Annotated in this window: 67 protein-coding genes and 13 pseudogenes (1 of these 80 only partly in view); 41 read left to right on the top strand and 39 right to left on the bottom strand. The window is 42.9% G+C overall.

Annotated elements, in window-relative coordinates:
* The 18 genes and pseudogenes from JCM19055_RS05765 to JCM19055_RS28670 all read left to right on the top strand — a co-directional run.
* Positions 1–134: the 3' end of an adenine deaminase C-terminal domain-containing protein gene (locus JCM19055_RS05765; protein ID WP_265181862.1), read on the top strand. 1591 nt of this gene lie to the left of the window's left edge; the window shows 134 of its 1725 coding nt (coding positions 1592–1725); its start codon lies beyond the left edge, outside the window; its stop codon occupies positions 132–134.
* A gap of 75 nt (positions 135–209) precedes the next feature.
* Complete coding sequence (locus JCM19055_RS05760; RefSeq protein ID WP_052365986.1) at positions 210–1223, top strand: DUF3048 domain-containing protein; 1014 nt, start codon at positions 210–212, stop codon at positions 1221–1223.
* A 4-nt stretch (positions 1224–1227) separates the two neighbouring features.
* Positions 1228–1527: pseudogene (locus tag JCM19055_RS05755) on the top strand (YerC/YecD family TrpR-related protein).
* A 177-nt stretch (positions 1528–1704) separates the two neighbouring features.
* Positions 1705–2089: pseudogene (locus tag JCM19055_RS05750) on the top strand (GntR family transcriptional regulator).
* A complete protein-coding gene (locus tag JCM19055_RS05745) occupies positions 2082–2765 on the top strand; it encodes an ABC transporter ATP-binding protein (RefSeq protein ID WP_042358948.1) in 684 nt (227 codons plus the stop codon). Before JCM19055_RS05750 ends, JCM19055_RS05745 begins: the two are co-directional and overlap by 8 nt.
* A 36-nt stretch (positions 2766–2801) precedes the next feature.
* Positions 2802–3548 carry a hypothetical protein gene (locus tag JCM19055_RS05740; RefSeq protein ID WP_265181861.1) on the top strand — a complete coding sequence of 249 codons (747 nt, stop codon included), beginning with the start codon at positions 2802–2804 and terminating at the stop codon, positions 3546–3548.
* A 13-nt stretch (positions 3549–3561) separates the two neighbouring features.
* Complete coding sequence (locus JCM19055_RS05735; protein WP_042358944.1) at positions 3562–4635, top strand: hypothetical protein; 1074 nt, start codon at positions 3562–3564, stop codon at positions 4633–4635.
* 167 nt (positions 4636–4802) lie between these two features.
* The gene (locus tag JCM19055_RS05730) at positions 4803–5108 is read left to right on the top strand and encodes an antibiotic biosynthesis monooxygenase (RefSeq protein ID WP_042358943.1); all 306 of its coding nucleotides are present in this window, start codon (positions 4803–4805) and stop codon (positions 5106–5108) included.
* Complete coding sequence (locus JCM19055_RS05725; protein ID WP_042358942.1) at positions 5105–5455, top strand: hypothetical protein; 351 nt, start codon at positions 5105–5107, stop codon at positions 5453–5455. The genes JCM19055_RS05730 and JCM19055_RS05725 overlap by 4 nt, the downstream gene beginning before the upstream one ends.
* 22 nt (positions 5456–5477) lie before the next feature.
* A complete protein-coding gene (locus JCM19055_RS05720) occupies positions 5478–6137 on the top strand; it encodes a B12-binding domain-containing protein (RefSeq protein WP_042358940.1) in 660 nt (219 codons plus the stop codon).
* A complete protein-coding gene (locus JCM19055_RS05715; RefSeq protein WP_042358939.1) occupies positions 6121–6888 on the top strand; it encodes an STAS domain-containing protein in 768 nt (255 codons plus the stop codon). The genes JCM19055_RS05720 and JCM19055_RS05715 overlap by 17 nt, the downstream gene beginning before the upstream one ends.
* A 181-nt stretch (positions 6889–7069) precedes the next feature.
* Positions 7070–8137 (top strand): hypothetical protein, encoded by a 1068-nt coding sequence (locus JCM19055_RS28675; protein ID WP_042358938.1) that lies wholly within the window; start codon positions 7070–7072, stop codon positions 8135–8137.
* Positions 8032–8529, top strand: coding sequence for a methyl-accepting chemotaxis protein (locus tag JCM19055_RS05705; RefSeq protein WP_265181889.1), 498 nt, complete (start codon positions 8032–8034; stop codon positions 8527–8529). Before JCM19055_RS28675 ends, JCM19055_RS05705 begins: the two co-directional genes overlap by 106 nt.
* The gene (locus JCM19055_RS27140; protein WP_193745326.1) at positions 8513–8677 is read left to right on the top strand and encodes a hypothetical protein; all 165 of its coding nucleotides are present in this window, start codon (positions 8513–8515) and stop codon (positions 8675–8677) included. The genes JCM19055_RS05705 and JCM19055_RS27140 overlap by 17 nt, the downstream gene beginning before the upstream one ends.
* On the top strand, positions 8629–9531 hold the full coding sequence (locus JCM19055_RS05700) for a serine hydrolase (RefSeq protein WP_081833475.1): 903 nt from the start codon (positions 8629–8631) through the stop codon (positions 9529–9531). The genes JCM19055_RS27140 and JCM19055_RS05700 overlap by 49 nt, the downstream gene beginning before the upstream one ends.
* Before the next feature lie 22 nt (positions 9532–9553).
* Entirely contained in the window at positions 9554–9805 is a 252-nt protein-coding gene (locus JCM19055_RS05695; protein ID WP_042358934.1) for a hypothetical protein, read from the top strand.
* 152 nt (positions 9806–9957) lie between these two features.
* Entirely contained in the window at positions 9958–10737 is a 780-nt protein-coding gene (locus JCM19055_RS05690; protein ID WP_265181860.1) for a C45 family autoproteolytic acyltransferase/hydolase, read from the top strand.
* A gap of 41 nt (positions 10738–10778) precedes the next feature.
* Positions 10779–10970 (top strand): hypothetical protein, encoded by a 192-nt coding sequence (locus tag JCM19055_RS28670; RefSeq protein ID WP_265181859.1) that lies wholly within the window; start codon positions 10779–10781, stop codon positions 10968–10970.
* 94 nt (positions 10971–11064) lie between these two features.
* Here the strand turns inward: JCM19055_RS28670 and JCM19055_RS05685 are convergent, their stop codons facing one another.
* From JCM19055_RS05685 to JCM19055_RS25210, 15 genes and pseudogenes are all read right to left on the bottom strand, one after another.
* Positions 11065–11343, bottom strand: a complete 279-nt coding sequence (locus tag JCM19055_RS05685) for a hypothetical protein (protein WP_042358933.1) — start codon at positions 11341–11343, stop codon at positions 11065–11067.
* Between the two features lie 23 nt (positions 11344–11366).
* Positions 11367–12077, bottom strand: a pseudogene (locus tag JCM19055_RS05680) (response regulator transcription factor).
* On the bottom strand, positions 12055–13563 hold the full coding sequence (locus JCM19055_RS05675) for a HAMP domain-containing sensor histidine kinase (RefSeq protein WP_042358932.1): 1509 nt from the start codon (positions 13561–13563) through the stop codon (positions 12055–12057). The pseudogene JCM19055_RS05680 and the gene JCM19055_RS05675 overlap by 23 nt, the downstream one beginning before the upstream one ends.
* Positions 13564–13637: 74 nt before the next feature.
* Positions 13638–13835: pseudogene (locus JCM19055_RS05670) on the bottom strand (MMPL family transporter); the annotation flags it as partial.
* Complete coding sequence (locus tag JCM19055_RS05665) at positions 13835–14791, bottom strand: MMPL family transporter (RefSeq protein WP_152549773.1); 957 nt, start codon at positions 14789–14791, stop codon at positions 13835–13837. The pseudogene JCM19055_RS05670 and the gene JCM19055_RS05665, both read right to left, overlap by 1 nt.
* Positions 14731–15549 (bottom strand): MMPL family transporter, encoded by an 819-nt coding sequence (locus tag JCM19055_RS05660; RefSeq protein WP_265181888.1) that lies wholly within the window; start codon positions 15547–15549, stop codon positions 14731–14733. The genes JCM19055_RS05665 and JCM19055_RS05660 overlap by 61 nt, the downstream gene beginning before the upstream one ends.
* A complete protein-coding gene (locus JCM19055_RS28665; protein ID WP_042358928.1) occupies positions 15474–15884 on the bottom strand; it encodes a hypothetical protein in 411 nt (136 codons plus the stop codon). Before JCM19055_RS28665 ends, JCM19055_RS05660 begins: the two co-directional genes overlap by 76 nt.
* A gap of 190 nt (positions 15885–16074) precedes the next feature.
* A complete protein-coding gene (locus JCM19055_RS31385) occupies positions 16075–16296 on the bottom strand; it encodes an ABC transporter permease (protein WP_370543024.1) in 222 nt (73 codons plus the stop codon).
* On the bottom strand, positions 16238–16675 hold the full coding sequence (locus JCM19055_RS31380; protein ID WP_370543018.1) for an ABC transporter permease: 438 nt from the start codon (positions 16673–16675) through the stop codon (positions 16238–16240). Before JCM19055_RS31380 ends, JCM19055_RS31385 begins: the two co-directional genes overlap by 59 nt.
* Positions 16650–16886 (bottom strand): hypothetical protein, encoded by a 237-nt coding sequence (locus tag JCM19055_RS31375; RefSeq protein WP_370543017.1) that lies wholly within the window; start codon positions 16884–16886, stop codon positions 16650–16652. The genes JCM19055_RS31380 and JCM19055_RS31375 overlap by 26 nt, the downstream gene beginning before the upstream one ends.
* Positions 16873–17670 carry an ABC transporter ATP-binding protein gene (locus JCM19055_RS05645; RefSeq protein WP_042358927.1) on the bottom strand — a complete coding sequence of 266 codons (798 nt, stop codon included), beginning with the start codon at positions 17668–17670 and terminating at the stop codon, positions 16873–16875. Before JCM19055_RS05645 ends, JCM19055_RS31375 begins: the two co-directional genes overlap by 14 nt.
* Positions 17671–17684: 14 nt before the next feature.
* Complete coding sequence (locus tag JCM19055_RS05640; protein WP_265181858.1) at positions 17685–18692, bottom strand: ABC transporter substrate-binding protein; 1008 nt, start codon at positions 18690–18692, stop codon at positions 17685–17687.
* Positions 18693–18706: 14 nt separating this feature from the next.
* Positions 18707–19402, bottom strand: coding sequence for an LLM class flavin-dependent oxidoreductase (locus JCM19055_RS31370; RefSeq protein ID WP_370543023.1), 696 nt, complete (start codon positions 19400–19402; stop codon positions 18707–18709).
* A gap of 73 nt (positions 19403–19475) precedes the next feature.
* Positions 19476–20060, bottom strand: a complete 585-nt coding sequence (locus tag JCM19055_RS31365) for an LLM class flavin-dependent oxidoreductase (protein ID WP_370543016.1) — start codon at positions 20058–20060, stop codon at positions 19476–19478.
* Between the two features lie 215 nt (positions 20061–20275).
* Positions 20276–20416, bottom strand: a complete 141-nt coding sequence (locus JCM19055_RS25210) for a YezD family protein (RefSeq protein WP_152549772.1) — start codon at positions 20414–20416, stop codon at positions 20276–20278.
* A 177-nt stretch (positions 20417–20593) separates the two neighbouring features.
* On the opposite strand from JCM19055_RS25210, the gene JCM19055_RS05630 reads away from it, so the two are divergent.
* Genes JCM19055_RS05630 through JCM19055_RS05620 form a run of 3 tightly spaced genes read left to right on the top strand, consistent with a single transcriptional unit; the run spans position 20594 to position 22158 of the window.
* The gene (locus JCM19055_RS05630; protein WP_042358926.1) at positions 20594–20845 is read left to right on the top strand and encodes a hypothetical protein; all 252 of its coding nucleotides are present in this window, start codon (positions 20594–20596) and stop codon (positions 20843–20845) included.
* 37 nt (positions 20846–20882) lie between these two features.
* Positions 20883–21515 (top strand): glycosyltransferase, encoded by a 633-nt coding sequence (locus tag JCM19055_RS05625; protein ID WP_042358925.1) that lies wholly within the window; start codon positions 20883–20885, stop codon positions 21513–21515.
* The gene (locus tag JCM19055_RS05620) at positions 21499–22158 is read left to right on the top strand and encodes an acyltransferase (RefSeq protein WP_042358924.1); all 660 of its coding nucleotides are present in this window, start codon (positions 21499–21501) and stop codon (positions 22156–22158) included. Before JCM19055_RS05625 ends, JCM19055_RS05620 begins: the two co-directional genes overlap by 17 nt.
* A gap of 10 nt (positions 22159–22168) precedes the next feature.
* Here the strand turns inward: JCM19055_RS05620 and JCM19055_RS28660 are convergent, their stop codons facing one another.
* From JCM19055_RS28660 to JCM19055_RS28650, 3 genes are read right to left on the bottom strand one after another with little or no spacing between them, the layout of a single operon-like run.
* A complete protein-coding gene (locus tag JCM19055_RS28660; protein ID WP_052365985.1) occupies positions 22169–22513 on the bottom strand; it encodes a UDP-N-acetylglucosamine 2-epimerase in 345 nt (114 codons plus the stop codon).
* A 4-nt stretch (positions 22514–22517) separates the two neighbouring features.
* Complete coding sequence (locus tag JCM19055_RS28655) at positions 22518–23075, bottom strand: UDP-N-acetyl glucosamine 2-epimerase (protein ID WP_265181857.1); 558 nt, start codon at positions 23073–23075, stop codon at positions 22518–22520.
* Entirely contained in the window at positions 23062–23223 is a 162-nt protein-coding gene (locus JCM19055_RS28650) for a hypothetical protein (RefSeq protein WP_265181856.1), read from the bottom strand. The genes JCM19055_RS28655 and JCM19055_RS28650 overlap by 14 nt, the downstream gene beginning before the upstream one ends.
* Positions 23224–23281: 58 nt before the next feature.
* Between JCM19055_RS28650 and JCM19055_RS05610 the strand changes: the two genes are divergently transcribed.
* The 6 genes from JCM19055_RS05610 (at position 23282) to JCM19055_RS31355 (ending at position 26904) form a co-directional block, all read left to right on the top strand.
* Positions 23282–23470 carry a hypothetical protein gene (locus tag JCM19055_RS05610; RefSeq protein WP_042358923.1) on the top strand — a complete coding sequence of 63 codons (189 nt, stop codon included), beginning with the start codon at positions 23282–23284 and terminating at the stop codon, positions 23468–23470.
* 7 nt (positions 23471–23477) lie between these two features.
* Positions 23478–24143 (top strand): glycosyltransferase, encoded by a 666-nt coding sequence (locus JCM19055_RS05605; RefSeq protein ID WP_042358922.1) that lies wholly within the window; start codon positions 23478–23480, stop codon positions 24141–24143.
* 63 nt (positions 24144–24206) lie between these two features.
* A complete protein-coding gene (locus JCM19055_RS05600) occupies positions 24207–24437 on the top strand; it encodes a hypothetical protein (protein WP_152549771.1) in 231 nt (76 codons plus the stop codon).
* Between the two features lie 86 nt (positions 24438–24523).
* Positions 24524–25738 carry a nucleotide sugar dehydrogenase gene (locus JCM19055_RS05595; RefSeq protein WP_052365983.1) on the top strand — a complete coding sequence of 405 codons (1215 nt, stop codon included), beginning with the start codon at positions 24524–24526 and terminating at the stop codon, positions 25736–25738.
* A gap of 112 nt (positions 25739–25850) precedes the next feature.
* Complete coding sequence (locus tag JCM19055_RS31360; RefSeq protein ID WP_370543015.1) at positions 25851–26423, top strand: DegT/DnrJ/EryC1/StrS family aminotransferase; 573 nt, start codon at positions 25851–25853, stop codon at positions 26421–26423.
* The gene (locus tag JCM19055_RS31355; protein ID WP_370543014.1) at positions 26401–26904 is read left to right on the top strand and encodes a DegT/DnrJ/EryC1/StrS family aminotransferase; all 504 of its coding nucleotides are present in this window, start codon (positions 26401–26403) and stop codon (positions 26902–26904) included. Before JCM19055_RS31360 ends, JCM19055_RS31355 begins: the two co-directional genes overlap by 23 nt.
* Here JCM19055_RS31355 and JCM19055_RS05585 read toward each other — a convergent pair.
* Both JCM19055_RS05585 and JCM19055_RS22935 read right to left on the bottom strand, forming a co-directional pair.
* On the bottom strand, positions 26895–27560 hold the full coding sequence (locus JCM19055_RS05585) for a glycosyltransferase family 2 protein (RefSeq protein ID WP_052365982.1): 666 nt from the start codon (positions 27558–27560) through the stop codon (positions 26895–26897). The genes JCM19055_RS31355 and JCM19055_RS05585 overlap by 10 nt on opposite strands.
* Positions 27544–27972, bottom strand: coding sequence for a hypothetical protein (locus JCM19055_RS22935; protein WP_052365981.1), 429 nt, complete (start codon positions 27970–27972; stop codon positions 27544–27546). The genes JCM19055_RS05585 and JCM19055_RS22935 overlap by 17 nt, the downstream gene beginning before the upstream one ends.
* A 103-nt stretch (positions 27973–28075) precedes the next feature.
* Between JCM19055_RS22935 and JCM19055_RS05580 the strand changes: the two genes are divergently transcribed.
* Positions 28076–28270: a DUF2642 domain-containing protein gene (locus tag JCM19055_RS05580; protein ID WP_042358919.1), complete on the top strand. Its 195-nt coding sequence runs from the start codon at positions 28076–28078 to the stop codon at positions 28268–28270.
* 17 nt (positions 28271–28287) lie between these two features.
* Positions 28288–28491: a hypothetical protein gene (locus tag JCM19055_RS05575; RefSeq protein ID WP_042358917.1), complete on the top strand. Its 204-nt coding sequence runs from the start codon at positions 28288–28290 to the stop codon at positions 28489–28491.
* Between the two features lie 21 nt (positions 28492–28512).
* Here JCM19055_RS05575 and JCM19055_RS26230 read toward each other — a convergent pair whose 3' ends face one another.
* From JCM19055_RS26230 to JCM19055_RS22925, 3 genes are all read right to left on the bottom strand, one after another.
* Entirely contained in the window at positions 28513–28719 is a 207-nt protein-coding gene (locus tag JCM19055_RS26230) for a hypothetical protein (RefSeq protein WP_152549770.1), read from the bottom strand.
* 35 nt (positions 28720–28754) lie between these two features.
* Entirely contained in the window at positions 28755–29024 is a 270-nt protein-coding gene (locus tag JCM19055_RS22930; protein ID WP_052365980.1) for a hypothetical protein, read from the bottom strand.
* Positions 29025–29133: 109 nt separating this feature from the next.
* Complete coding sequence (locus tag JCM19055_RS22925; protein ID WP_052365979.1) at positions 29134–29460, bottom strand: Gfo/Idh/MocA family protein; 327 nt, start codon at positions 29458–29460, stop codon at positions 29134–29136.
* Positions 29461–29613: 153 nt separating this feature from the next.
* Here JCM19055_RS22925 and JCM19055_RS05565 point away from each other — a divergent pair, with 153 nt between their 5' ends.
* Positions 29614–31107 (top strand): carboxypeptidase M32, encoded by a 1494-nt coding sequence (locus tag JCM19055_RS05565; protein ID WP_042358916.1) that lies wholly within the window; start codon positions 29614–29616, stop codon positions 31105–31107.
* A 36-nt stretch (positions 31108–31143) separates the two neighbouring features.
* Here the strand turns inward: JCM19055_RS05565 and JCM19055_RS05560 are convergent, their stop codons facing one another.
* The 10 genes and pseudogenes from JCM19055_RS05560 to JCM19055_RS22910 form a co-directional block, all read right to left on the bottom strand.
* Positions 31144–31689, bottom strand: a complete 546-nt coding sequence (locus JCM19055_RS05560) for a glycerol-3-phosphate responsive antiterminator (protein WP_042358915.1) — start codon at positions 31687–31689, stop codon at positions 31144–31146.
* Positions 31689–33340: pseudogene (locus tag JCM19055_RS05555) on the bottom strand (glycerol-3-phosphate dehydrogenase/oxidase). The gene JCM19055_RS05560 and the pseudogene JCM19055_RS05555 overlap by 1 nt, the downstream one beginning before the upstream one ends.
* A 155-nt stretch (positions 33341–33495) precedes the next feature.
* Positions 33496–34992, bottom strand: a pseudogene (gene glpK / locus JCM19055_RS05550) (glycerol kinase GlpK).
* A gap of 25 nt (positions 34993–35017) precedes the next feature.
* Positions 35018–35722, bottom strand: coding sequence for an MIP/aquaporin family protein (locus JCM19055_RS05545; protein WP_042358914.1), 705 nt, complete (start codon positions 35720–35722; stop codon positions 35018–35020).
* Positions 35723–36074: 352 nt separating this feature from the next.
* Positions 36075–36742: pseudogene (locus JCM19055_RS05540) on the bottom strand (NAD(P)H-dependent oxidoreductase).
* A 166-nt stretch (positions 36743–36908) separates the two neighbouring features.
* The gene (locus JCM19055_RS05535; RefSeq protein WP_052365978.1) at positions 36909–37706 is read right to left on the bottom strand and encodes a dihydrodipicolinate synthase family protein; all 798 of its coding nucleotides are present in this window, start codon (positions 37704–37706) and stop codon (positions 36909–36911) included.
* Positions 37707–37834: 128 nt separating this feature from the next.
* Positions 37835–38386, bottom strand: a complete 552-nt coding sequence (locus tag JCM19055_RS05530; RefSeq protein ID WP_042358913.1) for a flavodoxin family protein — start codon at positions 38384–38386, stop codon at positions 37835–37837.
* Positions 38383–38796 (bottom strand): hypothetical protein, encoded by a 414-nt coding sequence (locus JCM19055_RS22920; RefSeq protein ID WP_052365977.1) that lies wholly within the window; start codon positions 38794–38796, stop codon positions 38383–38385. Before JCM19055_RS22920 ends, JCM19055_RS05530 begins: the two co-directional genes overlap by 4 nt.
* Positions 38787–39347: an MFS transporter gene (locus JCM19055_RS22915; protein ID WP_081833471.1), complete on the bottom strand. Its 561-nt coding sequence runs from the start codon at positions 39345–39347 to the stop codon at positions 38787–38789. The genes JCM19055_RS22920 and JCM19055_RS22915 overlap by 10 nt, the downstream gene beginning before the upstream one ends.
* Positions 39320–39592, bottom strand: a complete 273-nt coding sequence (locus JCM19055_RS22910; RefSeq protein ID WP_052365975.1) for a hypothetical protein — start codon at positions 39590–39592, stop codon at positions 39320–39322. Before JCM19055_RS22910 ends, JCM19055_RS22915 begins: the two co-directional genes overlap by 28 nt.
* Before the next feature lie 125 nt (positions 39593–39717).
* Here JCM19055_RS22910 and JCM19055_RS05520 point away from each other — a divergent pair.
* Positions 39718–40618 (top strand): annotated as a pseudogene (locus JCM19055_RS05520) (LysR family transcriptional regulator).
* A gap of 20 nt (positions 40619–40638) precedes the next feature.
* Here JCM19055_RS05520 and JCM19055_RS05515 read toward each other — a convergent pair.
* From JCM19055_RS05515 to JCM19055_RS05505, 3 genes are all read right to left on the bottom strand, one after another.
* Positions 40639–41082: an RDD family protein gene (locus JCM19055_RS05515; RefSeq protein ID WP_042358912.1), complete on the bottom strand. Its 444-nt coding sequence runs from the start codon at positions 41080–41082 to the stop codon at positions 40639–40641.
* Positions 41083–41442: 360 nt separating this feature from the next.
* Entirely contained in the window at positions 41443–41997 is a 555-nt protein-coding gene (locus JCM19055_RS05510; protein WP_042358911.1) for an NADPH-dependent FMN reductase, read from the bottom strand.
* A 123-nt stretch (positions 41998–42120) separates the two neighbouring features.
* Positions 42121–42477 carry a cupin domain-containing protein gene (locus tag JCM19055_RS05505; protein WP_042358909.1) on the bottom strand — a complete coding sequence of 119 codons (357 nt, stop codon included), beginning with the start codon at positions 42475–42477 and terminating at the stop codon, positions 42121–42123.
* Positions 42478–42776: 299 nt separating this feature from the next.
* On the opposite strand from JCM19055_RS05505, the pseudogene JCM19055_RS05500 reads away from it, so the two are divergent.
* The 10 genes and pseudogenes from JCM19055_RS05500 (at position 42777) to gatB (ending at position 52247) form a co-directional block, all read left to right on the top strand.
* A pseudogene (locus JCM19055_RS05500) lies at positions 42777–43479 on the top strand (heptaprenylglyceryl phosphate synthase).
* A gap of 34 nt (positions 43480–43513) precedes the next feature.
* Complete coding sequence (locus JCM19055_RS31350) at positions 43514–43981, top strand: UvrD-helicase domain-containing protein (RefSeq protein ID WP_370543013.1); 468 nt, start codon at positions 43514–43516, stop codon at positions 43979–43981.
* 38 nt (positions 43982–44019) lie between these two features.
* Positions 44020–45305 (top strand): annotated as a pseudogene (locus JCM19055_RS31345) (3'-5' exonuclease); the annotation flags it as partial.
* Positions 45291–45710 carry a 3'-5' exonuclease gene (locus tag JCM19055_RS31340; RefSeq protein WP_370543022.1) on the top strand — a complete coding sequence of 140 codons (420 nt, stop codon included), beginning with the start codon at positions 45291–45293 and terminating at the stop codon, positions 45708–45710. The pseudogene JCM19055_RS31345 and the gene JCM19055_RS31340, both read left to right, overlap by 15 nt.
* A 14-nt stretch (positions 45711–45724) precedes the next feature.
* A pseudogene (gene ligA, locus JCM19055_RS05490) lies at positions 45725–47718 on the top strand (NAD-dependent DNA ligase LigA).
* A 30-nt stretch (positions 47719–47748) separates the two neighbouring features.
* On the top strand, positions 47749–48957 hold the full coding sequence (locus tag JCM19055_RS05485; protein ID WP_042358908.1) for a CamS family sex pheromone protein: 1209 nt from the start codon (positions 47749–47751) through the stop codon (positions 48955–48957).
* A 92-nt stretch (positions 48958–49049) separates the two neighbouring features.
* A complete protein-coding gene (gene gatC, locus JCM19055_RS05480; RefSeq protein ID WP_042358907.1) occupies positions 49050–49340 on the top strand; it encodes an Asp-tRNA(Asn)/Glu-tRNA(Gln) amidotransferase subunit GatC in 291 nt (96 codons plus the stop codon).
* 15 nt (positions 49341–49355) lie between these two features.
* Positions 49356–50500 (top strand): annotated as a pseudogene (gatA, locus tag JCM19055_RS05475) (Asp-tRNA(Asn)/Glu-tRNA(Gln) amidotransferase subunit GatA).
* A complete protein-coding gene (locus JCM19055_RS31335; RefSeq protein ID WP_370543012.1) occupies positions 50454–50798 on the top strand; it encodes an amidase family protein in 345 nt (114 codons plus the stop codon). The pseudogene gatA and the gene JCM19055_RS31335 overlap by 47 nt, the downstream one beginning before the upstream one ends.
* Positions 50799–50812: 14 nt before the next feature.
* Positions 50813–52247: pseudogene (gene gatB / locus JCM19055_RS05470) on the top strand (Asp-tRNA(Asn)/Glu-tRNA(Gln) amidotransferase subunit GatB).
* Positions 52248–52333: 86 nt separating this feature from the next.
* Here the strand turns inward: gatB and JCM19055_RS05465 are convergent.
* From JCM19055_RS05465 to JCM19055_RS22905, 3 genes are read right to left on the bottom strand one after another with little or no spacing between them, the layout of a single operon-like run.
* The gene (locus JCM19055_RS05465; RefSeq protein WP_081833470.1) at positions 52334–54100 is read right to left on the bottom strand and encodes an ABC transporter ATP-binding protein; all 1767 of its coding nucleotides are present in this window, start codon (positions 54098–54100) and stop codon (positions 52334–52336) included.
* Complete coding sequence (locus JCM19055_RS05460; protein ID WP_081833469.1) at positions 54097–55281, bottom strand: ABC transporter ATP-binding protein; 1185 nt, start codon at positions 55279–55281, stop codon at positions 54097–54099. The genes JCM19055_RS05465 and JCM19055_RS05460 overlap by 4 nt, the downstream gene beginning before the upstream one ends.
* Positions 55229–55675 (bottom strand): ABC transporter transmembrane domain-containing protein, encoded by a 447-nt coding sequence (locus tag JCM19055_RS22905; RefSeq protein ID WP_265181855.1) that lies wholly within the window; start codon positions 55673–55675, stop codon positions 55229–55231. The genes JCM19055_RS05460 and JCM19055_RS22905 overlap by 53 nt, the downstream gene beginning before the upstream one ends.
* Positions 55676–55974: the final 299 nt, after the last annotated feature.

Raw genomic sequence — 55974 nt, 5'->3', positions numbered from 1 at the left:
GGTATCCGTTTGAGGATCCGCTATATAGCATTTTCTTTTTCTCATCGACACATCTTCCGTATGTAAGGATGACTTCCAAAGGAATTTATGATGTTCATAAGAAAAGCGTGCTATTTCCAACGATAATGCGTTAAAATGGTAAAGGAATAGAGACATTAATTCTGATGCAAAGGGGATGGGAGAAGATTGCTGTTAGACAAGTAGCCACGATGGGGTTGCTAATGGTCTCTATGCTCACCGCCTGTACTGTAGGGCTTGGTGAAGATGAGCCTAGAGACGACACCAATGAGCTAGACCCTAAAGATATGCATCAAGACGAACAACAAGATGTAGATGTTCCAAGCGAGGAATCTGAGTCAACAGAAGAAGCGAACTTAGAGCCATCCACTGCACGTCCAGTTGCAGTCGTTGTAAGTAACGATCGGGCAGCACTACCCTTAGTCGGGTTACAAGAGGCTGATGTCGTTTATGAAGTATTGTCAGAGGCGTCTATTACACGGTTTGTTGCCGTGTATCAAAGTGAATATCCTGAGCGAATTGGTCCGATTCGTAGTGCCCGTGAAGCATTTATTGATGTCGCTCTCGGGTATGATCCATTGTTTATCGCACACGGATTTAGTCCAGGTGCTGAGGCAAGGTTGTATAGTGAAGAGATTGACCAATTGAATGGAATGGATTATGATGGGACGTTGTTTGCTCGTGATAGTGAGCGGGCTGCGCCACATAATTCCTTCGTTCGGGTAGATGAACTGTTAGCAACAGCGAGTGATCATGGAATGAATACTGAAATGACAGTCGATGTTCCATTTTCATTTACAGAAGATGACTTCCAAGGGGAAGTTGCCGAGCAGATTGTCGTTTCGTATCAAGATGCTAATTATGCGGAATATCGATTTAATGAGAACGAAGATGTGTACGTGCGTTATAATAATGGCGAACCTCTCGTTGACGGTGATACGCTGGACGCTTATGAAGTAGATAATTTGTTCATTGTTGAAGCACCTCATGCAGTCATTGACGATGCAGGTCGCCGCCACATTGATTTTCTTAATGGTGGAGATGGACTACTCATTCGAAATGGTAAAGCTCAAGAGATCCAATGGAAAAATGAGAACAACCAAATCGTTCCGGTAGACGAATCATTAGCATTAGGAAACACATGGGTCAATATCGTACCTTCATTGCAATCAGTAACAATATATAGTGATTTAGAAAGTGAGTGATTATATGCAGATCGATAAATTACGAGGTAAAGAACTAGATCAATTATTCCAAGCGGTGTTGTCACTCAAAGATCTAGAGGAATGTTATCAGTTTTTTTGATGACCTTTGTACAGTAAATGAAGTGCAGTCGCTTGCACAGCGATTAGAAGTCGCTCGTATGTTGCAATCAGGCAATACGTATCATAAGATCGAAGTTGAAACAGGAGCAAGTACTGCGACAATTAGTCGTGTGAAACGTTGCTTGAACTATGGAACGATAGTTATCAAATGACGTTAAATCGTGTTCATGGTACTGAAGTATAATCAATCAAACGATCAAACTTGAGCTTTTATTCTTATTGAATAAAAGCTCAAGTTTTTATTTTCAAAAAATTATTGACGATTAACTGTATCAAGGGTATAGTACAGATAGATTAAGTGTATGAGTCGATTAATACATACAGGTTAGTGAGCATTGATAGTATAAAAGGAGACACTCTAATGAACATTTCGTTTAATACGAGAGATCCGGTATATTTGCAAGTCATTCGGCATGTGAAGTTGCTGATCGCACGTGGGAGATTGAGGGTGGAGATACGATCCCATCACGTAGGAACTAGCGACATCATTGAAGATTAATCCAAATACAGTTCAACGGGCGTATAAAGAAATGGAGGAAGCACAATTGATTCATACGGAACGGAACAAACCGAGTACAATTACGTCGGATCAAGCGATATTATCGAATGTTCGACGTGAATTGTTACGAGAATCAGTTCATCAATTTTTAGAAGAAATTGCTCCACTTCAACTTTCAATGGAAGAGCTAATGAGTCTCGTTGAAGAAGAATACTCGTCGGTACGAGGGGAGAATGAAGATGATTGAGCTGAAGAACGTATCGAAGCGGTACGGTCGAAAACGTGTCATGAATGACATCTCGTTTACAGTTGATGCGGGTGAAATCACTTGTTTAATTGGGTTGAACGGTGCCGGTAAAACGACGTTATTAAAAGCGATTATGAATCTAACACCATCTCAAGGAAGAATTACAGTAGATGGTAAGAAGGTGACGTCAAAAACATATCAAGATATGGTGTTCGTACCCGACGTACTTCCGATGCCAAGGAATATGTCGATTCAAGAGTGTTTGGATTTTATGAATCATTTTTATAGGAAGTGGGATGAAGGGGCTGCAAATGAACTCCTACAGTTCTTTCAGTTAAAGAAAGATGAACGCCTAAGAGGTTTGTCAAAAGGGTATTTAATGAGGGTGAATTTGTTACTTGGCATTGCTTCTGGTTGTAAATACTTACTTATGGATGAGCCCCTTTCTGGCATCGACATTCTAACGAGAGAACGCATTAGCGAGTTGTTAACGAGTGAATATGTGGACAAAAAGGCGATCTTATTTACGACACATGAAATTGCTGAAATTGAGACAATTATTGATCGTGCGGTATTTATGAAAGACGGCAGGGTCGTAAGCGATTATTACGTTGAATTGCTACGAGAACAAGAACAGAAGTCATTACTCGATAAAATGCGGGAGGTATATGTGTGAATTTTTTTGCAATTGTTATTTATTGAATTTAACCGCATGAAATGGTTTTTGCTCATGTTGGTCATCGTCGTCTTTGGGGTTCAGTTCTTCCTTTCAATGATTACACCGGGGCGGCTCGTTCGAGATATTCAATTGGATCGCATTTCTGCATACGAAACGTACAATTTTTCCATGGTACTTGCATCTGATTATTATTTATTTACCGTATTAATCCCAACGATTGTCATTTTTGTTTACGTTGCGATTATTTGGTACCGAGATTGGTTAGGTAAGGGGACGTATATGCAGCGGTTGCTTACGTTACCGATCAGACGGATGACCATCTTTTATGCGAAACTTACGACGATTGTTATGGTTGCGTTATTATTTATTGCATTGCATTCGTTATTGTTGCCACTTCAACAACTGACGTTTGCAGCAATGTTGCCTGACCAGTTTTATGCAGGGAATGCAAATGTAATTACACTGATCCAAATGTCTTTCTTAGAAGTGTTCTATTGGCATAACCTTATAGATGTTATTTACGTATTTTTAATTGGCATTACACTCATTAGTCTCATGTTTACAGGTGTTTTAATTGAGAGAGCGTATCGTTATGTTGGACTCGTAATGAATGCAAGTATAGTTATTGTCTTGTTTGTACTTTATATTCAGTTAATTGAAGCTTCGATGAGTTTTTATAGTCATGAAATGATGTGGATGATCAGTGGAATAATTGTTATTTTACTCACAGTTTCACTTGTTGTATCGAGCTTGTTATTGACGAAGCGGATGAGTGCTTAAGGGAGTGATAATCGTGAAGAAAACAATCCCAACGCTAATCATTATTGTTCTTATTGTCGTTGGTTTTAGTTCATATGCCATCCAAATGAGTACCGCTCTTTCTGAACGCCCGAACTTAGAGCTTGAGAATGAGGAAGGTGATCGTAATGTCTTAGAAGGTCTTGTCTTCACAGGATATGCAGGACACTTTGATGAAGAGGTCTCTTATGCGATCGATGGAGAGACGAATTATGAAAGTACAAGTTCATTGTTTAAGAATTTAGGAACAGCAGGAAATGTGCATCCGGAACTGGCAGAACGTCATCCAGCATTTGCCCGGAATTTGCACGGTCCGTATCATGAAGATGAGAATTTCATCGTCTCAGCAAGTTATCAAATTGTCAGTAATGATTTAATGGATTACCACATTACGCTCAAGTTTTTAGATAAACAGTCCGAAGAACAATGGGAGCTTGAAATTCCGTTCGAAGATGCATCTTGGGGATGGGTGGAGAGCATTTATTTAGATCAGACAGACGTTCATGTGATCGTTGCCAAAGAAGAATGGGAGGAGCATGATGAGACCGCTTCAAGAAGTGAACATCTCGTTATTGATGTGAAACAATCACAAGTTGTCGATCGTACGTCCTTTGAAGGTTTAATTCAACCATCTGCAACTGAATTAGAGCAACAAGTACTGATTCAATTGGAAGAAGAGTTAGTTGTGTATGATATGGTTAATCAAGAAGTTGTCCAATCGTTTGAATCTCCTGAAGGAGCGAATTCGTATACGTTTTACTCATATATGTTAAGCAATGAGCGTCTCTATTATTATGATCACGAGCGGGAGAGTTTAATGTATGATGACGATGGAGAATATAAACCGCTCGTAGACATGGATTCAATGAATAACAACTATTTATATCATCATTCGTTTGTTGGAGAGTATCTTTATTTGCTTTTCAACCATTATGAGACATTGAATGTTACACATTTGTATGTGATTGATCCTATAACAAACGAAGTGGTTTACTCAGGTGACATTACGACAGAAAAAGAACCACCGATTGAACTATACTTTTATGATATAAAAAAGCAGGAAATGTAATGAACGTCTTCTTAGTGCAAAAGCGCTGAGAAGGCTTTTTTCAAGTGATGGCTCGTGGACAAGAGACTACTGGGTGGCGTTCCCTGTAAGGCGTGCTGATGGAATTGTTGAGTCACATAAGCTTCTATTGTAAACTTATCATACGTCAAATGATAATAGGTGAAAGTATGTATATCGTAACATCAACTGTAACTGTGCCTCGTGAGAAGACTGAAGAGGTTATTGATATTTATAAACATCGCTCTAGAAAAGTCGATCAAGCAGCGGGCTTTCAATCGTTTCACCTGCTTCAAAATGACAAAAAACCAGAAGAACTAACCGTTCATTTAATTTGGGATTCTAAAGAAGATTATATTCGTTGGGTAAGTAGTGATGAATACAAAGAAATTCATGAGCTCGAGAAAAAATACCCTGATCAAGAGCTCGCTTCAATCTCAGCCAAGGTCGGCATGTTCTCAGTGGTAGCAACATGAATGAAGTGACGAAGAAGCGGGTTGCACTTGAGATCACGAAAGAAATATACCGCGACTTCCCTGATTTATGGGCGAAGTTTGGTGAGAACGGCCGTTTTCGTACAGAGGAAGATAACATGCATCATCTTAATCATTTAGAAACGACAATGAAAATGAATGATGAATCGTACTTTCTTGATTATACGGAGTGGTTAAACCGAGTGCTTACGAGTCGAAATGTAGGTACACACCTCATTATTGATAACTTTGAACGATTGATTCGACATTTGCGTCATTACGGATCGGAAGAAGAACAGAAGGCGTATACAGGTTATTTAAGAAGCGCCATTGAGCAACTACAAGATTAATTGCAAAAGAGGTGTTGACCAATTGCATGAGCATGTAGAGAAATTTACTGAATATGTATTAGCTGGCGATGACAATCAAGCTAGTCGTCTCGTTGACTCAGCGATGGCTCAATACACAAAAACCGAAGTGTTCGAGCAACTGATTACACCTGCAATGTATAGAGTTGGCACACTTTGGGAAGAGAACAAAATATCGGTAGCCGATGAGCACTTAGCGACGGCAGTTGTCGATATGATCATTACGTCTCTCGATCAAAAAGAACCTCAAGAAGAAGCACTCCCTGACACGGGTAAAGTTTTACTTGGTGGCGTTGAGGCCGAGGAACACTATTTAGGACTTAAGATGGTCAGTTCAAGGTTCAAAGACTATCGATGGAACGTTCGATATTTAGGACCGAACTTACCACTGAGCCACCTTCATACGATGGCACAAATGTGGAAACCAGATGTAATCGTACTCTCTGTTGCACTTGCGTACCGTCTGCCGTCAGTCATCGAATATGTTGATGCGTTCTCACAGTTTGAGCACGAACCAACAATCTTAATTGGAGGGCGAGTGGCTCCGAAACTTCAATCGACATTTGCAGAGTACAACAACGTATTCGTACTGGTTGGGTTAGATGATCTCGATCAATGGATTGAGACTGGGAAGGTAGGAAGCGTACATGCAGGAACCAAGTAACAGTCACCTTCCTCTTCCATCTTTTAAAATTGATAAGAATTACGATATTTTGGAGCGCTCTACAGAAGCTGTTAAACATTTCAAAGCAGAGCGTTCCTTTTTAACGATTGTTGATGAAGATAGCGTAAATAAAGTCAAGCATTGGTTGCAACCTGAACATGAACAGATGAGGATTGAGGTGAATGTGTTCACCGTCGATGGAGAACTCATTCTCGTTGATCTTTATGTTGGTTGGATTAGCGAATTGCATGCAGAAGTACTCGTCGTTAAAAAGGACGAAGCGTTCTCTAGAGTCATGAATCAACTCGCTCAATTGCGATCAAGGTTACAAGATACGAACATGCAGTTGATGGTCGAGAAAGAACGGTTAGAAGTGACGATGGAAGAGAACCGTCAGTTGTCTGCGCCATTTATCACGTTAAATGATGACGTAGCACTCGTTCCGATGTTTGGAGATCTTGACGATAAGAAGATTCGATCTGTAGAAGACAAATTGCTTAAGCAAATTTATGAAGATAGTGCAGATGATATTATTTTTGACTTTACGGCTGTGGGTAAGATTTCGGATTACGGAATGGTCGGTCTTAAAAATTTGCTCCAATCACTTTCCGTGATGGGAATGAATGTAACGATTGCAGGTGTTGATCGCTCAGTCGCAGCTTCTTTTCAACAATTTGAAGTTCAGAAATGGAATTTAGTGTTTCAACATTCGTTGGAGAGTGCATTAAAAAGCATGAAGGTCACGCAATAAATGCGGTGATTCATGCTTTTTTTAATTGCACTATAGTCGTGGTTTAGCGATAATGCATTTATGGGTATAAAGGATTATTAATGATTAGAAAATAAAGGAGATAAGAACTATTGAAAGCGAAGAAAAATAAGGTCATGCTCTTTTTTTACAGGTTTTTTTCATTGGTCTTCTATTACTTGTCATGGTTTTACATCGAGGAATTGGTTGGCTCGATCGTTACCTCATGTTAACGGGGAGAGTAGGTAATGGAGATTTCACGCTAGTCGTAACCTTTTTGCTAATCCTACCTGTTGTGTTTTTTATTGTCGCTGTATTGAATTATATTCGATCAAAAGAACATGACCTTATTGAATGGTTTGTTATGCTTTCTCTTACATTCGGAAGTATAGCGTTAATCGCTGTTGGCGATGGACTTGTTGAATATCATTTTTCGATTTTTATGGTGCTCGCAGCTCTTGCTTATTATGAGCATATGCGGTTGTTAATTGTGAGTACGGTGATCTTTGCATTGCAACATTTTGTCGGTTATTTTGCATTTCCAGAATTAATATGTGGAACTGGAGATTACCCATTTTCATTGCTGATGATTCACGCTGTATTTTTACTTGTAACTTCAGGTGTATTATTGACTCAAATTCGGGTACGTAGTCAGTTTATTGCAGATGTTCAAGAGACAGATGACCGCCAACAGAAGATGATCAAATCTCTCGTAGAACGCGTAGCAAGAACGTCAGAAGTTGTAACGTCGAATGTTGAGAAATTGGACAACGCTTCAAAGCGTTCAACAGAAACATCACTAAAAAATAAAGAGTCATTCTCACAAATGGAAGCGGGCGCTTCCATTCAAGTGGAGAATGCTGTGCTTAGCCAATCAGCATTAAAGAATGTGGAAGACCTCGTAAGTCAAATAGTACAAACGGCCAAAGAGTCAGAGTCGATTGCAAGAGATGCGAGTCACTCAGCGACTGCTGGCTCTACGTATATGAGCGATTCAATGATGCATATGGCTGGGATTGCGAATCATATGAATGACATGTATGAGCAAATGACGAGTCTGAACGAGAAAATGAAGGAAATTGGAAGGGTAACGGAGTTATTACGACGATTGGCGAACAGACAAACCTGTTATCACTTAATGCATCAATTGAAGCGGCGAGAGCGGGTAAAGAAGGTAAAGGCTTTTCGGTCGTTGCCAAAGAAATGCGTCGCTTGTCTGAACAATCAAATGAAAATGCGCAAATTATTGTGAAGATCATTTCCCAAATTCAAACGGAGACGGGCAAGTTAAATGAACGTATAACGAAAGCACAAAAAGATAGCACGTCTGGACTGAGCCAATCCGAACAAACGAAACAACGATTTGAAAGCATTGCGCTTAAAGCGGAAGAAGTGCATGAACGTTTGCTACAATCGTTGCATCATTCGAACACCATTCATATGGAAACCGAAAAAGCGTTAGAAAACGTCGAGAGTATGACGAGCGTGACAGAGCAGTATCGTCAAACGATTAATGAAAGTGCTGTCGTTTCAGAGAAAGAACGGAACGATCGCCTTGTAATGAATCAATCTATTCATGACTTAAAGCAACTGATCTTAAATCTTCATGATGACTTAGGGGAGTTACGTGCACAAGAGCTTTGAAGAAGGTGGGATTCAATTGTTTGAATCAATTCATCGTGCGATCCATAACAAAATCATCCTGGAGCGGTCGTTGCAGTCGAAAAGGGTAGTGATCGTACCATTGAAGTTTTTGGGAAGAAACACCCTCGTATTAATGACGAGCCGATGAGACAAGATACGCAATTTGACATTGCATCTTTAACGAAAGTTGTCGCAGGTTTGACGATTGTTTTTCATTTGATTGAACGTGGGCGATTGCAATTAGATCAGCCCGTTGCTGAGGTGTTACCGGATTGGACAGAACCCCGTGTTACAATCCGTCATTTGTTGCAACATACGTCAGGTCTAAAAGCGGATCATCCAACAAAGTATGAAGGCTTTAACCCTGAAGCGATCTATAGGGATCTGATGCAATCACCGTTACAATCGACGCCAGGGACAAAGAGGGTCTATTCAGATCTTGGCATGATGCTCTTGTATTACGTCTGTAGTAGTGTGATGGATATATCTTATGAAGACTATTTCATACACCATGTGGCAAGGCCACTTAGCTTAAAGGATACAACCTTTCTACCAAACCGATTGAAACCGATCGCGGCTACAGAATATGATTTGGTTCGTGGAGGTTACAAGCACGGGATTGTGCACGATGAGAAGGCAGAAAGAATGGGCGGTGTGAGTGCCCATGCAGGGTTGTTCTCGACAGCATCAGATTTACTAACGTTTTTATCGATGATCAAAAATGACGGAGCAAAGCGTTTTGAGGCTGCACTTGTACGAGAAGCAAAAGCTGGATTAGGTTTTGAAGCGTCAGGTACGACGTATCGGCATACTGGATTTACCGGGGTACACATGTGGGGTGATGATTCCCATGATCTTCGTGCAGTTCTGTTAACGAACCGTGTCCACTTTGGAAGACAAGTGTCTATTCAGTCGCTTAGGAAACAAGTTGACGATGCAATTAAACAAAAATGGGCATCTGCTACGAGCGATTCACCCAACCGAAACATAGATTATAAGTAATTGATGTTTTAGGAGGGTTCGCATGTTTCCAAGACGACCACCAAAATGGCACCATCCGTTTCCGTTACCTGGTCCAATGAAACCAGGTCAAGAAGTGATTATTCCTGAAGTGTTTACGGTCCAACATCAACACGTAAAAAATCACGTATTCAAGCACGTTCCTGTCTACCCAAAGACATATAGCGAAGAATACGATCAACAAGTCATTCATACGAATTGGCCTCCCCATCCTCAGCCCCATCCGCCTCACCCTCGGAGAAGGCCATTTTTCTAATGAAAAAAAACTGTCAATCCTTAGATTGACAGTTTTCTTTTTCAATGAATAGCAGATGTTTTGAAGAGTGTTCGCCGCCTATAAAGCTGTTAATGTATACTAGTAAAGACAAAAAAATTCTGTACGAATCACGTGAAGTTGGAGGTACTGGCATGATTGAACCATTTAAAGTAGAGGTTAGCCAACATCGGGGATCGTCGTATGAAGTTGGTATGCATTCAGGGCAACGAGTGAAAGGGAAGAAGATTGTTGTCGTTTATGAATCGATTACTCGTGAACAAATCGATATTGATGAAATGAAAGCATTGTATAAGACGTTTGCTCCTCATTTACTTGATGAGCTGGAAGGGTTAGCAGAAGCGCTACAATTCCCGTTAGCGAAGGCTGCCGCTTGTTTTAGCGGATATGATCTTCCGAAAGTTGAAGCAATGGGATGTTCAACGATGATGTCAGATTCGTATTATGTTCGTAACTATGATTTCTCTCCTGAATTGTATGATCATCGATTCGCATTGAGCGATCCGAAAGAAGGGTTCGCAACGGCAGGTTATCCATTGCAACTACTAGGAAGGCACGATGGGGTAAACGAGCATGGCCTTGTCGCTGGCTTTCATTTCGTAAGTAACGCTGATTACCAAACTGGAATCTCTGCGTGGATCGCAATTCGAATGGTACTGGATACGTGTAAATCCACAGAAGATGCCGTTCATTTATTGAAGGCGATTCCACATGCAGCTTGTTACAATTTCTCGATTGCAGATGCTTCTGGTAAGCAAGTAGCCGTTGAAGCAACACCAACGACCGTGAACGCACGGCATTCAACAAACGCATTAGCTTGTGTCAACCACTTTCAAACTGAACCACTTCAAACCGCCAATCGAACGAACATTGAAGGATCAAAAAGCGAAACGAATACATTAAGCAACTTATAGAGAACAAGGTATCGTTTACCGATGCATTTCGATTGTTTTCATTGAAAGATTCGCCTTTATTTTATACGGATTATGAAGAGTTATTTGGAACATTACATACATTTGCCTATGAGTTTACGACTTCGCGTGTTGTTACGTGTCCGGCTGGCAGAATCGATGTGTTGGACTTTATCTTTACTGACTGGGTCAAAGGTGAGAACTTACGTCTGGATCACGTATTAGGGGAGCGATAAGAATTGTGGATCAAATCCTCTCTTGATACAAGCATCTTGCGGTTTATGGACAGCGATTGCACGTTCGGAGACTGTTAAGACATCAAAACGAAGCTTAAAAAAACTCAAACGTAACCATGCCAGTTGTACAATTCAAGAGAATGTTTACAGTGTATCCACGACCGACAATGCCTTCAGCAGATTGGTCTAGCTCATCGAAATTAATCGGCTCACCTGTGAAGTTTTCGAAGGGCGGTTCATAACCACCCTTCGTTTCATCGAACGACCTGAGATCTAAAATTAAACCACTAATAAATAGTAAAATAGCGAATGCACCAATGGTGGCTAGTAGGTAAACACTTGATTTGCGTACGAGTTTAACGTAGTGGTTCATCGTTGTACCTCCGTTCGATTTGTTTAAGATCGTTTTTTGGATATTTGCTTCTTAAAGCGGTACCCGACACCCCAAACCGTTTCGATTTCATCAAAGTCACTATTATTAATCGAGAGCTTATCGCGAATTTTTTTTCACGTGCACGGTAATTGTCGCAGGGTCATTAATTGCATCCATTTTCCAGATTCGTTCGTAAAGATGTTCTTTAGAAAAAACTTGGCCAACGTTTACTGCAAGAAAGCTAAGTAAATCAAACTCTTTGGCACGGAGTGCAACTTCAGTGCCATCCACTTCGACCGTACGTGAACTATGATCGATAAAGAGCCTTCCAATGGTCGTTTGGTCGCTTGACGGTTCGTGCATGGACGTAAGTCGTTCGTATCTTGCGACATGTGCTTTTACTTTGGCGACCAATTGGTTAGGGTTAAACGGTTTAACGATATAGTCATCCGCTCCTAAGCCAAGACCCCGAATCACATCAATATCTTCAGATCGTGCGGTGACCATAAGAATGGGCACTTCTTTCACATTGCGAATCGACTTGCAGATTGAAAAACCATCGACCCCCGGTAACATAACGTCTAACACAATAAGGTCGTAGTCATTAGTTAAGGCAAGTTCCAGTCCGTCTGTTCCAGAGTGCTTCATCTCACTGTGAAGCCGTTAATTTCAAGGTAATCTTTTTGTAGTTCAGAGATGCTTTTGTCATCTTCAATAATTAGAATTCGCTTCATCCTCATTCTCCTCTGTCTCCATCTGTTGAGCGGTGGGTAATGTAAACGTAATGGTCGTTCCTTCGTTTAGGACACTGTGAACATGAACGCTTCCACCATGAGCATCAATGATTTGCTTTACAATCGCTAAGCCAATGCCACTTCCAATACGTTCAGAACTGTGAGAGGCTTCAGTACGATAAAAGCGATCAAATAAAAATGGAATTTCTCGTTTCTCGACTCCAGATCCGTTATCAGTCATTGCAATTGATACATACGAACCGTCTAACATGGCAGACAATTTGATTGTTTTATTCGCTTTATTCATGAACTTCACGCTATTGGATGTGATATTTGCGAACACTTTATAGAGTTGGTCACGATCAGCAACGACCATAATTGTCGGATCAATTGCCAGTTCTGTTGAAAACGCAATGTCATCATACTCTAACTCAAATGTTTCTTTTATATCATGTAGATAATGAGTAAGGTTCACGTTTTCAAATTGAAAAGGAATGCTGTTCATATCTAATTTTGAATAGAGGAACAGTTCATCGATTAATTTATCCATTTCTGATGATTTAGAATGAATGATTTGCATGTACTTCTCCAATTTATTCTGATCTTCTGCAACGCCATCGAGTATGCCTTGCACGTGACCTTGAATCGATGTAATTGGTGTTTTTAAATCATGAGAGATGTTGTTGATGAGCGCTTTTCGATTGGCTTCATAGCTTTCTTGGATTGCTTTAGACTGTTGCAATTGAGTTCTCATATTCTCAAATGCAGTCGCCAGTTCGCCAACTTCATCTTGACGGGTGATGGCCGTTTGCTGATTTAAATCCCCATGGGCAATCGCTTGAGCTGAAGTGTTTAGTTTTTTCAAAGGTTGAATAATATGCTTTGAAAAGACGTAAGTAATGATGGCGTTTGTTAGTAAATAAACAAAGATGAAACCCGCGATAACGAGAGGGACAACTTGCGTTAGAAAGGCGTCTACTGGTGATAGATCCAGTGTTATAAAAAGAGAACCGTGACGATCATCATCAAAATAAAAATCTGAACTTACGTAAGCCCAAGAATGATCACCATTACGCAAGTAACCTTGGTCATTTAGTGGACCATCACGGTTGGGTGATTGATGGGTGGGAAGTTGAGGTAAATTTGGTTGATCTTCGTTGGACGTCGTATGAATCAGTTGATCATCTCTTCGTACAACAATGTTGATTTGGCGATGGTTTAGCATACCTTCAAATTCGGTAATAACCGATTCATTTAATAAAGCATCAGGGTCTGTAGAAGCGATTTGTTGTAGGGAAGACACAGCGGCTAGCTCTTCATAGAAGAAATCCTCTACAGCGCCGTTCTCAATGCTATAGAACTGTTTCATGTCATCAATGTTTGTAAGAAATAATTGAAAAAGAAGATGAAGAAAGAGTATGAATAATCCGATCGGTACAATCGTCATGAGTACGTAAGATAAAAGTAGCTTAATGCGTATGGACATGTCGTGCTCTCCCTTCACTCTGCTTGCTTTTTCATTGTAATTCAATTGAAGCAAAAACATTTATTATTTTGGCATTACTTTTTAGTAAAAGGCAACCACCAATTCCATTTTCCAAGTAGCTTCATTGTTGCAGGTACTAAAAATAGTCGAACGATCGTTGCATCCAGGGCAATCGCAACTGCCATTCCGAGCCCTAACTGCTGCATCGGCAATACACCTGCAAAGGCGAATGAACCGAAAACAACGATCATAATAAGTGCTGCTCCAGAAATCATAGGAGCGGTTTTTTTTCTAAACCAATTGCGACACTTTCTTCGTTAGACATGCCCTTTTGATACTCTTCTTGCACTCGACTTAACAAGAAAACTTCGTAATCGGTGCTTAGGCTAAACAAAAGACCGAGTAACAAAATCGGTATAAAGCTCTGAATAAATCCGAAATCCCCAAACCCGAAGATCGTTGAACCGAAGCCCCATTGGAAAACAATGACGAGTATTCCATACGTTGCTCCCAATGAAAGGATGTTTAAGACAATGGCTTTTAAAGGTAATAACAAGCTTCTAAATGTAACAACTAAAACGAAAAATAATAGCAATAAGGTAAACGTTAAAACCATCGGCAAACGATCATTTAATGATTTGCTCGTATCCATTCCTTCGGCTGTTTCTCCGCCAACGTATATCTCATAGTCTTCAGTCGTTGCGAGTCGATCACGAATGTCTTGAACAATGGAGCGGTTCGTGTCGCTAGAAGAGTGATCGGTTGTGATGACATCAAAAACAGCGGCATGATTATTTTTGCTTACGTGCCGGTTAATCAGCATCCAGTCATCTTCATGCAATTGTTGCTGATGCTCGGTTAACAGTGAATGAATGTCGGGTGCTTCTAAGTTAGGGAAGAATGAAAATAGAGAACTGACTTCTTCAACGTTAGGAATCTGTTCTAATTCTTCGTGTAATGTAGAAAGTTTCTCGAGTAGTTGTGGTTCGGTAATCGCTTGATTCTCTACTGCAACAACGACTTGGATTGGGGAAGCGAACCCTACACCAAAGCCTTCTTCTAGATGGGCTAACCCATGACGAACGTGTGTCTGTTCAGGAAGCATACGCGAATCAGGAGTGGATACTTCTAATTTAAGTGCGGGTATAGCCATCGCAATAAGTACCATCACTGAACAGGCGAGGTAAACAACTGGCGCTTCATCACGCGATGCGCAAGTCGATACCACTGGCCTATACCTGTGGATACGTTTCGAATGGACAAAAAGGGAACTTTCAATGCGTTAATTCGTGTACCGATTAAGGCCAGACAAGCAGGTAACAACGTAAGGCTCGTCACCATGAGAAAGAAGACGACAACGATTACGCCTAAAGCAATTGAACGAACAGCGGCAATATCAACGAAGAGAATTGCAGACATTGCACCGATAATTGTTAAGGCTGAGAAAAGTATGGCGTGACCAGCTGTACCCATCGTTTGTACAATTGCTTCGCCTAGCTGATTAGATGATTGCTCTAACTGCTCTCTGAAACGCTTCACGAAAATAAGAGCAAAATCAATGCCGACACCGATGCCTAACATAAGAGCAGCATCTAGAACAAAGATCGATAGCTCAATTCCTTGTGAGAGCCAATAAAGCACGCCAAGTGATGCAACAATTGAAAAGCTCGATAATACTAACGGCGTTAATGAAGAAACGACGGAACGAAAGACAACCAATAAGACGATCAGAATGATAGGCAAGGCGTATAAATGAGCATTCTCTAACCCTTGTTGGCTTAACTCATTCATCTCGGCCCAAAATGCTGGCGCACCTAGAACTGTGGCTTCAAAACCATCCATTTGAACAGAACTTGATAAGCGCTCTTGAATCGCTGCTAACACGTTTTGCGCGAAGCCTTCATCGATGTTCATTTCAATAAAGCCAATGCTTGTATGACCGTCGCTTGAAACGAATTGATCTTGTAGATGATCTGGGGCATCGATCCATGTATAGACACGATCAATCTCTGCTTCGCGTTGTAATGACATGGAGCTTGCTCAATTGCCTCTGTATACACGTCTGAACCGACTTGCTCTGTTTCGTGATTGATGACGAGTGTTAGTGATGTTTCATCTCTTGACTCGAACTCTTCAGATAGTCGCTCAGACGCGAGGTTAGAATCAGAACCTGGAACACCCCACCCACCTCCAGTGAGGTGCTCACCGATCTGTGAACCGTAATATCCCCCGAATGTAAGAAGAATTAGCCAGAAACTAATCACTCTCCATTTGTGTGTAACCACCCATTTTCCTAATTGCTTAAGCGCGTTTTCCACCATGTGATGTCCTCCTTTAGATCGACGATTTCTTCCTTCAGTTTAATCAGCACTTCTAAGCATTCTCTAACCGAATTCTTAACTTTTTATTAACGAATCTAAAGGGAGGGTGGAGAAGAATAGGATATTTATTCTTTAATCGCACAAAAAAGGAACGTGTTTTAAGAACACGTTCCTTAGAGTGGATAGAAGTTTATTTCCAATGAAGCAGGTGTTTTTCTAATTGAACAAGTGATGCGTTTACGATTAAGCCGATGATGGAGATGGTGAGAATTCCAGCATACATATTTGGAATTTGAAAACTATGTTGACTACTAATAATTAGGTAACCGAGTCCTGCTTTTGCACCGATCATTTCAGCGGCTACGAGCACGAGAATAGATGAAGCTGCTGCTAATCGTAAGCCAACGAATATGGTTGGGATTGACGCTGGTAAGATAACTTTTTTTGAATAATCGGTGTGGCGGCAGGGCGAGTGAGCGACCAGCTTTTATGAAGAGTGGGTCTACATTTCTAACCGCGCTCACGGTACTAATTAAAATCGGAAAGAAGCAAGCATAAATGACAACGGCAATTTTAGACGTTTCCCCGATCCCTAGAAGAAGGATAAAGACAGGGAGCACGGCTAATGCAGCTGTATTCCGAAAAAGTTCTAGCAAAGGATTTAACCAATTGCTTAATGGCTTAAACCAACCGATCAATAACCCTAAAGGGATTGCAATCGCTGTTCCGATTGTAAACCCAATGATCGAACGAGTAAGACTAGCGCTAATGTGAGAAAAAAAGCTGGCCACTTACAATAAGTTCCCATCCACTTAGGATAACGAGTGAAAACGGTGGCAAAAAAAACAGCATCAACAAGACCAATTCTAGAGCAAGCTCCCACAATAAAAAGAATAAAGAGATCGCAGTCACTGCCTTCACACCGTGACCAACAGACTGCTGAAGGGGTTGTAGGCTTTCAAATGAGCGTCTAGGAAGCGGGCGAGTTTCAGTGGTTCCCATGTGTAACCTCCTGTTCTTTTCCGTGTAACAGGTTCCAGATCGTTTGACGGTGCTTTGCAAATTCTGGTAACGAACGAACATCTGTGGTCTCCGGTGATTCAAATTCTGGGGTAGTAATAATATGAGAGAGCCTTCCAGGTCTTTGACTCATTACGCCGACACGTTGCCCTAGAAAAATCGCTTCGTCAATGCTATGTGTAATAAAGACGATTGTTTTCTTTGTTTTTTCCCAAATATGAAGCAGTTCGACTTGTAAATTTTCTCGAGTCTGTGCATCGAGTGCACCGAAAGGTTCATCCATTAGAAGAACTTCAGGGTCATAAGCGAGACTTCGAGCAATCGCGACACGTTGCTTCATTCCACCAGATAATTGATTGGGAAATTTCTTTTGGACTCCTTGCAAACCGACGAGTTCTAAATAATAGGAAGCGCGTTCGTGACGTTCGTTCTTCTTTAGGCCTTTTTCTTCAAGTCCGAAAGCAACATTCTCCAAAGTCGTGCGCCAAGGGAAGAGCGCATATTGTTGGAAAACAAATCCCCGTTTTAAGCTAGGCCCAAAAACGGCTTGGTCGTTTATATAAATTGTTCCCTTACTTGGTGTTTGAAGACCTGCTAATAAGTCTAGTAATGTGGATTTCCCGCATCCGCTAGGACCAACGATGACAAAGAATTCACCACGTTCAATTGATAAGGATACGTTGCTCAACGCTTGGAATTCCTGGTCATGTTTTTGTTTTCCCTGAAAGGAATGAGAAATGTTTTGAATTGTAATAGCTATACTCACTGCGCTTCCTCCAATCAATTGTGATAAGGGTTAAATTGATTATCGTAGAGAAGATCTAACTCAACCTCATCTTCCGTTAAAGACCCATCTTCGACTAGCCAATCTATCCAACGTTCAAAGTCTTCTTCGCGAATTATACCTCCTGGAGATTCGATGCCTGTGCCTTTCCAATACTCTACGAGCTCTGTATTTTCGTTGCGATCTCGGTTCTCGATGATATCTTTCATCCGTTCTCTGACTTCTTCTTGGTCTTGCTCTCTCATCCATTCAATTGCACGTGCTGTTCCAGAAACAAATGTTTCAACAGCCTCGGGATTTTCTTCAAAGTAGTCGTTGCGAAAAACGATGCTCCCAGCGTTAAAAGGTCCGAATAAATCAATGTCTTTAAACAATGGTCGAATACCACCAGTCTCTAAAGCTTTGTCGCGTATAATCCCGCTCAGTGTCGTTGCTTCAAGTTGATGTGAACGGAGCGCTTGTTCACCAGAAGCAGGGGGCATAATGACACGACCAACGTCATCAATTTGCGCTTCGTCTAAGCCACTTTGGCGGGCGAATTCTACGACCGCAAATTCATGATGAGCGCCTAATGTGTTTACACCGACGTTACCGTTCACCAAGTCTTCTGCTGTTTCAATGGGACTATCTTCTAAAACGTAATACCCAGCATACGTTTCTTCATCAGAACCGTAGTAATGGATAACAGAGGTGATTTCAGCTCCAGCATTTTGCAACTGCAAAATAGCCCCGTTAAACGCTCCGCCAAATTCAATGTCTCCGGTCATTGTCGCTTGAATATTCTCTGGACCACTTGTGCCGTCGCCAATCCATTCAAGTTCAATGCCTTCCATGTAACCTAAGTCATCCGCTAGTTCCCATACAGTGACAGTGTTCGCAGTCCCTTGGTAACGAAGTACTGGAACCGTTTCACTATTTGCTGTGTTTGTTGTTGAATTTCCGCACGCTGTAAGCGCAAAGAGAAGTAAGGCGGGCATCCAAAGAATTCGTCGGTGAACATGCACGAAGGTTCCTCCTTTTATGAAGTAATTTGAACAGTTGATGGATGTGTCGGTCGTTGCAGCTTAAGATGTTCACGTAATTGATTGCCTTCATAAGCTGTTCTGAACAAACCCCTTTCTTGCAAAATCGGAATGACAGATTGGTTGAACTCTTCAAGCCCCGACGGTAATAACGGAGCCATAATGTTAAAGCCATCGGCAGCCTCGTGATCAAACCATTCTTGAAGCTGATCAGCAATTTGAACTGGCGTTCCGAAGATTTCGCGGTGACCACGTGCGCCAGCGATGTGCTGGTAAAGTTGTCGAATCGTAAGATTTTCGTCTTTTGCAAGTTTTGTGACGAGTTCAAACCGTGTTTTGGCCCCGTTATTTGACTCTACTGAAGGTAGCGGTGGGAGGGGGCCATCAAGTGGATAATTACTAAGATCAAAGTTCAGAAGACTAGATAATAAGCGAACACCAGCCTTTTCTGGAATGAGTGATTTAAAGTGTTCGGCTTTTTCTTTTGCTTCTTTTTCAGTTGCTCCAATGATTGGCATAACCCCTGGCATGATCTTTAGAGCGTCTCGACTTCTGCCATAGCGTTCAACACGTCGTTTCACGTCACGGTAAAACTTCTGGGCATCACCTAATGTTTTCCAAGCAGTAAAGATGACTTCAGCAGATTTAGCTGCTAACTCCTTACCTGACTCAGACGAACCTGCTTGAACGATGACAGGATGCCCTTGAACTGGTCTTGGAACATTAAGTGTCCTGGGACAGAAAAAAATCTGCCTTCGTGGTTAATCACACGTACTTTTTCAGGATTCGTAAACTGTGCATGAGTTTTATCGTTAACAATGGCATCATCTTCCCAACTGTCCCAAAGTTTTTTTTAATGACTTTTAAACTTTCGGACGCTCGCTCATATCGAACGCTATGATCAAGATGTGCGTCTTTTCCAAAATTAAACGCTTCGTATTCGTTGCCGCTCGTAACAACATTCCATGCTGCCCGCCCCCCACTTAAATGGTCCAGTGTTGCGAAAGCTCTCGCTAAGTAGTACGGTTCATAAAAACTCGTTGAAGCAGTAGCGCATAAACCGATGTGACTTGTTGCGTGACTCATTGCTGAAAGGAGAAGAATGGGGTCAAGTTTAACGTTAACGCTTTGAGAGACATCTTCATCAGGGTGTTTGCGATCAGCATAGCGATCTGCGAAAAACACCATATCAAACAAGCCTTCTTCTACAATTTTTGCCAGTTTTACGAAATAATCTGCGGATAAGATTTCGTTAGTGTCGTTCAAGCTTTCTTCATGTCGCCAAGCTGCAACATGGTGACCTGGGGTCATGAGAAAAGCGCCAAGATGCATTTGTCTTTGATTCGTCATGTTAATCACTCCTTATCATTAAGTAAAAAACTGGAGACTTTCTAATCATAGAAAGCCTCCAGTGGTCTGGTCGACAGTAGTACTTAGTATTTCTGTACAGCAGATGTAATGTTAAGAACCATAGTTAAAGCGAGCAAGTGTTGCACATCGTATTCACCCCTTAAAAAGTTAAAAGCCCACCAAGTTTCTGGTGGGCTTTCGGTTGTCCGATCAGCCTATTTTTTATTCAACCTGTTTCTTTCAGTACGATCAATTTGTGTGACGACTCCGTTGTGCACAGTGATGTGAAGAGATCCGTATTGCAGCTTTTCTAATTGGGCAATAATCTCTTCAGTAATTGATCGATCGATTTTCAATGATGAATCACCCTCCTCTATTGAAGAATCATTCAGATATTTCTTAATACACTAAACATATAATTCTTATTTGTCAAGTGGGAATTAAATGATTTGTTGCAATGAATGTGATGATGAAATGTATGCGTCCAATCGGTTGAAGACAAACAGTCATATCGTATAAGGGGAGGGAGTCGAGTGAAGCTATTGTTTATTGTGCAGGACACATCTTCATATATTGATCGCAACTATCATTATTTAGAAGAGGCTTTGCGACTTCACTGTGACCAATTTGCGACTCACAGAACTTCTGGTCATATTACACACATCTTAAACGGTTTAACGTTTCGGCCAGATTTCATTCTTGTTGTTAACGATCTTGGTGGATCTTTTTTTCCCGAGAGTACGTGGGCTTCGGCAATGTCAGATCCCGACTGGTTTAATTGTTAACGATGTTCATCGCCACACAAAACTACGTGAAAGCCACTTGCAAAGCGAGCAATATACAGCGATATTCTCAGTCGTCCACGATGCATTCCAAAAACGATACCCAAGCTATGCAGACACATTTCATTGGTTGCCACACTTTGTGAATACGAACTTGTTTTATCCTGGAGAAATGAAGCGATATGATCTCTTGTTAACAGGTGCAGTAAACGAGACGTATCCATTTCGCCAAGCGGTAAAACGTCAGCTTGAGCATGATCGACGTTTTCACTATCTACCTCACCCAGGCTATCAATCTACTACTGATGATGTGGCAGGTGCAGGTTATGCAAAGCGGTTACGTGAAGCGAAGATTAGCTTTGCTTGTCCTTCAATTTATGGGTATCCTGTCAAAAAATATTACGAGATTCTTGCGAGCCAGACGTTACTTCTGGCACCAGCGTGTGAGGAGTTGCTTCGACTCGGGTTTGTACCTGGAAAGCATTTTGTGGAGGCGGATCATGAAACCGTTGCAGAACAAGCGTATTCGTGGTTAGAAGATGACCAGAAACGATCAGAAATAGCTCTAGTTGGGTCTCAATTTGTACATGAACAACATTCTTTACAAAAGAGAGTGCACCAATTGCTAACGATTATGAAAAAGGAAGTGAATAAGTATGGCAAAGATCGGTAAAAACGTCGTCATTCATGACGGTGCAACTGTCGGAGAAAATGTCACAATTGGCGACAATACGGTTGTGTATAGCGATGTAATTCTTGAAGACAACGTCACCATTGGTCCGAACAATGTTATTGGAATTGTTGCCGGAGGAAATGACCGTATGCGTAAAGACAAGCAAAGCATTACCCCACTTGTCATTAAATCTGGAACGAAGACAGGCAGTCTCGTTGCTCTCTATGCTGGAACGACCATCGGCCAGAGTTGTTTTTTTGGAGATTTAAGTAGTGTACGGGAAAATGTCACGATTGGGGATCGTACAGTGATTGGCAGGTCAGCAATTGTTGAACTTAATACAACCATAGGCTCTCGCTGCACCGTACAAACTGGTGCATACGTAACGGGAGATTCAATTGTTGAGGATGACGTGTTTATTGGTCCTTGTGTCTCGATGTCGAATGATAAGTACATGGGAGCAAGACCATTTGAAATGAAAGGTCCCCATATTAAGCGAGGAGCAAAAATCGGCAATAACGCAACACTGTTACCTGGCGTTGTGATCGGGGTTGAAACGATCGTTGGTGCAGGTGCAGTTGTAACGAAAAACACGAAGGATCAAGTAACCGTGGCAGGTGTACCAGCGAAAGAGTTGTCGTAAGAAAGGGACGCTATGAGCGAGAGAATTCTCGCTTTAGCGTCTCAACAATAAGGGTTGCTGCATCCCCTTCACCGAAAAGTGAGGGATGTTTTGTTGGTTTCTTTCGTTCTTTCACAAGCTGTGGGAGTAATGGAAGGTCTTTTTCTTTTACGAGTGTATTCCAACGCGTCGCAACCGTTTCGTGCCACTCGGTTTCTTCACGTAATGTAAAGCACGGAACAGAAAGTACATAAGCTTCTTTTTGAATTCCGCCAGAATCGGTCAGGATTGCTTGGCTATGGCTAAGTAGAGTGAGCATATCAAAGTAAGGCAAGGGCGGTAAAAACCGAAGTCTGTCGTACGGACTACCATTCAATTGTTCAATTGCCTTTTTTTGTTCTTGGGTGTAGTGGTAGGTAGACAGGATCGTCGAGCATTTGCAAGTGATTTAAGTACGTATGAAGTCGCTTGGCATCATCGATTAGTTCTGCGCGATGTAACGTCGCTACATAGTAAGGTTTTTCTCGTAACTGGTGTTCTTCGAGAATTGTTGATTCTTTTAAAGCGACTGTCTTGTAATGAAGGCATGCATCAACCATTAAGTCACCACTCACGATAATTGAACCGTTTATGTTTTCTTTTGTTAATTGGATTGCTGACTGCTCGGTCGGACAAAAGCACCAGGTTGCGAGGTGGTCGCTCACAACGCGGTTGTATTCTTCAGGCATACGCCGATTAAAGCTACGTAAGCCCGCCTCGACATGAGCAAGTGGAAGTTGTAATTTAGACGCGGCCAGACTGCCAGCGAGCGTGCTGACTGTATCACCGTATACGATTACGATATCAGGTTTAAGTTGGGCAAAAGTCTCTTCTAACCCAACGATCATGGATCCTAAGTCATCATCACGATGATGCAATTGAACATCAGGCTTCTTCAATTGTAGTTGTGAAAAAAAAGACATCTGACATGGCTACATCGTAATGTTGACCTGTATGAATGAGTGTTTCATGTTGTCGAAGTTGTTTTGATACCATAGCAGCTTTCATAAATTGAGGTCTCGCACCAACGACCGTTGCAATTTTCATATGTCCCCTCCACAGTTACATTCGCATACTACTATTCATATGGAGGAGGTGGAATTCTATGAAAAAGAGAAGCGTGTGTATGCTCATTAGTGAACATCCGTACGAAGATGCGCGTATTTTTGAACGGGAAGCAAAAAGCCTTGTAGGTGCGGGGTATAACGTGACAATGCTCGTACCGCAGTTTAAAGGAACGTTACTCGGAGTCGATGGGACCCCTTTAAAGAAAAAAAGTCGAACCGTTTTGTGAGGCAGGGGTGACGATTATTCCTTATGAAGCAACAAGTATTCAGTCACAGTTCACTCTTGATCAAACGAAAGAACATAGTCGTACACTTGCCATTCGTGGTGCAGAAATTGACGCAGACGTCTATCATGCACATGAGCCGTCTTCACTCGTTGCAGCTGTTCAAATAAAACGTACTAAGCCACATGTAAAGGTGATCTTCGATAGTCATGAATTGGTCATTGATGCTCGTGCAAAAACGTCTAATCGTCGGCAACGACAATATGAAAACGTGTTTCGTGAGTTGTTAAAAGACGTTGACGCGCTCATCACTGTGTCGCCATCCATTGCAAAAGACTGTTACGACCATGGATACAAAGGTCCATCTGAGCTGATCTACAATGCGCCTCGACTAAGTTCACCTCCAAAACTAAAACAATCAATCCGTACGATCGGTTATGTTGGAACGGTAACGAAAGAAAAAGGGAATTGGCACAAATTACTTGAGCTCGCCTCAGAGGGCAATTATCACGTTAAAGTAATCGGTGGTGCCTCGAAGTTTACAGAACCATTAGGCATTCCTAAAAACTTCAACATCGAATTCACATACGTGGGTGGGTTCCGTATCGTCACATCGCTGCCGAATTGCAAGATGTCGATGTTGGTTGGATTGATATGGACCTTTCAACCGCATTAAATCGGGACTATGCACTTCCGAATAAGTTTTTTTAGCTACTTGGACGCAGGCGTTCCTGTCCTCGTGAATCGTTGTAAAGATATGCGCAACTTTATTGAGCGTTATTCGTGTGGGGCGAGTGTGCCAAAGTCAGTGGCGAATGCTCAAGATTATTTGAAGCAACTTGCTTTAATGGAAGGCAACCTTTTGACATTTAGTCGCAATGCCCGGAACGTCATGGAGACGACTGCTTCATGGGAGAAAATGGAGATTCGTTTAATTGAATTGTACGGTGCGTTATTTGAGCAATCGTAACTGCCAGATTGTCCAATCGTTTTCCTTCGTACTCACATATTGTAATTCTAGAAATATATGTTAATTCTAGGATTGAAGGTGAAGATATGAACAAACAAACCGTTGCGGTTGTCGGTCTTGGAAAGATTGGACTTACATTAGCCGCAGTATACGCAACCAATAATTATAACGTCATTGGATGTGACGTGAATAAAGACGTCGTTCAAGCAGTGAACGCAGGCAAAAGCCACATTGATAATGAACCAGGTCTTCCAGAACTTGTAAAGAAGGCGCATGATACCCAAACGTTACGTGCAACAACGAACACGTCTGAAGCCGTTTCAAAGTCTTCCATTGTTGTGGTCATTGTCCCTGTACTCATTGATTCTAGTAACGATGTGAGCTACACCTACATTGACAGTGCAACAGAAGCAATTGGCAAAGGTCTGCAAAAAGGAACTACGGTCATTTATGAGACGACGTTGCCAACAGGAGATACACGTGAGCGTTTCGGTCGCAAGCTGGAAGAATTGTCACAAATGAAGATGGGAAGTGATTTCTATCTTGCGTATAGTCCAGAACGTGTGTATTCGAATACGATTATTCGTGACTTAAAGCTATACCCGAAGATCGTTGGAGGCGTTAATGAAGATAGTCTAATTTACGCAAGTGCATTTTATCGCGCTGCTCTCCAATGTGAAGTACTTCCTGTGGAAAGCACAGAAACTGCTGAATTTGCTAAAGTAGCTGAATGTGTGTACCGCGATGTGAACATTGCGCTCGCGAACGAATTGGCCGTCTATGCAGATGCATGTGGTGTAAATCTAAAAGAAGCAGCAAATGCGAGCAATACCCAACCATTCTCACACATTCACGCTGCTGGTATTGGGGTAGGAGGTCATTGTATACCGATCTATCCGTACTTTTTCATCTCCCGTGGCTTGCAGAATGGCATCATTCAAGAATCACGTAAAACGAATGACAACATGGCGAGTTATGCTCTTTCAAGAATTGAAAAACAACAAGGTTCCTTAAAGGATTCAAAAGTACTCATTTTAGGATTATCTTACCGAGAGAACGTTAAAGAAACGGAGAAATCTACAACGTGGCTTTTAATCGACCAATTAGAATCGAAAGGTGCAAACGTATCCGTACACGATCCACACTACGATGCACAAGAATTCCTAAGTTATGGTGTGAAGAATAGCGATCTAACACCCGAGGCAGTGAAAGATGTTGATGTGATCATCTTGCAAGCAAATCATCAAGAATACAAAAAAAGTAGATTTCAACATGTTCCAAAAGGATGCACTATTCTTTGACGGTAGAAATGCGTTCCATCGCGATGATATTATCTCTGCTGGGCTTCGCTACGATGCAATCGGAGGTGCGAAGTCGTGATTCCTATGGTGGATCTAAAAAAAAGAATACGAATTGTTAAAAGAAGCCATTCAAAAGGAAATAAATGAAGTGCTAGAAAGCGGCATTTATATTCTAGGACCGAAGTGCGCAGAGTTGGAACACCAATTTGTGCAATACAACCAGACAAAGCATGCCGTTGGTGTTGCCAACGGCACAGATGCGTTATACCTCGCTGTAAAAGCGTTAGGGATTGGTCCAGGGGACGAAGTCATTACGACACCATTTACGTTTTTCGCAAGTGGTGAAGCAATCGCAGAAGCAGGGGCAACACCGGTATTTGTCGATATTGATCCGAAAACGTACAACATTGATCACCATAAAATTGAAGAGAAAATCACTTCGAAAACGAAGGCATTGCTCGTCGTTCATCTGTTCGGAAAGCTGTGTGACATGGAACACATTATGCAGCTAGCGAAGAAGCATAATCTTTATGTTATTGAAGACGCCTGCCAAGCAGTTGGAACGAAAGATGCTAACGGGCAGTTCGCAGGGACAATTGGTGATGTGGGTTGCTTTTCATTTTTTTCCTTCCAAAAATTTAGGTGCTTTTGGCGATGGTGGGATGGTCGTTACGAAAGACTTTAAGATATACGACAAACTGTGCGAACTACGCAACCATGGTAGTGTGAAGAAATATGAGCATGCGAGCATCGGCATTAACAGTCGTCTGGATGAGATTCAGGCTGCCATTTTGCTCGTAAAGCTTAATTATTTGGATTTGTTTTTGCATAAACGCCAAGTGATCGCAAAACGTTATTGTGAGGCACTATCCAAGGTTTCGCAAATGCCAGAGATGAAGGGACACACTTTTCATCAGTTTTGTTTTGAAGTTGAAGAACGGGATGCGCTCATGTCTTATTTACAAAAGCGTGGTATCTCTTCAGCTGTGTATTATCCAATCCCTCTCCACTTGCAAGAAGCCTTTACGCATTTAGGATACAAAGAAGGGGATTTTAGCGCATCAGAGAACGCCGCAAAGCACATTGTCGGATTACCGATTTCACCAGAACTATCAATGACGGACCAAGAAATAATTATTCAAGCAGTCAAAGACTTTCACAAGTAACGAAGAAAATCATTCCATTTGGAATGGTTTTTTTTCGTGATGGATTCATCGTGTTTTCGGACGTTGTATACGGTGAAGTCGGCGTAATGAAACGGATAGTGGTTTAACCATTCTCGTAACAGAAGGACGTCTTCAAACAACCGGCCGTCATGAAATGAAGAAGTAGGGTATCCACCTAGTGCTTGTAAGGACGATGTATGGTACAGACGTGGTCCGAGTGGAAAAGGGTAGCGTAAAAGGTCTTGCTGACTACGCACCGCTTTACCTTTTGCAATCTTTTTGAAGGTAACAGTCTTTTGTTCTTGTTTCCAATGACGAAAGTTACCATATAGTAATCCTTCTTTGATAGAAGTTGTGTTTACTAGCATTTTGATCGTTGCAATCGCATCAGGATCAAGCCAGTCGTCTGCATCTAATTCAAGCACCCACTCACTCGTGATGAAGGGAATCACTTGATTTAAAGCTTTGCTTTTCCCTACATTCTCAGGCATTTGATGTGTCGTGAGTGTTGGCAGATTCGTTTGTTGAACAAGAGCGACGGTGTTGTCTGTGGAAGCATCATCAACAAGGAAGGTCTGTGCAACACTTGCAGATTGTTCTGCGATTGAATGCAGGCAATTGCTTATAAATCGCTCTGCATTATAGGAAGCAATCATAATTGAAATCGATGGATCGTCGTTTTGGATGAGTGACGGTTCGATGTATTTTTTTACAAAGCAGCGCTTTTTCACGAGATGCTTTTGTCATTGAGAGCCTCGAGATGGAATGTAATTGCATGTATTCGATGTTTTCTGGATGTAATCGTGATACCCACATGAAATAACGCGCTTCTGGAAAAGGAGCTTCTGTAACGAGTGGCAAAGGAGTGCTTTGCAGTGTATCCATGCGAATGAAAAGATAGATATATGAGCCTTTGTAAGAGGCAAGGAGAGCATGTCGGTCGCTAAGCGTTTCAATGAGCATTTGTAACTCGTAAGAGACATGTTTTTGAAACAATACTAACCCGTACGTTGCGCTCGTCTTAATTGGCGGCTCTTCATCATAAGACCAAACTACGATGTGACCCACAACACCACCTCAAAATAGGTTCAACTTGTAGTAAGAGTGCACACGCAAACTTACTTGTTCATGCATCTACTATATAGATATTAGAGGATTGGAGGAGTATACCGTGAACATTGCTTCATTATATAACTTATTCCAAAGTATGATCGACCAAGAGGTCGAAGTAAGCGTTCCATTTGGTGTTGTTAGTGGTGTTGTTCAGGCTGTATATCCAGATTATGTAGTGCTACAAGAAATAGACGGTACGTTTCTATTGATACGCTTAGATCAGATTGAAGTCGTTACTGAATCCGTTTCGTAAAGAAAGGAGACTAAATCATGTTTGAATTTTTATTTGTTCTAGAGTTGCAATCAAGAATCGGGACAAGCGTTCAACTGGCCACCTCAAACCAATATTTTGAGGGAACGATTCTTGATGCATCGTTTAGCGTTGTCGCGTTAGAGACCGATGATGGATATGGAGTGACCCGACATTATATAAGCGTTTCCGATATTAATTTTCTACGAATCAGCGAAGTGTAAAAAAGAAGTAAGGCGAGTCTATCATGTGATAGCCGCCTTACTTCTTTTTATTGCATCGCTAATCATGCTAGAGAGTTGTAACGCTTTGATCCCTTCATCTGCACTCACAGACGGTGTGCGCTTTGTTTTAATGCAGTCGAGAAAGTCTTGCAATTCAAGTGTTAATGGCTGTAAATACGAAGGAATATATATGGTTTCTGCCGAAGTTCTAGGGTAGCCATACGTCAATTGATCTAGTCGTTTCGTAATCGTAATTTGATTGCTTAATAAGTCAGCTGAAATGTACGCATCTTCTGCAAGAATGATAATGGAGCGTACTTTTTTCGTTGAACGAAACTTGCGGTTAATTCGACAATCATACCTTCTTTTGAACGGGCTATGACGGAGGCATGCGAAGGGTTTTCATCCGTAATTCCAAACGTATGAAGCTCTTCAAAATGTTTGCCACTTAATGCGTGCACAAGATAAAGGTCATGAATCATCAGGTCGTGCACGACGTCAATATTTCGCATTTGTTCATGAAACGGTGCCATCCGATGCGTCTCAATCGCTAAGATTTTCTCCTGTTTGACAATGGTTCGTAGTGTTTTAATGAGCGGATTAAACAGCTCAATGTGTCCAACTTGTAAAATAATGTTGGCTTTATTTGCAGCATTTTTTTAACGCAATCGCTTCAAGTTCAGTGGCAGCGATTGGTTTTTCCATGAGCACATGAACGCCTTTTCGAATGCAAGCCATTCCAACTTCATAATGAAACGGGGTTGGTACGGTAATGCTGACGGCGTCAACATCGTCTAAGAGTGCGTCTAGCGAATTGTATGCGACTGCACCGTAGCGGTTAGCGGCATCTGCGCATTTCAATTGATCGACGTCATAAACACCAACCAGTGTACAATGGTTTCGAAGTGTTGCATATGTGCGTAAATGGTTTTCACCCATATTTCCAGTTCCGATTACACCTACGTTCATCGTTGTCCCCTCACTTTCGGTTTCAATGATTCGTAACAGTTTATGCTAGATTGCTCGAAACGAATGGACAAACCGCCAATGATTGAAAAAAATAAGACAATACTACAGATAAATTGTAGAATTAAACTAGATTTCTAAAAATGGAGGAATACGATGTCAGTTGAACAGCAGTTTTTAGACTATGTAAAATCAATCAACCATTATATTCAAACCTTACAGTTGCTTTATTGGGATGCAAGAACGAAGCTCCCTAGAAAAGGACAAGAAGAACGCTCTAATGTAATTGGAACTGTATCACAACAAATTCACCACCTTACAACGTCGGATGAGTTAAAGCATTTGCTTGAAGGTGTCCAAAAGGACGAAACGGTCAGTGATGTCACGAAGCGTTCAGCAATTCTCGTTCAGAAGAAGTACGATGAATTTACGAAGATCCCAGCAGAAGAATACAAAGAATACATTATGCTTTCTTCCCGTTCTGAACTTGCCTGGGAACAAGCGAAAGAGTCGAATGACTTTGAAAGCTTTAAACCTTATTTAGAGAAGATTGTTGCGTATAAGAAGAAGACGATTGAATACTTAGGTTATGAAGGTCATCCGTACAATTGCTTACTCGATGATTTTGAACCAGGAATGACAGTTGAGAAATTAGACGTTATTTTCGAACAATTAAAAGAGGTGCTTATTCCTCTTATTCAAGACGTCGTACAAGCCGATCGACAACCAGATGCAAATGTGTTGTTCCATCATTTTCCTAAAGCAGAACAAGAGAAGTTAAGTCATGCGTTTTTGGAGACAATTGGCTATGATTTTGAAGCAGGAAGACTTGATGAAACGGTTCATCCGTTTGCGACAGGCATTAACCGCAACGATGTACGTGTGACGACGAAGTACAATGAAACGGATTTCCGTGTTGCTCTGCTTGGAACGATTCATGAAGGAGGCCATGCGTTGTATGAGCAGAACATTGGTGAACATCTAATCGGAACTCCTGCAAGTGCAGCAAGCTCATTTGGTATTCATGAATCACAATCCTTGTTTATGGAGAAGTTTGTTGGTCAAAATGAAGGGTTTTGGAAGACAAATTATCCAGTTTTAAAGAAGTATGCTGGAGGTTCGTTTGATGATGTTTCATTCGATGATTTTTACTTTGCTTTAAACGAAGCAAAGCCATCATTTATTCGAATTGAAGCGGACGAGTTAACGTATTGTTTGCACGTGATCTTGCGTTATGAGTTAGAGAAAGCGTTATTTAGTAATGAAATTCAAGTCGAAGAACTGCCAACCAAATGGAATGAGAAGATGGAAGAATACTTTGGCATTGTTCCTGATACGGATTCTGAAGGTGTGCTACAAGATGTTCATTGGCCGAGTGGGATGTTCGGATATTTCCCGTCGTACGCGTTAGGCTACATTTATGCAGCCCAACTAAAACAAGCGTTAGTCAAAGACATTCCTGATTTTGAAGAACGGATTCAAAATGGAGACATCAAAGCAATCACCGCGTGGATGACGAAGAACGTTCATGAACATGGGGCGATGAAAGAGCCACGAGAAATCATTTATGATGCGACAGGCGAAGACGTAAATGCTGAACCGCTATTAAGCTACTTAAAGGATAAGTACACTAAGCTATATCATTTATAAAAAAAACCGGATCACCGTTTCATTTCGGTGGTCCGGTTACACGTTCCATAAGTCTTTTCTAGAAGTTGTTACAGCTTTTGCGCCCGCGTCAAGTGCGCCTTGTACGTCTTGTTCTGAAGTGATTAGTCCACCAGCAATAACGTCAATTCCAGTTTCTGTCCGCACTTTATGAATGTAGTTTGGCAAAATGCCCGGAAGTACTTCAAGCACATCTGGTTCGACGGTTTTAATTTGTTGGTAGCTCGTATTCAGCGCCATCGTATCGAGTAGAAATACTCGTTGGATCGCTAAAAGGTTGCTCTTTTTAGCCGTTTTCAACATGTTCGCTCGCGTGGAGATGACCCCGGCAGGGCGAATCGACTGGCAAATGAATTCTGCTGCATAACGATCACTTTTCAAACCTTGAACGAGGTCCGCATGTAACAACATTTTCTTGTTCGCTTCATTCGCGAATTTCCGCATTGTAGTTAGCATCGATAAGTGGATGTCGAGGACGACGAAGAAATCGTCGTCACGCTCCATCACTTGTTCAAAATCTTTCATCGTGTTCACAGCAGGAAGAACAGACTGGTTACCAAACATTACAGTACGCTCCTTAGCGTGGCGAGATCTTCTTGTGCATCCAATTCTGCTTCGTATTCACTTTTCTCATCGTCAGACCAACCGATCAATTCACCCATTGCTTGCACGATTTGTGATTTATAACGGTACACACTTTCGATATCGAACAACAAGTACGACGTACGGCGCAAGAAGAAATCGACCGGTGTTGCAGCCATCTCATGCTCGATGCTATAGCGCAACATCGCATAAAGTGGTGCAGGTAATCCGTATTGCTGCTCATCGTTCAAGTATTGATGAACGACTGAAGCGTTGGAACCGTATCGCTCAGCGATCTCTTCACTCATCTTCTTATCAAGTCCACGGTTAATGCCATCTTGAATTGATTTCTCTTTAAACGCTTGATAGCCTTCTGAACCGCCAACATTACCACCAGATAAGACGAGGTGCTTCGTCTGGCATTCAGAGAAGCTTTGCCCGGTTTCCTTCGAGATTTCCGCAGCGGCAATGGAAACGATCGTATCGGCCATCTTCCGGTACCCTGTTAATTTTCCACCAGCAATGGTCATTAAGCCACTTTCAGAGTGAAAGATCTCGTCTTTTCTAGAGATCTCTGAAGGGTCTTTCCCGTCTTCATGAATGAGCGGGCGCAGACCAGACCAGCTTGATTCTACATCGGTTTTCGTTAAGTGATAGCCTGGGAATAGCCCGTTTGCCGCATCCAAGATGTAATGAACATCATCGACGGTTACACCTGGTTCTTTTTGGTCAGCGTCAAAGTTTGTATCGGTCGTACCGATGTATACTTTCTCACCGCGAGGAATTGCAAACATCATTCGGCCGTCACCGAACGGGGTGTCAAAGTAGAGCGCTTGTTGCAACGGTAAACGTTCTTTTGAAACAACGAGGTGAACACCTTTCGTTAAATGAATCGACTTACCTTCACGTGAGCGATCTTGTTCACGCAGTGTATCGACCCAAGGGCCTGTAGCATTGACAATCTTTTTAGCATAAATCTTAATACTTTCCCCAGTGAGTAAATCTACAGCAGTCACACCGACAAGCTTTTTGTTGTCATAAATAAACGACTCAGCACGCACATAATTGGCAAGCTTTGCTCCGCGTTCAGCTGCACTTTTCGCAACTTCCATCGTAAGTCTCGCATCATCAGTACGGTACTCAACGTACATTCCTGCACCTTTTAAGTCTTTCTTTGAAAGGATTGACTCTTGTTTGAGTGCTTCTTTCGAGCTCATCATCGTTCTGCGTTCAGCCTTCTTAACGCCGGCGAGACGGTCATAAACCGACAGCCTACGGAAGTGGTAAGTGCATTAAATGTTCCGCCTTTATAAAAGGGAAGCATCATTCGGACTGGCTCTGTTACGTGAGGGGCGTTTTCGTAAACAATCGCTCGTTCTTTGCCGACTTCAGCGACAAGCTTCACTTCAAATTGTTTTAGATAACGTAAACCACCGTGAATAAGTTTCGTTGAACGGCTTGATGTACCTGCCGCAAAGTCTTGCATTTCAATGAGTCCTGTATCAAGGCCTCGTGACTGTGCATCAAGAGCAATTCCGCTCCCGGTAATCCCGCCACCAATGACGAGTAGGTCTAACGTTTGTGATTGCATGGTTGCAAGTGCTGTTTTGCGTCCATTAAGTGAGAATTCCATAGCTGATTTCCCTCCTAGGGTTATAAAAAAGGGATTACAACGCTCAAGTAAACGTAGTCGTTTACTTGAAGTGCTGCAATCCCCTCATCGTCTCAAAGATTCAGTCATTAACTTGTTACGTTAAGTTTACGACAAATGATTCGTTTCGTAAAGCATTAAGGTTTGAACGTCATTGTCGCATCGACTGCTTTTTTTCCATCCGTTATAAAGGTCATCCCGCTCGTTACCGTCCATATTCGGCTTGAACGAACGATCCATATTCCAATTTTTGGCGATTTCATCTTTGCTATCCCATACCCCAACGGCAAGCCCTGCAAGGTACGCCGCTCCGAGTGCCGTTGTCTCAGTGACAGAAGGGATTTCAACAGGTGCATCGAGTAGATCACTTTGGAACTGCATTAAGAAGTTATTGGCAACAGCGCCGCCGTCTGCACGCAATTGCTTAAGCTCAATTCCTGAATCACTTTCCATTGCAGTCATTACGTCTTTCGTCTGGTAAGCAAGAGACTCTAACGTTGCTCGTGCAATGTGTGAACGTTCTGTTCCGCGAGTAAGTCCGAACATCGCCCCACGTGCTTCGCTATCCCAATACGGTGTACCAAGTCCAACGAAAGCAGGTACGAGGTATACACCGTCAGAAGAAGTGATGCGTGTTGCGAGCTCTTCGCTTTGCGGCGAATCCTCAATGATTTGTAACCCGTCACGTAACCATTGAATGGCTGACCCGGCAACGAAGATACTACCTTCTAATGCGTATTCAACTTTGCCATCAATGCCCCAAGCAAGTGTTGTAAGAAGACCGTTTTTCGACTCGACCGCTTTCTCGCCGGTATTCATGAGAATAAAGCAACCTGTACCGTACGTGTTTTTCACCATGCCTTCTTCAAAACAACCTTGACCGAAGAGGGCAGCGTGTTGGTCACCAGCAACGCCAGCGATTGGCACATTCTCACCGAAGAAGTGGTAATCAATCGTTTCCGCATACACTTCAGAAGACGAGCGAACTTCTGGTAGCATTTGCTTTGGTACGTCAAGGTGTTCAAGTAATTCATCGTCCCATTTGAGATCGTGAATGTTGTACATGAGTGTACGAGCAGCATTTGTATAATCGGTTACGTGTGCTTTGCCACCGCTCAACTTCCAAATGAGCCACGTATCAATTGTTCCGAACAATAAGTCTCCGTTTTCGGCTTTTTCACGGGCGCCATCGACGTTGTCTAAAATCCATTTCACTTTAGTTCCTGAGAAGTATGGGTCGAGAAGAAGACCTGTTTTCTTGCGGAACTTCTCATTCAATCCTTCTTCACGAAGCTCACGGCAAATGTCTGCTGTTTGCTTGATTGCCACACAAGCGCGTGGTAAACAGGCTTTCCTGTATTTTTGTCCCAAACGACTGTCGTCTCACGTTGGTTCGTAATTCCAATCCCTGCAATATCAGCTGGTGTAACATCTGATTCTGAAAAGACTTCAGCAATGACCGCAAGAACTGATGTCCAGATTTCATTGGCATTGTGTTCTACCCAACCTGGCTTAGGAAAGTGTTGTTTGAACTCCCGCTGTGCGGTTTGTAACATTTCCCCTTTGTCATTAAATAGAATGGCTCTAGAACTTGTTGTACCTTGGTCAATAGCGAGAATATGCTTTTTCGTCATCTTCGTTTCCTCCCTTAATCAATAATTAGAACATGAGTGTATAAAGGATTGCACCAACAATACCACCAGCAATTGGACCTAGAATTGGAACCCATGCATACGCCCAATCGGATGGACCTTTCTTATCAATTGGTAAAATAGCATGTGCAATTCTTGGACCAAGGTCACGAGCAGGGTTGATTGCATAACCTGTCGGACCACCGAGTGAAAGACCGATCGCGATAATTAATAAACCGACGACAAGCGGATTTAAACCTTCACTAAAGGTATTTGCCCCAATTGCCAGTAAACCAAACACAAGAACTGCAGTACCAATAAATTCAGCAATGAAATTCGACGGTGTATGACGTATCGCTGGTGCTGTCGCAAACACACCAAGCTTCGTCGCTGGGTCTGGTGTTACCTTCCAATGTGGATAGTAATGGAAGAACACAACGACTGCACCGGCAATCGCACCGAGAATTTGCCCGATGATATATCCTGGGACTTGATTCCAAGGAAATTCACCGATTGCCGCAAACCCAAGCGTTACAGCCGGATTTAGGTGGGCATCACTAATTGTTCCAGATACATAGACACCAAGAGCAACGGCGAAACCCCAACCAATGGAAATGGCAATCCAACCTGCCCCTTCCGCTTTAGATCCTTTCAAACTGACCGCAGCCACAACACCGGCACCGAAGATAATTAAAATCATCGTGCCAACAAACTCCGCAACGTATTCTAACATTGCAAAAACCCCCTTAATGAGTTGTTTTTTAGCTTATCGGTATAAAAAAAGAGCAGCTTTTTTTTCACAGGTCGCATAGGACTCCGTCAAAAAAGCTGCTCTCATAAGCTCATCAGCTGATTGGTTAACTTAAGGTAAGTATATAACGATATCTAGTAATTGTAAACGGATTCATAGTATTCAATTAGTAAAATAATCATCATTTCAATAGATTAGTATGCAATCGCTTACAAGAACATGCCTAAAAAAAAGACCGAGCTCAAAAAGAACTTGGTCAAAAGTCATCAAGAAAACTCTTAAAAGTCGCTTGTTTATAAAAAAAAGTGAACGTTTCCGAGAGGATCTTAGGTTATTATTCAATCCATTCAACGATCTCTTGTTGAGATTGTCTAACCTTTGGGTATTTAGGTTCGCTCGCCCGATAACCAAATGCAACCATCACGGATACGTCGTAAGGGTCATCTTGTTTAAGAATTCCTTTTTGTTGCAGGTAAGATGTGACTTTTTCATAATGAAAGCCTTCAATTGGGCAAGAATCAATGCCAATACCGGCTGCTGCACTCATCATGTTGCCAAGGGCAATGTACGTCTGTTTCGAGGCCCAATCAAAGAGAGTGCGATCACCATCTAAGATGTTGATATTCACATCTTGAAATGTGCGATACGCAGGGATAATATGTTGTTCGAACGTTTCTTCTGGCATGTCCTTGACGTTGGTCATCATATGCTTTGCATACGCTGAATCATAACGCGCATCATTCTAGCGAGAATGATCACAAAATGACTAGCTGTTTCAAGTTGCTTCACCGCACCAGAAGAATACGTTGAGAGCTCTTTTCGAATCGCTTCATTTTGAATGACGACAAACTTCCACGGTTCAAGTCCAATTGAACTGGGAGAAAGTCTAGCAATCTCTAATAGGAAAGAAAAGTCTTCCTCAGAAATCTTTTGATCTGGATCAAACGCTTTCGTCGCGTGACGAAAATGTGCTGCATCGAGTAAAAGTTGTTTACGTTCCATCGTTTGTACACCTCTCTTGCTGTTTACTATAGCGAAGAGCGTGGATGGTTTCAAAGAAAGAAGCTGTTAGTTGGACTTTTCTCTTTCGAGTTGCTCAATGAGCTGTTTAGCTTCAGTAAGCGTTTGATCATCAATCGCTTTTCTTGGGAAGCGAACGTGGGCAGATTCAATAATATTCCGCATCTTGAAAATTTCTTTTCGAATGGTCACACCGCCCATGCCGAGTTGGGCTTCGAAACGGATGAGAGGTAAATAATGAAAAAAACAGTCGTTGTGCTTTTTCTTTTTCTCCCGACGTGTACGTTTGATAGATCTCTTTGAGCACATCAGGATAAGCAAAACCGGTCATCGTACCGTTTGCACCGCGTTCTAACTCTTCATAGAAATAAACACCACCGAGTCCACCTAAAATAGTCAGTGAATCGGATTCATTTAGAATTTGAGTAATTTTAATCGGAGAAGGAGCTTCTTCGAGTTTTATATATTCAACGTTGGAAACGTCTCGTTCGAGTTGTGCGAGAAGTTTGGCTGACATCGTTACGTTTGTCGTAACAGGCTCATCTTGAACGACAATCGGAATTGATATCGCATCACCGATCATCTGGTAATGGTGAATGATTGCTTGTTCATTACGGAGGTTTAAAGGAGGCGCAACCATAATGGCACTTGCACCTAATTGTTCTGCCGTTTTCGCGTAATGAATCGCAACGTCGGTACCTGGCGCGGTACAACCAACAATGATTGGCACTCGTCCTTGCACCGTAGTTACGGTCTCTTTGATCACTTGCATGCGTTCAGCTTCTGTCAGTTTGTTCGATTCACCCATAATACCTAGAATCGTCAACCCATCGACGCCATTGTCCAGATAGAAGTTTGTTAGGTTACGAAGGCTAGGTAAGTCCACTTGTCCATCCTCAGTAAATGGTGTAATCGTAATGGTGCAAATCCCGTGCAGTTTCTCCATTGTAGACACTCCTTTTTGTAGATGAATCGAATCAACGATCTTCGTTTACAGTTTAAATCAAATAATTTTAAATCGTCAAACAAACGTAGACGGAGTGCGTTAGCGCTCGTCTACGTTTACTAAAGAACTTACTTATTAGAAAGGTATTGATTTAATGCGTTCGCTTGAGCGATCGCAAACGAATCGTCTTTCATTGTCTCAGGCTTTCCGGCATCTCCGATGATGTAATAAGAAAGTGGCTGAAAGTTTAAGAACGTCAATGCGTGACCGAACTGTTGGAGAAGTGGCAATGCTTTCAAGCGTGGATGGTCACCACCGACGATCAGCACGATCGGTTCAATCTGTGCAAGCTTATCTTTTAGTTCATCGCCATACTCTGGATCACGTACGGCTTGGCTAAAACGATCGAACATCGTTTTCATGAGTCCGCTCATGCCGTACCAATAAAGTGGCGTTGCAAAGACAACGATGTCGTGAGTGAGGAAGACCTCAACGATTTTGTCATAATCGTCATGAACGCGATCAAATCCACCAGCGTCATGGCGCTGATCGATGATTTGGTGAATGGTTAAGTCTTTTAAATAGATATTTGTCGTTTCGATCCCTTTTGTGACTTCACTAGCAAGGTATGACGTGTTGCTAATTTCACGACTGCTACCATGAATGACTGCTAATTTCATGAGTTGTCCTCCTTCGTAACATAACCTTTTCCTGAAATGTACCCGACAATTGTGAGCATGATGGCGAGTAGTAATAAGACAATTAATGGAGATTGCCATTGTCCTGCAATGTCGTAGAGCATGCCAAAGGCAATTGGTCCAAACGCTGCAAGCAAGTACCCGACCGATTGAGCAAGTCCAGATAACGTCGAGGCTTCGTTTCCTGAATGGGTACGAAGTGCAAAGAGCATCATCGCTAACCCAAAGCCACTCCCACAAGCAATTCCCATGATGACGGCTGCAAGTGGCAACCAAAGCTCTAGGTAGAACAATGAGATCGCCAAAAGAAAAGTAATTCCAACGAAAGCACCTAACCATCGTTGGTCCTTTAATTTGCCAGCAAGCACTGGAATGATAAATGTCATTGGCACGATGCTGTCTGCATTAGTGCAAGCATCACGCCGGCTGAGGCAGGTGAGTAACCACTTTCTTGAAGCATCTGTGGCAACCACGTCATTGTTGTGTAGTATTGAAGCGACTGAATCCCCATAAACATCGTCACGCACCAAGTGAGGGGAGAACGAAGCATTCCGTTACTTCTAAATGAAGACGGCTGTCTTGCAACGCTGTGGCTAGACTTGCTTTGCCACATATAGAGTCCCCACATTGCTGCAGCAAGCACTGCCAACAAACCGAATACCCCAAGTGCTCCATTCCAATTAAGTGAGCGTGAAGCGAGCGGTTCCGCAATACCTGAAGCAACCGCAGCGGCAAGATTCATCGTAATGGCATAAATGCCTGTCATAAGACCGATGGAATGTGGGAAGTGTTGCTTAATTATTCCAGGTAATAAAACATTACCAATCGCAATTCCAATACCAATGAATGCTGTTCCACTTATTAAAAACGTGAAGCTCGGAGCGATTCGAAGGAATGTACCGATTGCGATCATACTTAACGCAGCAAGCACGACTCGCTCCATCCAAAGCGAACGGCAAGGCGTGGTGCGAACGGGGATAATAAAGCAAATAACAACAAGGGAATGGTCGTCACACTGCCGAGCATCGCATTGGACAACAATAGCTGATCTTGGATGGTTGGCAATAACGGCCCAATGGCGATCATCGGCGCTCGCAAATTCGCTGCAATTAGTAAAATTCCGATGATAAAAACAATGCGAATGTGAGTGTCACTCGTGTGGTCATTCAAAGATTCATAACTTCTCACAGAAAAACGCCCCTGTCTCGTAATTGCTTGCCTCTCCTCTATACGATAAGCTAAAACAAACGATCTGAAAAACGAATAATAATGATTGAAGCAATCGGATAATCCGATGGAAGGGAATCTTCGAGATGGAAATGAAGCAATTACTTACGTTTAAAGAAGCGGCAGAGAGCTTGAATTTTACGAAGACAGCGAAGAAACTAAACTTTGCCCAATCGAGTGTGACCGCACACATTCGTGCAATTGAAGAGCATGTAGGAATGCCCTTATTCGAACGACTAGGTAAGCGACTGATCCTTACTGAGGAAGGCAAACGATACAAGCACTTCGCCGAGCAAATGCTCGATTTGGACAAAGCGTCACGAACAGCGTTACAAGGAGAAGAAGAAAGCTCAGGCACACTCGTGGTTGGAGCGCAAGAAAGTCAATGCACATACCGACTGACGCCTATTCTAAAAACGTTCAAAGCGAAGTATCCGAACGTCGAACTCATTTTCCGCCCGGCACACTCTGAAGATATGGCGCGTGAACAACTGTTAGATGGCACATTAGACGTTGCGTTTATTATGGACACCGCGAAGCCGTGCAAATCGCTCATTGTTGAGCGATTAGTAGAGAAGGGCATTGCGCTCATCGCGTCCCCAGAACACTCATTGCATCAAAAAAAAGAAAATCAATGCAGAAGATTTAATAGATGAGACCCTACTCCTCACAGAAGCAGGTTGTTCTTACCGAAACATTTTGGAGCATTCTTTTTTTGCATCGAACATTGCACCTGCAAACAAGATTGAATTTGTTAGCATTGAAGCGATTAAGCAATGCGTGATCGCTAACTTAGGTGTCGCCTTACTTCCAACAATGGCGGTGGAAAATGATTTACAAGAAGGTCGAGTCATTCAGCTAGACGCTCATTTTTTTACGACACCTGTCTATACACACATCGCTTGGCACGAAGACAAACACTTATCAAAACCGTTGCAAGCGTTTATCGACGACACAAGAAAAGCGTTCCAAGCACTTGTTCATTAGCATGTGAAAAACCGATCACGTTATGCATCGTGATCGGTCGCTTCATTTGGTAGTTCAGTGGTTACGTAAGTGCGTGCGATCAAGTCATGAATCGCCCTGCGGTCCGTTCTTGAGGCAATCATAATAGCAGATACGATCACACCAATTCCAAAAGTAAAAACATAAATAATCATACCAACCGCTTGACGCATAAACATCGTACCGAAGGTTACATCATTACCGTCCATCCGAACGATCCGAATGCCAAGCATTCGTTTCCCAATCGTATAACCGACCCAAAGTACAGGTAACACAATTTGATAACTAAGTTGTAGGATAATTTCAATCACTTCAAATGTAAGCCCCGGTTCCAAAAGATCTAACCCGAACAAAAGCATCGTGGGAATAAATATGAGTGAAAACAGTATGCCATCCAAAAATAAAGCGAAGAAACGTTTCCAAAAACCAACCGCATGAGCTTCCATAAAATCCCTCCTGTATAGTTATTATTTAACACTAAATTCAGAAAAGTAAACCTTGATTTTAAGAAGTTTAGGTTGGGCGAGATGTTGAGGTGTAGCAAGCGCGGTGCGCGCTGTAGCAAGAGCGAGGCGAGGTGTAGCAAGCGCGAGGCGCGCTGTAGCAAGAGCGGTGCGTGGTGTAGCAAGAGCAAGGCGAGGTGTAGCAAGAGCATTGCGTAGTGTAGCAAGCGCGAGTCACCCAAGCCGAGCCCGGCTCTCCCCATGTACAAAAAGCAAACCGAGCATACCCAAACCCCAACGTCCTCACGCCGGACAATACGCCAATAAAAAAGGGCGGAGAATTCTCCGCCCTTTCAACCAACATTACGCTTGGTCCGTATGCATTTTTTTAATCCAGCTGAGTACGTTGTTCACGACAACGTCAAGGTACTTGACTGTTCCTTCATCTGTGAGCACACCGTTCTCATCGAGCTTCGTGTGGACTGCACCGATGTAGACTTCGTTGCCTGGTAGTACAGGTGATGAAAGTCCTGGGGCGAAGAGGATGTCGCGCAAGTGAGCTTGGGCTTTCACCGAGCCGAGGTTACCCATGGATGCGCCGATGATCCATGATGGTTTGCCGATCATGACTTGTTCAACACGTGATAACCAGTCGAGTGCGTTTTTGTGTGCCGTTGAGATCGTTGCGTTGTGTTCTGGTGTTACCCAAAGCACAGCGTCAGCTGCTTTTACTTTTGAGCGAAGCGTTGTAACGGCTTCATTTGGTTCGTTTTCTGTATCTTGGTTGTAAAGTGGTAATGAACCAATATCGAGAATTTCGAGGTTCATTTCTTCTGTATAGCGTTGTTGCATAAATTTAGTAATTTGCATGTTGTAAGAATCTTTACGTGTGCTTCCTACGATTGCGACGATGTTCATAGTTGTAATCCTCCAATGATGATTGTAATCCAAATTGGAATTATACGCTCATCGTCGACAAAAATCCAATGAAATATCTCGATTGGAAGATACTTTCACTTAAATACAGACCTGAATACATGGTTAACGGCTGTACAGAAGGGGAATTGTGTCGTAGAGATCTACGCCTTCAATAATGAAAGCGACAAGTCCTTCTTCGGTTCCGATCACGTGGTATTCTCCTTCTGGGAAAAATGCAGCTTGTCCGGGGACGAGTGAAGTTTGTTCGCTGTCTTCTACTTGAACCCAGCCGTTTCCTCGAACGATGATAACGAGTTGATCGACAGATGCCTCGCGATATGGAATGGTTTGTTCTTCTTCAAGAAAAATAGAAACCATGCGAATGTGACCGGCATTTCTAATAATTGGTGTTAGCAAAAACGTGGAGTCTTCAATTGTCGTTTCTTTGCCTACTGATGCATCGATGGATATGATTTGCATAGCTTTGACCCCTCTCTGTCAGTGAAAAGTACGTAAGAATGATATATGTAAATAGTTCGACATACTCCTCCAAGATCCTGCAAAATTTTCCAGTTCAAGAAACGGGAACATTAGGAAGAACTTTTTTTTCGTCATTTAGTTAAGAATATCGAGTAGTTCTGCTATAATTGAAGGTCGAGAAATGTCTTTATAACTATACAAATTTACGATAGATCGGTTACTCGCGTTTTAAGAAAATCAATTCTTTTACAACGATCCATTTAGGGCGGAGTAGCGAAGCTCGAAGCGGAGGCTCTCGAATGATTCAACAAGAGATGAAAACATGGAAGCACGTATTTAAGGTAGACCCAGCGCGTTCGTTTACAGAAGAATGGCTTGCAGATATTTGTGAGTCGGGAACTGACGCTATTATTGTAGGGGGAAGTGACGGGATTACCATTGACAATGTGACGGAATGTTTGGCGGCGATTCGTCGATATTCTGTTCCTTGTGTATTGGAAGTGACGGAATTAGAGGCGCTCACACCAGGATTTGATGCGTATTTTATTCCAGTTGTCCTGAACTCTCACAATCCAGCGTTTATTAGTGGTTTGCATCAACAAGCATTAAAAGCTCACGGTCAATTGCTTGATATGGCTGATGTCATTGGCGAAGGGTACTGCATTTTAAATCGTGACTCAAGCGCTGCCGTCCGGACGAATTCGGACACCGCCCTTGATATTGATGATGTCGAAGCGTATGCACGTTTTTCGGATCAAGTTTTACGTATGCCCGTATTTTACTTGGAGTACAGCGGGAAGTACGGCGATCCTAAAGTCGTAAAAAAGGTGAGTGAAACACTAGAAAGCGCTCAACTTTTCTACGGTGGTGGCATTAAAACAGCTGATGATGCAAAAGAAATGGCAAAGTATGCAGATACGGTCGTTGTAGGGAATGCCATTTATGAAGACAAAAAAAGCTGCACTAGCAACGGTGCAAGCAGTTAAAGAAGTTAAAGTGTAACGAAAACGTGAGGTGTCGAACATGCAAAAAAAAGATGGTTGAGCAACTGTTATCAGGATTAAATACTGAGCAAGCAGAGGCCGTCAAAACGACGGAAGGACCTCTTTTAATTATGGCGGGTGCAGGTAGTGGGAAGACGCGAGTGCTCACGCACCGCATCGCATATTTAATCCGTGAAAAAGGCGTTGCACCGTGGAACATCTTGGCGATTACGTTTACGAATAAAGCGGCGCGTGAGATGCAATCACGAGTGGGAGACCTCGTCAGTGGTGTTGCTGATAGCATTTGGATGTCAACGTTCCACTCCCTCTGTGTGCGAATTTTACGCAAGGATATTGATCGGATCGGATTTAACCGCAATTTCTCCATTTTAGATAGCACGGATCAACAATCTGTCATTAAGCAGATTTTGAAAGATCGCAACCTTGATAGCAAAAAGTTCCCGCCACGTACACTACTTGGGATGATTAGTGGTGCAAAAAAACGAGCTTATTACGAGTAAGCAATATCGTAAAAAAAGCAAGCGGACCACTAGAAGAAGTGGCAGCAGATGTGTATGAAGAGTACAGCAAGCGACTTCGCATCAATCACTCGCTTGATTTTGATGACTTGATCATGATGACGATTCGTCTGTTTGAACAAGTGCCAGAAGTGTTGCAGCATTACCAACGCAAGTTCCAATACATTCATGTGGACGAGTATCAAGATACGAACCGTGCGCAATATATGCTCGTCAATTTACTTGCGGATCGTTACCGTAACCTTTGTGTTGTCGGGGATTCTGACCAGTCGATTTACAAATGGCGTGGCGCAGATATCGGTAACATCTTGTCGTTTGAAGAAGATTATAAAGATGCCAAGGTCATCCTTCTCGAGCAAAACTATCGATCCTCGAAAACGATTCTTTCAGCCGCAAACGAAGTGATCAGAAACAACTCTGGCCGTCGTCCGAAGAAACTTTGGACTGAAAATGACGATGGCATGAAGTTGCAACTTCATGAAGCGATGGACGAGCGTGAAGAAGCGTTTTTATTGTCGACAAAATTAAAGAATCCATGCGTGAAAAAGGTCGGTCTTATCAAGATTTCGCGATTCTTTATCGTACGAACGCACAGTCCCGTGTGATTGAGGAAATGTTCGTGAAATCAAACGTAAATTATCAGATGATCGGCGGAACGAAATTCTACGACCGAAAAGAAATTAAAGACGTTCTTGCGTATTTACGTGTAATTGCCAATCCAGATGACGATATTAGTTTAATAAGAATCATTAATGTACCAAAACGAGGCATCGGTGCGACGACGGTTGATAAAGTGGCGAACTATGCGGTCAGCCAAGAAATGAGTATGCACCAGGCTTTAATGGAAGCTGAGCACATCGGTTTATCAAAAGCCGTGACTACAAAGCTTCAAAACTTCGCGAAACTATTAGACGGTTGGATGAAACAACAAGACTATTTGTCGGTCGTTGAACTCGTTGAAGAAGTTCTTGAGAAGTCAGAGTATCGTCAATCACTTAAAACCGAGAACACACTTGAATCTCAAAGTCGTTTAGAGAATATTGATGAGTTCGTAACGGTCGCACAAGAGTTTGAAAAAGCAAGTGACGACAAATCACTGATTTCTTTTCTAACAGACCTTGCCCTCGTTGCTGATATTGATCGACTGGACGACCCAGAAGTGAATGAAAAGGGACTTGTCACGATGATGACCTTGCATGCTGCAAAGGGTCTAGAGTTTCCAGTCGTCTTCCTTATTGGAATGGAAGAAGGGATTTTCCCGCATAGCCGCTCCCTCTTTGAAATTGAAGAGATGGAAGAAGAGCGCCGACTTGCCTATGTTGGCATCACCCGTGCCGAAGAAGAACTCTATTTATCACGGGCACAAACGAGAACGCTCTACGGGAAGACGAATATGAACCCGAGTTCTCGGTTTATCGTCGAAGTACCGACGGAACTGTTTGAGCAACAAGCGGTGTCAGAAAAGCCGAAGAGCCAAACTGTACGTACCCGTGCAGGACGTGGCACAGGCGGCGCCCGTCGGGTTACGACAAATACCGGCGGTGGATCAGAAGAATGGCGTGTAGGCGATAAAGCCGAGCACAAAAAATGGGGAACCGGTACGATCGTTTCGGTAAAAGGCGAAGGTGAGAACCAAGAGCTAGACATTGCCTTCCCAAATGAAGGGATCAAACGCCTCGTTGCGAAGTTCGCACCGATCACTAAAGTGTAGAAAGGGAGACGTACATGGCTTCCATTCAAGAAACCATTGAAGCACTTCGAGACAAGCTTCATCATTACAACTATCAATATCATGTGTTAGACAATCCAGTGATCCCGGATGCGGATTATGATGCGATGCTACATGAGCTCATTGAATTAGAAGAAAACCATCCAGAATATCAATCCGACGACTCTCCAACCGTACGAATCGGTGGAGAGCCGTTGTCGAATTTCGTGAAAGTTCAACACGAAACACCAATGCTAAGTCTTGGTAATGCTTTTCATGACCAAGACTTACGAGATTGGGATCAGCGTGTGAAAAACGGCACCGGTCGTGAAGACGTGTCGTATGTCTGTGAGTTAAAAATTGACGGTCTTGCCGTTTCACTTACGTATGAGAACGGGCGCTTCGTTCGTGGTGCGACTCGTGGAGACGGGACGACGGGTGAAGACATTACTGTGAATCTAAAAACCGTCGGTTCAATTCCGCTTCGCCTCCCAGAAGACGCGAACCTTGAAGTTCGTGGCGAAGTATTCATGCCACACGGCTCGTTTCAGAAGTTAAATGCGGCGAAAGAAGAAAATGGCGAAGCGTTGTTTGCAAACCCGCGAAATGCAGCTGCCGGGTCGCTTCGACAATTAGACCCGAAAATTGCAGCACGCCGTAACTTAGATATTTTTCTTTATAGCATAGCGAACGATCGTGGGAAGGGGTTAGAATCCCACCACGAGGCACTTGAATACATGAAGTCGCTCAACCTTAAGGTGAACAAAGAGACGAAGAAATGTGCGTCGATTGAAGACGTGATTGCTTATGTGAATCACTGGGCGGAAGAACGAAAGAATTTGAACTATGAAACGGACGGCATTGTGATTAAAGTCGACAGTCTTCCCCTTCAACAAGAGCTTGGGTTTACTGCGAAAAGTCCCCGTTGGGCGATTGCGTACAAATTCCCGGCTGAAGAGAAAATGACGACACTCATCGGAATTGAACTTTCAATCGGGCGAACGGGCGCTGTGACACCGACGGCTCATTTGGAGCCTGTAACGGTGCTGGGACGACAGTACGCCGTGCGTCACTTCACAATGAAGACTTGATCCGTGAAAAAGACATTAAAATCGGTGATAAAGTCGTCATCAAAAAAGCTGGCGACATTATTCCAGAAGTTGTCCGTGTGTTAGAAGAAGAGCGAGACGGAAGCGAGCAGGATTTCTCCATGCCAACGCATTGTCCGGAGTGTGAGAGTGAGCTTGTTCACCTTGAAGAGGAAGTGGCTCTTCGTTGTATTAATCCAACATGTCCAGCTCAAGTACGAGAAGGTCTCATTCACTTTGTGTCACGTACAGCGATGAACATTGATGGCCTTGGAGAAAAGGTCGTTACACAATTGTTTTCTCATGAGCTCATTCAAGATGTGGGTGACTTGTACTACTTAACGTATGAGCAGCTAATTGAGCTTGAGCGGATGGGTGAGAAGTCCGTTAACAACTTGTTGCAAGCCATCCAAATGTCGAAGGAGAATTCTCTCGAACGACTTTTGTTTGGACTTGGGATTCGCTTTATTGGTGCGAAAGCCGCGGATACACTGGCGAAGCATTATAAGACGATGGACGACTTGAAAGTCGCTTCATCAGAACAGTTAGCGGCGGTTCCTGAAATTGGCACGAAAATGGCGGATGCGGTTGCTCAATATTTTGAACAGCCAGAAGCGGAACAACTGCTTGATAAGTTGAAACAAGCGGGCGTGAATATGAATTACCTCGGTGTAACGACAGAGACGGTTGGAAGTCTTTTTGAAGGACAGACTGTCGTGCTCACAGGAAAGTTAGAGCGTTGGACACGAGATGAATTGAAAGAAATTGTTGAAACGAATGGCGGTAAAGTGACGTCTAGTGTTAGTAAGAAGACAGATTTGGTGATTGCAGGGGCTGAAGCTGGTTCAAAGCTTGCAAAAGCTGAAAGTCTTGGAATTACTGTTTGGGACGAGCAACAAACTGCAGACTTTGTGAACGACTAAAAAAAGCAAGCCGGAGAGGAGCTGCTAAGTATGAGAAACGCGCTCATCATCCCAAGTCTTATGATGATGCTCATTCTTTTAGCAGGCTGTATGTCTTTTCTTGAACCTGAAGAAGAGGCAGATGTAGAGGCAGAAGAGCAAGGAGCAACAGCACAAGTGAGTGCTGAAATTCCGAGCCTTTCCAATTATTATCGAACCGTATTCCAAGATGGGACGTACGTTCCTGGACATGCACGCGGTTTTGGATCGGCGATGGTGTACAACCGTCATGATCTCGAGCGATTGGAAGTTGGATTAAGTGAAATTGCATCCAATGAATTTTCACCAGAAGATTATTACATCCAAGAAGGACGTTTTATTACCCGTAACGATTTAAATTCTTGGTTAAGTCGTCAAGACAACACGGAAGATGATGAGGGGAATCCTGAGAACCCGAACGGTTTAAATCCACAACTCGGTGAAGGTGAGACGCTCATTGAACGTGAAGCAAATGCTCCCCGAGTGTTGTCGCACATTACTGAACACAACTTCATGAGACAGACGAGTGAAGGGGATTTAGCAGTAGGTGGTGTCGCAATTGCTGTGTCGTTAAATACGACGTACACCTACCGAGTGACCGATGATGAAGGGTTGCAACACGGACCGTTTAATACGGAGATTTCTGAAGAGCAGTTAGATACAGCTCGTGATGAGATCTCTAATGAAATCGTGTCGAGACTTCGAACAATTCACAGCGGTGGAGAGGACAACGTTAACTTAGACGACGTGCCAATCGTTGTGGCGGTTTATCATGAAACGACGAGAGAATCAACGACGCCTGGAGAGTTCGTCTCTTATGCTGTTGCTGAACCAGGTAGTGATCTAGGTGGATGGACGGAACTTGATGAGACACATCACTTCTTCCCATCAAGTTCCGCTTCCAACAATGCGCCTGCTGATGCCGATCGTTTTAATGAGTTCCATATGCAGCTTAATAGTTACTTTAGTGATCATATTGGCGCTACTGCGCTCGGTTACTATCAGAATGGTGAGTTGCAAGAGTTGACGATTACAGTGCCGATCCGATTCCAAAGCAAGATGGAAACGATCGCGATTACACAACAAGTTGCAGAGCTCGTAGAAGACCGATTCCCAACGAACGTTGATATTGTCGCTAAGGTTGAGAGCAACGATCAACAAGAAGCACTCATACAACGAGCGGCAGGAACCGAAGAAGTAGATGTGTACATTTATGATTAATCCGAAAAGCCTGCGGTGCTAATTGCCCGCAGGCATCGGTTTTTGCTATACTTTAAGAATGTTTGGTTGTCAGTTATTATGGGGGTGAAACCGTGTCAAAAATTACAAAAGAACAAGTAGAGCATGTTGCAGACCTTGCTAGACTTTCATTTACAGAAGCAGAAATCGAAGATTTTACGAATCAAATGAGTAAAGTCATTGATTACGCTGAAGTTCTAAATGAACTCGATACAGAAAACGTTGAGCCAACAACACACGTCATGGACGTACGAAACGTGTTGCGTGAAGACAACGTTAAGCCATCATTACAACGAGAAGAAGCGCTTAAAAACGCCCCGAAACAAAAAGATGGGCAGTTTGAAGTTCCTTCGGTTCTCGATTAAGGGAGTGAATTGCGGATGAGTTTTTACGATGAAACTTTGTCTTCATTACATACGAAGATTAAGAACAAAGAAGTGACGATCACTGAATTGACGGAGCAGTCATTCAAACGAATCAAAGAAACAGATGATAAGATCCACGCGTTTTTAACGCTTGATGAAGAACGCGCACTTGCAAAAGCTCGCGAGCTTGATGAGCAAGAAGCGGACAACTTGTTCTTCGGAATTCCAGCAGGAATTAAAGATAACATCGTGACAAAAGGACTTCGTACGACGTGTGGTAGCCAGTTGCTTGACAACTTCGAACCTGTTCACGATGCAACCGTTATGAACCGTTTAAATGAGAAGAATGTCGTGACGGTCGGAAAGTTAAACATGGATGAGTTCGCGATGGTTCATCAAATGAGAACTCAAGTTATGCTACAGCACGTAACCCGTGGAACACTGACCACGTACCAGGTGGTTCTAGTGGTGGATCGGCTGCAGCCGTTGCAGCTGGACAAGTTCCATTTACACTCGGATCGGATACGGGTGGTTCAATTCGTCAGCCGGCATCATTTTGTGGTGTTGTAGGATTGAAGCCAACGTATGGTCGTGTATCTCGTTTTGGTCTCGTTGCGTTTGCATCGTCACTCGATCAAATTGGTCCAATCACACGTACGGTTGAAGACAACGCCTATGTTCTTCAACAAATTGCAGGTCACGACCAACTCGACTCGACGTCAGCAAATATGGAAGTTGCAGATTACACGTCTGCGTTGAACCAAGACATTGCTGGACTGCGCATTGCAGTGCCGAAAGAATACCTCGGTGAAGGTGTGGATGAAGGCGTTAAAGCACGTATTCAAGAAGCGCTAGCAAAGCTTGAAGAGCTTGGTGCAACGTGGGAAGAAGTTTCTCTTCCAAACTCTAAATACGCTGTAGCTGCGTATTATTTGCTCGCTTCTTCTGAGGCTTCAGCGAACCTTGCTCGTTTTGACGGCGTTCGTTACGGAGTACGTAAAGAAGGCGAAGATCTTCTTGATCTTTATAAGAAGAGCCGTAGTGAAGGTTTTGGCGACGAAGTGAAGCGTCGTATTATGCTCGGAACGTTTGCGCTTAGCTCAGGCTATTACGATGCGTATTACAAAAAAAGCACAAAAAGTACGTACGCTCATTCGTGAAGACTTCGAACATGTGCTAAACAGCTTTGACGTTATTTTGGGACCAACTGTGCCAACGACTGCGTTCAAAGTGGGCGAGAATAGTAACGATCCATTAACGATGTACCTAAAAGACATCTTAACGATCCCTGTGAACTTAGCAGGTAACCCTGCCATTTCCGTGCCATGTGGGTTCTCTGACGGATTGCCTGTCGGACTGCAACTCATCGCAAAGCCGTTTGAAGAGCGCACACTATACAAAGTGGCACACGCTTACGAGCGCGCGACTGAACATACAAAAGTCAAGCCGGAACTATAAGGGGGGACACGAAGATGAAATTTGAGACAATTATCGGACTTGAAGTACACTCAGAATTAAAAACAAACTCAAAAATCTTTTGCGGATGTTCAACAGCCTTTGGTGCACCGCCAAACACACACACGTGTCCGATTTGCCTCGGTCACCCAGGTGTGTTGCCGGTTCTAAACCAACGTGCCGTTGATTACGCAATTAAAGCTGCCGTAGCACTTAACTGTGAGATTGCAGAAGAAACGAAGTTTGACCGTAAAAACTACTTTTACCCAGACAACCCGAAAGCCTACCAAATTTCACAGTTTGATAAGCCAGTAGGTGAAAATGGCTGGATTGAAATTGAAGTGGACGGCTACAAGAAGAGAATCGGGATTACCCGTATTCACTTAGAAGAAGACGCAGGGAAGCTCACGCACGACGACTACGACGATGCATCACTCGTAGACTTCAACCGTGTTGGAACACCGCTCATCGAGATCGTATCTGAGCCGGACATTCGCACGCCAAACGAAGCGTACGCGTACCTTGAGAAATTAAAAGCCATTCTGCAGTACACAGAAGTGTCGGACTGTAAGATGGAAGAAGGTTCATTGCGTTGTGACGCGAACATCTCACTTCGTCCTGCAGGACAAGAAGAGTTCGGAACGAAAGCGGAGCTTAAGAACTTAAACTCATTCACCAACGTCCAAAAAGGACTTGCGTTTGAAGAAAAGCGCCAAGCTGAAGTGCTACTTTCTGGTGGAGAAATTCTACAAGAAACACGCCGCTGGAACGAAGACAAGAAAGAAACGATTCTCATGCGTATTAAAGAAGGATCGGATGATTATCGTTACTTCCCAGAGCCTGACCTCGTGAACTTGTACATTGATCACGAATGGATCGATCGCATTCGCGGTGGAATTCCAGAGCTTCCGGATGCACGTAAGCAACGCTACATCAACGACTGGAACATTCCAGCGTATGATGCTGGTGTCTTAACGCAAACGAAAGCAATGGCAGATTTCTTCGAAGAAAGCGTGGAAGTTGGTGCCGATGCAAAACAAGCGGCCAACTGGCTTATGGGTGAAGTAAACGCCTATCTGAACTCAGAAGGCATTGAGATTGAAGAAATCAAGATGACACCAAAAGGCCTCGCAGGCATGATTAAGCTCATCGAAGATGGCACAATCTCAGGTAAAATCGCCAAAAAAAGTCTTCAACGAAATGATGAAGAACGGCGGAGAGGCGAAACAAATCGTCGAAGACAAAGGACTCGTCCAAATCTCCGACGAAGGTCAACTAAAAGCAATCGTCGACAACATCTTAGACAATAACCAACAGTCAATCGACGACTTCAAAAACGGCAAAGACAAAGCCTTCGGCTTCCTCGTCGGTCAAGCGATGAAAGAAACCAAAGGAAAAGCCAACCCGCAAGTCATCAACAAACTAATCAAAGAAGGCTTAGAATCACGCTAAGCTTAAAATCCCCCTACTCATTGAGCAGGGGGATTTTTGTGCGTTGGAGCATAGTTGAGCTACAACTTTCCTTAACCGAAGCTTAGTTATATACTGTTTTGCTGCTCTTTCAAGAAAAGATGTCGATAATAAGCTCCATTTTCAATTAGCGATTCGTGTGAGCCATCTTCTACAATTTGACCGTCGTGCATCACGAGAATTCGATCTGCATGACGGACCGTATGCAAGCGGTGAGCGACAGTGACCGTCGTGCGACCTTGCTTCAATTGTTGCAACCCTTTTTGGATTTGTAATTCTGTTCGACTGTCCACGTTGCTCGTTGCTTCATCCAAGATTAGGATTCGAGGGTCACTCAGCATAACTCGAGCGATGGATAACAATTGTTTCTCGCCCTCAGACAACCCAGATGCCTGCTCATCAAGGTGCGTATCATATCCATTCGGAAGTTTGCGAATAAAGGCATCTGCCCGTGCCTTTATTGCTGCAGTGATCACTTCATCCTCTGTTGCCAACGGCAATCCAAAGGTGATATTTTCTCGAATGGTTCCGCTAAACAGCCACGTATCTTGCATTACAATACTAGTCATTCTTCGAAGGACCTCATCATCAATTGACGTTATATCCAAACCGTCAATAGACACCGAACCTTCATTGGCTTCGTAGAACCGTAAGAGTAAAAGAGCTAGTGTCGTCTTTCCAGCTCCAGATGAACCAACAATAGCAACATCTTCACCGGCTTTTAGCTTTACGTTAATATCTTTTAAGATTGGTTTGTTTGCATCATATTGAAACGACACACGCTCAAACGAGATCTCCCCACGACCTTCTGGAACTTTGGAGCCGTAGTCGCTTGTGGGCATGGAAATATCAAGTACTTGAAACAACCGTTCTGCAGATGCAATAGTAGCTTGAATCGTATTCGTAATGTTGGCCACCCGGTTAATGGGTTGGGTGAATATACGAATATACATAATTAACGCTTGCACATCACCGATGGCAATGGTTCGTTGGACGACGAAGATGCCTCCAATAATGGCAACAACAACATAGATGACATTGTTCAAAAGGTTGAGCAACGGCACGATTAACCCTGAAAGGAATTGAGAACGCCAATTTGCTTCAAATAGAGAGGCGTTGTAGGGGGTGAACTTAGATTTCATGTCCTCGCCCTGGTGATAGGATTGAATTAATGGGTGGTTCGTATAGCTTTCTTCAATATAGCCATTCAAAGCGCCTAGCGCTTGTTGTTGCTGTCGAAATTGTACTTGTGAATACTTAATAATTCGCTTCGTAATAAGAATGCTTAACGGTAAAGTGATGCACACGATTAGCGTGAGCAGAGGGCTAATAATCAGCATCATGACGACAACACCAATCATCGTCATCAAAGACGTAATCGTCTGTGTTAGTGTTTGTTGCAACGTGCTACTAATCTTATCAATATCGTTAACGCCTCGACTCATCAGGTCACCCGTACTCACGCGATCAAAGAATGCAATCGGTAGTTTCATGAGTTGATGATGCAATTCATGCCGGAGTGTATAGGTGACATGTTGTGCAACACCGACCATCAAGTACTCTTGGATATAAGAGAGATAAACACTAAACAGGTAGAGTGCAGCTAGCCCTAACAATAGTTGACTGATCCGATAAAAATCAATGCCTCCATTGTTCATCATACCTTCAAACAGTGTTGTGATTACTAGTCCGAGAACGAATGGACCTAGGATAAGAAACAACGTGCTCAGCACGGATGTCATTGCGACCGTCAATAGTCGGAAACGATAAGGCAATAGATAGCTGAGAAGTCGTTTCAACGTACCCCATTGAATTTTGGAATCTTGGTTTTTCATGAGGTACCCTCCTCCAATTGCGTAGTGGCCAGTTCGTGATAGATCGCACTCGTTCGTAATAATTCGTGATGGGTCCCTTCCCCAGTAATTTCTCCTTCATCAAGAACGAGGATGTGGTCCGCTCGTTTGGCAATCCCGACGTCTTGCGTTGCGATTACTACAGTGGATTCGTTTAACTCGTGTAATAGCTCATCTAGGATCTGTCTCTTCGTTCCGGCATCGATCGCAGAAAAGCTTTCATCAAATAGATACATGTCTGCCTCTCTTATGAGACCACGGGCAATCGCAATTCGTTGCCGTTGCCCACCGGACAAGTTCTTTCCATTTTGGGTTAACGTCGTATTTATTCCTTCGGGTAGTTCTTTAATAAAAGATTCGCTTTGGGCGATGGATAACGCTCGATCGATTTGTTGCATTGAAACATCTTCTGAACCAAAGCGAAGGTTATTTTCAATCGTCCCTGAGAAAAGTTGCGTGTTTTGAGGGGAAAAAGTCACGGCGTTACGCAACGCTTCTTGATTTACATTTCGTAGATCAATACCACCCATCACGATGTTCCCTGCACTAACATCTAACAGTCTTGGAATCAGTTGCAGCAAGGTGGACTTTCCTGAGCCTGTTCCTCCGACAATCACAGTGAGTTTACGATCAGGTATCGTACAGGTCACGTTCTTGAGGACGGACTTTTCTGCGCTAGGATATTGGAAAGAGACATTTGCAAAGCGAAGGCTGGATTGTTGTTCAGGCGTTAATGAATAGGTTGGGCTCTTGATGGTCGGTTCAGCATTCAGCACTTCTAGGATGCGTTTTGCTGATACAGATGCACGTGGAAAACTTACAAATAATACCGACGTCAGCATGATGGAGAACAGAATGTACATGGCGTACTGAATAAAGGCCATTAAGTCTCCCACTTGGAGCTCCCCGGTATTCAGTTGGAGCGAGCCAAACCATAAAAGAGCAACAATCGAGAAGTTCAAGATGAACATCATGATTGGTGTTAGATAGATCATGAGCTGATGGACATGGATCGCTGAATTCCTATAAGACTCGTTTGCTTCTGAAAAACGCTCTCGTTCTCGGTCGACTTGATTGAAAGAACGAATGTCACGAATACCGGTAATGCCTTCACGAAGTGTCAGGTTCAATTGGTCGACTCTTTTTTGTAAGGAGGCAAACAACGTACCTCCTTTTTTTTGCGAACCAGATGACGATCAGAATAATGATCGGTAATGGCGCGATAAGAATGAATGAAAGCGTTAGGTTTTTAGTAACCGAAAGGATAAATGCGCCAATGAACATCATCGGTGCGAGCAACATCGTTTTTAACAGAAGCGACAAGATTGTCTGCACTTGTTGAACATCATTGGTCGTGCGGGTTAATAATGTTGAATGACCGAATTGGCGGTATTCTTGAAGAGAAAAACCTTGGACACTGGCATATAATCTTTCCCTTATTGTTAAAGCGACTGAAGATGTTAATTTCGCAGTCTGATAGCCTGAACATACGGTTACCGCCACGGTCACTACCGTGATTAGTAGCATCCAAAGACCAACTTGAACAATATAAGACACATCGGCATTTGCAATGCTACATCGACAAGCTCAGCGAGAAGGGTCGGCAATGTGAGTTGAAGAAGCGCTTGTAAAAACACCAAAAAAGCAATCAGCACCAGCTTGGATCGATAAGGTTTTAGATAGATTTTCATTAAGTCCAGCATCGGGTTTCACCACTTCAATTTAATGTAAAAAAACCGCCGAGAGCGAACTCCCGGCAGTTTCGTTGAATCATTTAAAGGAGATTAAGATCAATATCCGTGTTTAACGAATCGTTCGCACTCTCATTAAGCACATCATTAAGAATCTGTGTAACA

Source organism: Geomicrobium sp. JCM 19055 (assembly GCF_000698185.1).
Lineage (GTDB): Bacteria > Bacillota > Bacilli > Bacillales > Marinococcaceae > Geomicrobium_A > Geomicrobium_A sediminis.
The sequence above is the reverse complement of the archived record's forward strand: the minus strand, read 5'-3'. Positions and strand labels throughout refer to the sequence as shown.

Bases quoted from the DNA above. Each gene is read 5' to 3' on its own strand.
- JCM19055_RS05760 (WP_052365986.1), top strand. From the start codon at position 210: ATGGGGTTGCTAATGGTCTCTATGCTCACCGCCTGTACTGTAGGGCTT.
- JCM19055_RS05745 (WP_042358948.1), top strand. From the start codon at position 2,082: ATGATTGAGCTGAAGAACGTATCGAAGCGGTACGGTCGAAAACGTGTC.
- JCM19055_RS05740 (WP_265181861.1), top strand. From the start codon at position 2,802: ATGAAATGGTTTTTGCTCATGTTGGTCATCGTCGTCTTTGGGGTTCAG.
- JCM19055_RS05730 (WP_042358943.1), top strand. From the start codon at position 4,803: ATGTATATCGTAACATCAACTGTAACTGTGCCTCGTGAGAAGACTGAA.
- JCM19055_RS05725 (WP_042358942.1), top strand. From the start codon at position 5,105: ATGAATGAAGTGACGAAGAAGCGGGTTGCACTTGAGATCACGAAAGAA.
- JCM19055_RS05715 (WP_042358939.1), top strand. From the start codon at position 6,121: ATGCAGGAACCAAGTAACAGTCACCTTCCTCTTCCATCTTTTAAAATT.
- JCM19055_RS28675 (WP_042358938.1), top strand. From the start codon at position 7,070: ATGGTTTTACATCGAGGAATTGGTTGGCTCGATCGTTACCTCATGTTA.
- JCM19055_RS05695 (WP_042358934.1), top strand. From the start codon at position 9,554: ATGTTTCCAAGACGACCACCAAAATGGCACCATCCGTTTCCGTTACCT.
- JCM19055_RS05690 (WP_265181860.1), top strand. From the start codon at position 9,958: ATGATTGAACCATTTAAAGTAGAGGTTAGCCAACATCGGGGATCGTCG.
- JCM19055_RS05685 (WP_042358933.1), bottom strand. From the start codon at position 11,343: ATGAACCACTACGTTAAACTCGTACGCAAATCAAGTGTTTACCTACTA.
- JCM19055_RS05675 (WP_042358932.1), bottom strand. From the start codon at position 13,563: ATGTCCATACGCATTAAGCTACTTTTATCTTACGTACTCATGACGATT.
- JCM19055_RS28665 (WP_042358928.1), bottom strand. From the start codon at position 15,884: ATGGTGGAAAACGCGCTTAAGCAATTAGGAAAATGGGTGGTTACACAC.
- JCM19055_RS31375 (WP_370543017.1), bottom strand. From the start codon at position 16,886: ATGGGAACCACTGAAACTCGCCCGCTTCCTAGACGCTCATTTGAAAGC.
- JCM19055_RS31365 (WP_370543016.1), bottom strand. From the start codon at position 20,060: ATGACGAATCAAAGACAAATGCATCTTGGCGCTTTTCTCATGACCCCA.
- JCM19055_RS05620 (WP_042358924.1), top strand. From the start codon at position 21,499: ATGGCAAAGATCGGTAAAAACGTCGTCATTCATGACGGTGCAACTGTC.
- JCM19055_RS28650 (WP_265181856.1), bottom strand. From the start codon at position 23,223: ATGAAAATTGCAACGGTCGTTGGTGCGAGACCTCAATTTATGAAAGCT.
- JCM19055_RS05610 (WP_042358923.1), top strand. From the start codon at position 23,282: ATGAAAAAGAGAAGCGTGTGTATGCTCATTAGTGAACATCCGTACGAA.
- JCM19055_RS05595 (WP_052365983.1), top strand. From the start codon at position 24,524: ATGAACAAACAAACCGTTGCGGTTGTCGGTCTTGGAAAGATTGGACTT.
- JCM19055_RS31355 (WP_370543014.1), top strand. From the start codon at position 26,401: ATGGTCGTTACGAAAGACTTTAAGATATACGACAAACTGTGCGAACTA.
- JCM19055_RS05585 (WP_052365982.1), bottom strand. From the start codon at position 27,560: ATGATTGCTTCCTATAATGCAGAGCGATTTATAAGCAATTGCCTGCAT.
- JCM19055_RS05575 (WP_042358917.1), top strand. From the start codon at position 28,288: ATGTTTGAATTTTTATTTGTTCTAGAGTTGCAATCAAGAATCGGGACA.
- JCM19055_RS22930 (WP_052365980.1), bottom strand. From the start codon at position 29,024: ATGGCACCGTTTCATGAACAAATGCGAAATATTGACGTCGTGCACGAC.
- JCM19055_RS22925 (WP_052365979.1), bottom strand. From the start codon at position 29,460: ATGAACGTAGGTGTAATCGGAACTGGAAATATGGGTGAAAACCATTTA.
- JCM19055_RS05565 (WP_042358916.1), top strand. From the start codon at position 29,614: ATGTCAGTTGAACAGCAGTTTTTAGACTATGTAAAATCAATCAACCAT.
- JCM19055_RS05560 (WP_042358915.1), bottom strand. From the start codon at position 31,689: ATGTTTGGTAACCAGTCTGTTCTTCCTGCTGTGAACACGATGAAAGAT.
- JCM19055_RS05545 (WP_042358914.1), bottom strand. From the start codon at position 35,722: ATGTTAGAATACGTTGCGGAGTTTGTTGGCACGATGATTTTAATTATC.
- JCM19055_RS05535 (WP_052365978.1), bottom strand. From the start codon at position 37,706: ATGGAGAAACTGCACGGGATTTGCACCATTACGATTACACCATTTACT.
- JCM19055_RS05530 (WP_042358913.1), bottom strand. From the start codon at position 38,386: ATGAAATTAGCAGTCATTCATGGTAGCAGTCGTGAAATTAGCAACACG.
- JCM19055_RS22915 (WP_081833471.1), bottom strand. From the start codon at position 39,347: ATGGAGCGAGTCGTGCTTGCTGCGTTAAGTATGATCGCAATCGGTACA.
- JCM19055_RS05515 (WP_042358912.1), bottom strand. From the start codon at position 41,082: ATGGAAGCTCATGCGGTTGGTTTTTGGAAACGTTTCTTCGCTTTATTT.
- JCM19055_RS05510 (WP_042358911.1), bottom strand. From the start codon at position 41,997: ATGAACATCGTCGCAATCGTAGGAAGCACACGTAAAGATTCTTACAAC.
- JCM19055_RS05505 (WP_042358909.1), bottom strand. From the start codon at position 42,477: ATGCAAATCATATCCATCGATGCATCAGTAGGCAAAGAAACGACAATT.
- JCM19055_RS31350 (WP_370543013.1), top strand. From the start codon at position 43,514: ATGGTTGAGCAACTGTTATCAGGATTAAATACTGAGCAAGCAGAGGCC.
- JCM19055_RS31340 (WP_370543022.1), top strand. From the start codon at position 45,291: ATGGAAGAAGAGCGCCGACTTGCCTATGTTGGCATCACCCGTGCCGAA.
- JCM19055_RS05485 (WP_042358908.1), top strand. From the start codon at position 47,749: ATGAGAAACGCGCTCATCATCCCAAGTCTTATGATGATGCTCATTCTT.
- JCM19055_RS31335 (WP_370543012.1), top strand. From the start codon at position 50,454: ATGCGTATTACAAAAAAAGCACAAAAAGTACGTACGCTCATTCGTGAA.
- JCM19055_RS05465 (WP_081833470.1), bottom strand. From the start codon at position 54,100: ATGAAAAACCAAGATTCCAAAATTCAATGGGGTACGTTGAAACGACTT.